This window comes from Luteimonas qiangzhengi, assembly GCF_039548515.1.
In the GTDB taxonomy this organism is placed as follows: Bacteria; Pseudomonadota; Gammaproteobacteria; order Xanthomonadales; family Xanthomonadaceae; genus Luteimonas.
Window position 1 is genome coordinate 113,183 of sequence record NZ_JBCLVE010000003.1, and the last position, 57,671, is coordinate 170,853.

Genomic DNA, 57,671 nt, shown 5'->3' on the forward strand with positions numbered 1-57,671 from the left:
GAAGCTCGGCTGCCACACCACGCCGTAGGAGAGCGAATCGGAGGTTTCCGGCTCCAGGTCCGGGTTGCCACCGGTGAACACCCGCGGGGCGTTCTGGTTCGGGGTCGGCAGCGGGCCGGTCCAGCCCGGCACGGTGGCCGCGCAGTTACCCGGACGGTCATCGTCCTGGATGATGCGGCCGTCCTGGCAGGGGTCACCGATGTGGCCCAGGGTCACCATGCTGATCGGCGAGAACAGCTCGCCGAAGTTCGGCACGCGGGTGCTGAAACCCTTCACGGCGCGAAGGCTCACGGTTTCGAACGGCGACCAGATCACGCCCAGCTTCCACGTGTTGGTGGAAGGGTTGTCGCTGTAGTGCGAGTAGCGGTAGGCGCCTTCCACGTCCAGGCGGCGTGCGCCCGGCAGATCGGCCAGCAGCGGCACCACCACCTCGCCGTACACCTCCGACACGCGGCGCTTGGCGTACATGTCCGGATGCAGGCCGTGGTCGTTACCCGGCGACCAGACAATGTTGGCCAGCTTGGCCGCATCGCCGTCGTCGCGGGTGTCCAGCTTTTCCTCGCGCCACTCGGCGCCGGCGGCAAAGCGCACCATGCCGGCGGGCAGCTCGAACAGCTCGCCGTTCATGCCCAGGCCCACGTTGAGCATGGTGTTGCGGGTGGTCTCGTAACGCTCGTAGGGCATCACGTAGTCCAGCCACTCCTGGCTGGGCATTTCAGTGCTGTAGATGTTGGTCGGCACACAGCCGGCGGCACGCGCGTCGGCATCGGCGCAGATCGCGTTGCCGGCGGCGTCCACGGCCACGTCGCGGGCCAGCAGCCATTCGTTGCGGCCCACCATGTTGGTGGTGGTGATGTCGTCACCCACCGTGCCCCAGCGCAGGAAGCCCTTCCAGTCGATCCAGTCGGTCAGGCGGCCGGTCAGGTCGGTGCCGAAGCTGATCGCATCGCGGCGGTGGATCTCGCGCGACATCGGCAGGTGCGAGTAGTGCCGGCTCATTGGCAGCTCGGTCAGGCCTTCAGCCAGCATGTGCTCGCGCATCGAATCGGACAGGAACGGATCATCCAGCCGCGCGATGCCCCCCGGATGGGCAACACCGGTTTCCGCATCGCGGCCCCACCAGTTGGTCGGTCGCACGTCGTCGCGGTGGCCCGGCCACTGGGCGTGGCCGCTCACGTAGCTGGTGGCGTAGCCGAAGCTGGTGTTCCACACCAGGTCCGGATTGATCTGGAATTCCAGGTTGGCGTAGGTCGATGCCTTCTCCGACTTGTCGCGCAGCAGCATGTAGTCGTAGATGCCGAACGCGGTGTCGGGGCCGCCGTCCTGGGTGCCGGTGTCGTTGTTGGAGATGGTGCGGTAGCTGTCGCGCGGGATGTGGGTCACCTGGCCGTCGATCAGCTGGTACCAGTCGCCGTCGCGCGCATTGGTGCCACACGGCGCCATGCCCCCGTATACACACCAGGTGGGATAGGGAGAACGGTAGAACTGGCGGAAGTCGATGATGATGTTGTCGGGGATGCCATCGTTCGGGCCGGTGTTGTCCGGGTTCACCTGGTACACCTGCCGGTTGCTGAAGCGGTCCAGCAGCGGGATGTCATCGGTGAACACGTAGTTCGCGCCGACCACCAGGTGCGCGCGGTCATCCAGGAAATCGAAGCCGGTGGCGATCGAGGCCTGGGTCTGGCGCGCATCGCCCTCCTCGGCCATGCCGGTACTGATCGACGCCGACGTGCCGTCCATGCGCTTCTTCATCACGATGTTGACCGCGCCGGTCACGGCGTCGGCACCGTAGATCGCCGAGGCGCCGCCGGTCACCGTCTCAATGCGGTCGATCAGCGCCGAGGGAATGGTGTTCAGGTCCACCGCCGCAGTGCGCGCGCCGCCCGACACCCAGCGCAGCCCATCCACCAGCACCAGCGAGCGGTTGGTGCCCATGCTGCGCAGGTCGATGTTGGCCACGCCCTTGTCGTACTCCTGGCCCATCGAGTTCATCTCGCCCAGGCCGGGACCGATGGCGGGATTGAGCATCAGCGCGTCATAGACGGTGAAGCGGCCGGTGTCCTTGACCTCGTCGAAATCGACCACCGAGATCGGCATCACCGACTCAAGCTCCGGACGTGCGATGCGGGTGCCCGTCACCACCACCTTGTCCAGATTGCTGGCCTCGATCTCCGCCTGCGTGGTGGTGCTTTCGCCTTCCTGCGCCAGCCCTGCAGCTGGTGCGCCGAGCGCAATCGAAACCGCTAATGCCAACCAACTGATAGGAATCTGTGACGTGGAACGCATGCGAGAAACCCGGTCTTGGAGAACCGGCAACGGTGGGCTTCCAATGTGAAATGCCGATTACATTTCAAAGTCCCATCGGGTCGCGCCAAGGTGCGGTACCGTGGCAACGATGACTGACATCGGTATAAAGAAATTCCTTTTCGCGACTCTTTGCATGCTGGTCGCGCCTCCGGGTTTTGGCTCCGGACGCGTGGCGCCTGCAGACCACTGTCTGGATAGCCGACAGGTTGATGAAGTGTTCCAGGCGAATGAGCGAACACTCGCCGTCGCTACATCCAATGGACAGCGCTATCGGTTGGACCTGGCCCAGGCATGTGAGGGTGTCACGACGGTAGCCAACGCGAGGATGCTGGCCAAAGATGGCTGGATGTGCGGCGTCGGCAACGAGTTCATCGCAATAGATGAGCACCTTTGCCCGGTAAGTGGCGTTTCCCGGATTGATGCTGCCGAATATGCCAAGCATGCACGGGCAAGCTATACGAGCGCGGACGGCACATTGACGCTCGCAACCGTACATGTTCAAGGCGAGCGACGGCGCGGATTCGCGGCCTCTTCGAATTACTGCTTCAATCCTCGCCACGTGCGCGGATGGTCTGAAGATAGAGAAGGGGTTCTGGTGGAGGTCAACCCTCGACGCTCCGGGGGCAACAGGTTCTATCGTGTCGAACTGATGGGTACCTGTCCCCAGCTTGCAGGAGGGAGCGCCATGCAGATGCGTTCTCGTATGGGGATCGGTCTGATTTGCGGAAACCCCGGCGATACGATCCTGACGGGAACGCGTGGATCCGGTGGTCAATCAGGAAGTGCGGGCAGCCTGCAGGGCGGCTTCGAGCCACTGATGGTGGCGAGCGGCCGGCCCACCGAGTTCCTGATGACCGGTAGCGATCACGTACAGACACTGGGGGCAAAATTTGGTTGCCCGATCAAAGCGGTTTATCCGCTGGATGAGCAATGAAACCCACCGCCTCGTAAGCTTCACCCAGCCGCCGCGCCTATGCACGCATGTGGGTCGCTCAGTGAGGAAACTCTCCATCCACGTACAGCCAGCGCCCGTCCACCCGCTCGAAACGGCTCACTTCGTGCAAGCGCACCGCCCGCGCGCCACCGGCCTTGCAGCGGGCGACGAACTCGACCACGGCGGTGCCGTCCCCCCGGTCCACGTGGCGCTTCACGTCCAAGCCCAGCCAGCGAAGGCCGGGGGTGTCGTCCAGTGTGAATGGATCGGGCCGGGTGGAGGGATGCCACGTGTCCACCAGGTAGTCGCGCAGGCCGAGCACATAGGCGCTGTAACGCGAGCGCATCAGCGCCTCGGCGGAGGCAGCCGGCGCGCCTTCGTGCAGGGGTCTGCAGCAAGAGGCGTAGGTCGCCGGGGGATTGCAGGGGCATGCTGTCGCCATGGGGGAGTTCTGTCTGCGCCGGCAGCAAGCGCCGGGGTGGCTGCTGTCGTCGACCGGTGTCAAAGCGATCGCGCGTTCACGTCGCCTCAAGTATAGCTTTCCCCTCCGCATGGACCGACGCCATGGCGAACGACTCCCCCGTAATGACGCCGCCAGAGGAGATCGGCGAGGCGATCTCAGACAGCACCGCCGAACAGGCCACGCTCAGTGCAGGCGCGATGATCGGCTTGGGTATCCTGGCCGGCGCCTACATCGGCCTGGGCAGCCTGATGGCCGCGCTCATCGGCGCCGGTGCCGATGAGCTGCCTTTCGGCCTCGCACAGATCGCAGTTGGCCTGGGCTTCTCGCTCGGGCTGATCCTGGTGATCCTGGCCGGCGCGGAGCTCTTCACCGGCAACACCCTGATGGCCCTGCCTTTGGCACGCAAGCGCATCGGCCCTGGTCAGCTTGCCCGTGCCTGGACCGTCGTGTGGCTCGCCAACCTTGTCGGCGCATTGCTCCTGGTCGGCATCGCCATCGGCGCCGGCATGCACCTGGCGGGCGACGGCGCGGTCGCCACCTCGGCCATCGACATCGCCGCCGAAAAGGCGTCCAAACCGCCCATGGCCATCCTCGCCAGCGGCATCCTCGCCAACATGCTGGTGTGCCTGGCCGTGTGGATGGCCGCCGGCGCCAAGTCCGCCGTCGACAAGGTGGCGGTGATCGTGCCGCCGATCGCTGCGTTCGTCGCCCTCGGGCTCGAGCATTCGGTCGCCAACATGTCGCTGCTACCGCTCGGCCTGCTCGCCCAGGCGACTACCGGCGCCGAACTGCCGGTCGACCTGTCATGGGGCGCGGCGGGTGCCAACCTGCTGTGGTCGACGCTCGGCAACATCATCGGCGGCGCTGGCGTGGGGCTTGCGTACTGGGGGGTCTATCTTCGGAAGAAGTGACTGAGAAGATGGTCCTTCCTGCGCGGGCATGGCAGCAGACAATCGTAAAGAAACAAAGCCGCGTTTCTTTTGTAAATCCTCGCACCACGCGCTTCGACGCAGGAAAAGAAGCCTGATATCGTTCGATTATCGTAAAGAAACAAGGCATCAATGGCCCGCCCACCTTCCGCCACCCCGGCCGACCTGCTGGCGCTTCTTGCTACCGGTGAGCCCGTACCTGCCTCGCGCATCCTGCAGGCGTTAGGGATCAGCCGGCCCGTGCTGGGACGGCTGGTGCGTGAAGCCGGCAGCCAGGTCTTGCGGACAGGTCGGGCGCGCGCGACGGCCTATGTTGCGCGGGCAAGCACCGATGCCGGCAGCACCTGGCCCGTGTGGCGGATGCTGCCCGATGCCACGCTCGAAGAGCTCGGTGCGCTGTATCTGCTGCGCGGGGGAAGGTTCCAGTTCGAACCAACGGGCGAACGGCCCAATCTCGTCCGGCCGGTGGATGGCGTGTCCGGCCACTTCCCCGGGCTCCCCTGGTTCCTGGATGACCTGCGACCGCAGGGCTTCCTCGGCCGCAGCCTCGCCCATCGCAGTGGCCCGGAGCTTGGCGTTCCAACGGATCTCAACCGATGGCAGCTGCGGGACACCCTGCTCGCCATCACCCGCACCGGCGGGACCGCGATCGGGGACCTGCTGCTGGGCAGCCACGCCGTCGAACGCGCCCTTGCCGAACTGGACACGCCGCCGGACACCATCGAGGCAGGCAGGCGGCACGCACGCTACTCCGAATGGGCCGATGCGGCACTGGCGGGCGAGGACATCGGTTCGTCGCCCGGCGGCGAGCAACCCAAGTTCACCAGCACCGTCGTTATGTCAGGGGGCCGGTACGCTGCGCTGGTGAAGTTCGCCGTCCATGACAGCGGCCAAGCGGCGGCCCGCTGGGCCGAACTGCTCGCAAGTGAGCAGATCGCACTGGCCTGCCTGCGCGAGGCCGGCCTGCCCGCTGCGGAGGCCGAGCTGGTCGATGCCGAACGACACCTGTGCCTGGAGGTTCGCCGGTTCGACCGCACTCCCAACGACCTCGGCCGCCGGGGATTCGTCTCCCTCCTGGCGCTGGATGCGGCTTTCGCCGGCACCGGCGGGCACGACTGGTCGCTCGCAGGCGAGCAGCTCGCCGCTCAAGGCCTGATAGACGCGGACACCGTCGCCCGGATGGCCGAGTTGCACTGGTTCGGGCGCTTCATCGGCAACAGCGACATGCATGCCGGCAACCTGGGTTTCCATCTCGTCGATGCCGGCCCGCTCACCCTTGCGCCCGCCTACGACATGCTGCCGATGTATCTCGCGCCCTCACGGACTGGTGCCGTGCGTCCAGCCGTGCCTTTGAGCCTCAGCCCGCCCGAACGTACCGGCCAGACCGGCCATATCGCGCGTGCCGCAGAAGCCGCTATCCGGTTCTGGGAGCAGGTGCGCGGTTCGGAGCACGTGCGCTCCGAGGAATTTCGAAAGGTCGCGATACAGAACCGCGAAGTGGTGGCACGGTTTGCGCGGACGTTTGCGAGATGAAACAGCTGCGTATCGCAATCGTCGGCTACGGCACTGCCGGCCAGGCCGCCGCCGTGCTGCTGACCCGCGACGGTCACGACGTATCGGTGTTCGAACGAGTGCCCGCGCCCGGCCCGGTGGGCGCCGGCTTCCTGCTCCAGCCCAGCGGCCTGCAGGTGCTGTGGCGCATGGGCCTGCTGCCACAGGTGCTGGCGCACGGCGCACGCGTGGACCGCCTGTTCGGCGATACGCCCTGCGGCCGTCCGGTGATGGACATGCGCTACGACGGCCTGGACTCGCGACTCTACGGCGTGGGCCTGCAGCGCGGCGCGCTGTTCTCGATCCTCGATGCCGCATGGGAGGGCAGACCGGAGCGGCTGCAGCCTGGCTGCGAGATTGTTGATGTCGATGCGGAAGCCGGCCTGCTGCACGATGCCTGTGGCGACTCCCACGGCCCGTTTGATCTGGTAGTGGTTGCCGACGGCGCCGCTTCCACGCTGCGCAGCCTGGTGGCGCCGCCCAGCGTTGATCGCCCCTACCCGTGGGGCGCGCTGTGGTGCCTGTTGCCCGCCGGAAGCTGGCCCCACGTGGCCCAACTGCGCCAGCGCTACGTGGCCGCACGCAAGATGATCGGCCTGCTGCCGGTGGGCGGTCGCCCGGATGACCCGACCCGCCGCCTCAGCTTCTTCTGGAGCCTGCGCACCGACGCCTTCGCCCAGTGGGAGGCCGACGGCCTGGCCCCCTGGATGGACGAACTGCATCGGCTGTGGCCCGAGGCGCGCGACGTATTCGCCCACCTCACCGACCCCGCCCAGCTGGCCCGCGCCCGCTACCGCGACACCACCATGAAGCGCTGGCACCGCGGCCGCGTGGTGCTGGTGGGCGACTGCGCGCACGCCATGAGCCCGCAGCTGGGCCAAGGTGTGAACATGGCACTGCTCGGTGCCGAATCCCTCACGGTTGCGCTGCGCGACGCCCCGTCATTGGACAACGCACTGCAGGCCTACCACCGCGAGCGCCGCGCGCATGTGTGGATCTACCAGCTGTGGAGCCGCTGGCTGACGCCGGTGTTCCAGTCTGAGCGCGATACCGTGGCGAAGATGCGCGACCTGGCGTTCCGGCCGATGGGAAGGCTGCCGGGCGGGCGGGGGCAGATGCTGCGGGTGCTGACCGGGACCCAGCGTGGCCTGGTGGGGAGGCTGGGGCTGGGGGAGGAACTCATCGATGCGCTGGGACGGGCGGCGGCGCCGGATTCTGCGGTCGTCGATCGCGCGTGAGCGCGCCTGCGGCCCGGACTGCGCCGGAAGTCACGACATGCCCTGTCATGCAACGACGCCCGCCGGACCTTTTCGGCCCCGGACCTATTCCACTTCGAATTCCCCGACCAGCACGGTCTCGCGCACATCCGCCAGCCGGAGGGTGCCAGCCGTGTCTTGCTCCCTTTGTACCCTTCGCGCCGCCGCACCAACTGGTTCCCCCCGTTGCGTGCCACGCCACGACACGGCAGGGGCATCGCACTGATGAGGCGATAGCAGCCCTTGGCAACTCAAGGCAACGGAGGCAAGCCCAGCTCGATGAGAAAAGCGTTATGGCGGGCCTTGGCCTGGGTCAAATCCTTCTCGATCTTCACCAGATCACCGTGCACAACGGCAAGATCAATCTCCTTCTCCGGCTCGGCGGTACTGACATAGCGCGAGATGTTGAGGTTGTAATCGTTGTCGATGATTTCCTGCATCGGCACGCGCCGGGCATAGCGCTCAATTCCCTCTTCAGGGCGCTGGCGGTAGGTGTCGACGATCTTTGCGATGTGCTCATCTGAAAGATGGTTCTGGCGCCTGCCCTTCTCAAACTGCTCGGCGGCGTTGATGAACAGAACATCGTCCGGCTTCTTGCACTTCTTGAGCACCAGGATGCAAACGGGGATGCCCGTGGAATAGAACAGGTTGGCCGGCAGGCCGATCACCGTGTCGATGTGGCCGTCATCGAGCAGCTTGCGGCGGATGGCCGCTTCCCTCCCGCCACGGAACAGCACCCCGTGGGGCAGGATGATGGCCATCACGCCGTCATCCTTCAGGTAGTGCAGGCCGTGCAGGAGGAAGGCGAAGTCGGCCGCGCTCTTCGGCGCCACGCCGTGGTTCCTGAATCGCGGATCCTGGCTGGCCTCGTCCTTCGGGTCCCAGCGGTAGCTGAAAGGTGGATTGGCCACCACGGCATCGAAGGCCGGCTTCTTTGCCGGATTGGTCTCGCGCAGCCAGTCCCAGTCGTTTTTCAGCGTGTCGCCGTGATGGATCTCGAACTCGGTGTCCTTCACCCCGTGCAGCAGCATGTTCATGCGCGCCAGGTTGTAGGTGGTGATGTTGGATTCCTGGCCATAGATCCGCCCGATCTGCCCGCCCGCTTCCTTCATGCGATGGCGCACGTTGAGCAGGAGCGATCCCGAGCCACAGGCAAAGTCGAACACGCTGCCCAGTGACCGGCGCGGACCCGATGACGGCTCTTGGCTATCCAGCGTGACGATCGCGGAAAGAATGCTGGAGACCTGTTGTGGGGTGTAGAACTCGCCGGCCTTCTTGCCGCTGCCCGCCGCGAACTGGCCAATCAGGTACTCGTAGGCATCGCCCAGCGTGTCGGTGTCGGTGGAGAACCCGGCCAGGCCTTCGGCGATGCGGCCGATGATGGTGGCGAGCTTCGCGTTGCGTGCGGCGTAGTCGCGGCCCAGCTTGTCCGAGGCCAGGTTGATCTCGGAGAACAGGCCCTGGAAGTGGCTTTCAAAGGACTGTTCCTCGATGTACTTGAAGCCCCTCTGCAAGGTGTCCAGCAGGTCGCCGTCCTGCGTGCGCGCCAGATGCACGATGTTCGCCCACAGATACGGCGGCTCGATCACGTAGTGCGCCTTGCGCCGCATCTGCTGTTCGAACTGCGCCACGTCATCGGGGTTCTCCGCGTACCAGACCGACAGCGGCGTCCTGCCGCCGTTCCCGACGGCATCCGGGTCGGGATAGTCCGCACCCAGCTCACGCTTCGCGGCCGTCTCGTAGTTGTCGGACAGGTAGCGCAGGAACAGGAAGGACAGCATGTAATCGCGGAAGTCGTCCGCGTTCATGCTGCCGCGCAGCTGGTCGGCAATGGCCCACAGGGTCTTGCCGAGTTGTTTCTGGTCGTTATCGCTCATGGGGTCCTGCGTCGTTTGATCCGGTTTTCCAGAGCGGCCAGCTCGGCCTCGTCAGCAGCATCGGCTGCGCGCGCTTCTTCCTTCTTCCGCTGTTCGTCGAAGCCCAGCCAGCGGGCATCAGTGGTCGCCTGCATCTGGTCGCGGCTGATGGTGCCGGGGCCTTCGAGCAGGGGAAAGCTATTGCTGGCGATGATCTGGCCGACGTTCTCCATCCAGAAACGCATGGGGATGTCCTGCCGGCGCTTGGCACGCAGCTCGGCGGTTTCCAGGAAGATCACCACCAGCCGGTTGAGGGTGTCGATCTCGTCCTCGGTGAGGTAGTTCTTGGCCACCACAACGTCGTGCTTGCGGACCCGGCCGCCGCTCCAGTTGCGCAGGCCGAAGTGCGGGTCCGCCGGATTGGCCCGGGCCAGGATCAGCTCGGCGGCAGTGTGGCCGGTCACCGCATACAGCAGCATGTTCTGCACGGTGGCGAAGAAGGTCTGGGTAGCGCGGTCGCTCTTGTCGTAGTCCACGCTCAGCGCGAACAGGTCGCGGACCTTCTGGTAGAAGCGCTTCTCCGAGGCGCGGATGTCGCGGATGCGCGCCAGCATCTCGTCGAAGTGGTCCGGTCGGCCGTCCGGGTTCTTCAGGCGCTCGTCGTCCATGACGAAGCCCTTGACGAGGTACTCCCTCAGCGCGGTCGTGGCCCAGCGGCGGAACTGCACGCCACGCGGGGAGCGCACGCGATAGCCGACGGCAAGGATTGCGTCGAGGTTGTAGAGCGTGACAGGCCGGCGCACGGCGCGCCCGCCCTCCGGCTGAACTACCAAGGAATCCTTGGATGTTCGTTCAGGTTCCAATTCATTGTCTGAAAAGATGTTTTTGAGGTGTTGGCGGATGTTTTCGGCGGTGACATCGAAAAGCTCGGCCATCTCCGCCTGCGTCAGCCAGACCGTCCGACCATCGGCACGCAGCTGGATGTGGCTGGCGCCGTCCTCGGTGGTGTAGAGGATCAGGCCGCTCATGCGCTTATCGCTTCCGGTGCGGGGAACAGCTGCTGCATCAGGCCGTGTTTGTGGGTCTTGAGGGCGACGAGCTGGTTGGTCTCGGCGGTGATCTGGGTATCGACGGAGCTGAAGCAATCCGCGATGCGTTGCTGCTCGGGAAAGTTCGTCAGTGGGATCGAAAGCTTGGAAAACGTCTCGCCCGTCAGATGCTTGATGCCTCCGCCAGTAAATAAGCTCTCGAACGCGGCAGTACCAGCAATTGCCTCCAAGTACAAAACCAGAATCTTTGGGACAACCGGCAAGTTAAAGCGTACTCGATGGACAGCTTTTTGAAACTTCAGGTCAGGCAAACGGCCATCCCAGACCGCTGAGCGCCCAGGCTCACCTCCTTCGCAAACGAGCACATCGCCCCTCCGCAGACCGAAGCGTTCGAGTTCGCTCTCCTTGAAGTACATTTGCGGCAGATCTGATGTGTCAACTTCATTCCACCGCAACGACAGGTTGTTGACGTAGGGCAGCAGACGACCGCTCTTGTGCTTGTTAGCGTCAAGCATCTTGCCGAGCTTGATCTCGGCGATCCTGCCAAGTGGTGTCTTTTGCCACTCCGGTGCGTCGCGGAACTCGGGGAAGCGGAGGCGGGGGCGGGTTTCGCCTTCGCGGGGGAAGAGCTGCTGCATCAGACCGCGCTTGTGCGTCTTCAGCGCCTCCACCTTGCGCCCCTGCGCGGCAATCACCTCGTCCAGCGACGTCAGGCAGTCGGCGATTTCTTGTTGCTCTGTAACGTCGGGAATGGCGACTTCGATTTTTTCGATATTCGTCTTTGACAGGCTCGGCACACCACCCGCTTCGTTGTGCTTGAGCCAATCGATCTGCTGAAAATACAGATACACAAAATACGGCAGGCAGTTGGTAAACGAGTGCGTATAGAACAGCGTGTCGACAGTCCAAAACTTCCCCGCGAGGAAGATTGGCTTGTCAATCGTTCCTTTTCGCCCGATGCAAGCGCTTTCGCCGTCATACAAATAGTCATTGACGGATAACATGTACCCGCCAGACCCGTAGACCGGGATCGGTCCCTCTTCAAGGTGCTTGTAGTCCCGGCCGTTTCCGATCTTCAAGACTTCACCGAGGCGGATCACAGTCCAGGGGTTCCTTTGTCGAAACTCCGGAAACCTCAACCTCGGCGTCACCGCGCTGACCCGTTGCTTCACCATCACCGCGCACCCTCGTAAGCCTTGAGGCCGGCAATGTCGCGCCCAGCGGCGCGCTTACGCAGCAGCGGCGCCAGTTCAGCCATCAGCTCACCTTCCTTCTGCGCGCGGGCTTTCCAGCCCAGCTCCAGCGGGCTGAGCAGCTCGGTCAGCGCCTCGCCGTCGAAGATGCGGCGGGCCAGCACGACATCGACAAAGGCGGTCAGCGCGTCCACCGCCAGGCCGTGGCGTTCGGCAAGCCCGGCCAGCGCGCGGGCGGCCTTGTCCTTCTTGAACGTCTCGTACCCGGCGCGGATGGCAGCCTCGTCCAGGCCCGCGCCGGCCTTCAGGCCACGCACGTACTCGGTGATGTCTTCACGCTCATCGATGAACTTGGCGTCACCGGCGATCAGGCCTGCCAGCTCCTCGCGGCTCATGCTGGCCTTGCCGGCCGGCTGCATGGAGATGTCGGCGGCCAGCTTCATGATGTAGTCGTAATCGATCGTCGCGGAGGCGAACAGCACGAACTCGAAGTCGAGCTGATCGACCTCGCTTTCCCCGCCGCTCTCGTCCTTGCCCTTGCCCTGCTGGACGCGCAGGCGCTGCGCGGTTTCCAGATACGCGCCGCGCAGGGCGCGGTGCTCGTCCGTGGGCAGCACCTGCTCGATCTGCTGCGCCTGTTCGGGTGTGAGGTCGGTGTACTGGTCCAGCTGCACCTTCAGCTTCTGCACCTGCTTGAAGTGCTCGACGAAGCCGGCGCGGGCGGCGTCGCCCTTGAGGTTGGCGATGTCGTCGGGCTCGCCGGTCAGGCCTTGCGATTGCAGGAAAGTGGCGAGCGTGTCGCGGGCGTCCTTCAGCTTCTCGATCACCACCGGCGCCGGGTCCACCAGCCAGATGGTGCGCGCCTGCTCGGTTTTGACCCCCGAGAACAGCGCGATGGCCGCATCCACCGCCGCCTGCTGGCCGCGGAAGTCGAGGATGTTGCCATACGGTTTCGAATCGTTGAGCACGCGGTTGGTGCGGCTGAACGCCTGGATCAAGCCGTGGTGCTTGAGGTTCTTGTCCACGTACAGCGTATTGAGGTACTTGCTGTCGAAGCCGGTCAGCAGCATGTCCACGACGATCGTGATGTCGAGCTTTTCCGCGCCCTTGCCCGGCAGGTCTGCATTGGGGAACTGCTGGCTCTTGATGCGCTGCTGAACGTCCTGGTAGTAGGCGTCGAACTCGGCGATGCGGTGGTTGGTGTCGAAGCGCGCGTTGTAGTCGGCGATGATGGCGGTGAGCGCGGCCTTCTTGCCTTCCGGGTCCTGCTTGTTGTCTTCCAGTTCGTTGGGCAGGTCTTCCTGCAGCTGGCGCACGTCGGCGCTGACGTCGGCGGGCGGGGAGAACACCGCGGCGACGGTGAGCGGCTTATAGCCCGGATCGGCGGCGGACTTTTCGGACTGCACGGTCTGGAACAGCGCGTGGTACTCGATGGCGTCGTTGATGGACGCGGTGGCCAGCAAGGCATTGAATCGTCTGTGGGCGGTTGCGGTGTCATGGCGGGCCAGGATGGCCTCGACCACGGCGCGCTTTGCGAGGGTCTGGCCAGGTTTGACCGGGTGCGTGCCGTCCGGCTTGAAGTAGTCCACGTGGAAGCGCAGGACGTTCCGGTCTTCGATGGCGTGGGTGATGGTGTATTCGTGCAGGGATTGCTGGAACAGATCCTCGGTGGTCTTGAGGGTCTGTTCTTCGCCCTCGATGCGCTTGTAACTGGCGTTGGCCTCGAAAATCGGCGTGCCGGTGAAGCCGAACAGTTGCGCCTTGGGGAAGAACTCGCGGATGGCCTGGTGGTTGTCGCCGAACTGGCTGCGGTGGCACTCGTCGAAGATGAAGACGATGCGCTTGTCGCGCAGCGCGGCGAGCTGTTCGGCATGGCTGGCCAGGCCACGCTTCTCGCGGCCGCGGTTGCGGGTGCTGGATTCATCCAGCGCCAGGCCCAGCTTCTGGATGGTGCAGACGATCACCTTGTCGGCGGCATCCTCTGACAGCATGCGCCGCACCAGCGCGCCGGTATTAGTGTTCTCCTCCACGCTGCCGGGCTGGAAGCGGTTGAATTCCTCGCGGGTCTGCCGGTCCAGGTCCTTGCGGTCGACCACGAACAGGCACTTGGCGATGTCCGGGTTGTGCTTGAGCAGCGTCGAGGCCTTGAAGCTGGTCAGCGTCTTGCCGGAACCGGTGGTGTGCCAGACGTAGCCGTTGCCGAGGTTCCTGTCGATGCACTCGACGATGTTCTTGACCGCGTAGATCTGGTACGGCCGCATCATCAGCAGCTTCTGCTCGCTCTGCACCAGCACCATGTAACGGCTGATCATGTGGCCCAGCGTGCACTTGGCCAGGAACGCGTCAGCGAAGGCATCCAGGCCGGTGATCTTGCGGTTGTCCGGCGCCGCGTACTCGTACACCGGCAGGAACTGCTCCTTCGCGTCAAAGGCGAAGTGGCGGGCGTTGTTGTTGGCAAAGTAGTACGTGCGGTCGCGGTTGCTGACCACGAACAGCTGGAGGAAGCACAGGAGGGTGCGCGCATAGCCGTTGCCGACATCGGCCTTGTACTGGACGATCTGCTCCATCGCCCGGCGGGGATTGATGCCGAGCGTCTTCAGCTCGATCTGCACGACAGGCACGCCGTTGATGAGCAACACCACGTCGAACCGGTGGTGGCTGTAGTCGGTATTGACGCGCAGCTGGCTGGCCACCTCGAAGGTGTTCTTGCACCAGTCGGTGATGTTGACCAGCGTGTAGTTCAGCGGTGTGCCATCGTCGCGGATGAAGGCGTTGCGGTTGCGCAGTCTCTGCGAGGCCGCGAAGACGTCGGGCGTGACGATTTCGTCCAGCAGGCGCTGGAATTCGGAATCGGCCAACGTGACCCGGTTCAGCGCCTCGAACTTCTCGCGGAAGTTGCGCTCCAGCGCGGCACGGTCGCGAATGTCCGGGCGCAGGGTGTATTTGAGCTCACCGAGCTTTTCGATCAACTCCTGCTCAATGGTGCTTTCCCGGACCCGCATGTGGTGCTCCCCCTAGTCTTCTGTCGTACGACGACGACCGCTCATTCTAGCTGTGACGTCCTCCTCTCGTTGGGACCGGCCGGAGCTGAAAACCGGCTTCGGATGGAGAGGCGAAACGGGCGGTGCGCGTGGCCCTGCATCGGGGGAAGGCCGAGCAGCCCCAGAATGCGCTCCCATCGCGGCGGTTCGTGCGCCGGACCATTCCTTCGTTGCACCGAGGGCAGGTGGGTTCCGACGGTGTGCGGTCCATGTTCCCCAGCACCGGCTCAATGCGCTCGGAGTGCCTGGTCCCCACCGGTTCGCTTTCCTGCGCGCTGCGGATCATGGTGAGGAGGGTCTGGCCGTCGATCAGCCGGATCGGCTTGCCACTGGCGAACCGCTCCGCGTCACGGGTGAATCCGCCAACGGTGGCGATCTGCACCTCGTCCGCCCCGTGATGCTGGAGCAGCCCATACATTTCCCGGACCACGTTCACCGGCACCCGCCGCCGACGCCACTGCTTGCACTGCACCAGCACCCGGCGCCTATCCCTCCGCAGCACAAGGTCGATGCCACCGTCCGCGCCGCCGAGTCCCGTTTCTTCCACCACATAGCCCTGCCTGCGGAACGCCTCCCCCACCAACTCCTCGAAGTTCCGCCAGCCGATTGCTGACACACTCTCGAGTCCTGTGCGCGTATCCAGCAGACGACGCTTGCGGTCGGCATTGATAAACGACACCAGCGACGCGATCGAGCATCCAACCAGGAACAGCCAGCCGAAGGCGGTGAACGCTGTCGATTGCGCCAGCGCCTTGCCGATCTGTCCGCCCTGCCGGGAAAGCCACGCAGGCGCGGCCCAGCGGATGAGTGCCAAGCCGGTCAGCCCAACGATTAATCCGACCGGCCACGGTTGGACAGCAAGCGCATCCAGCAAGCCGTTCCTTGTGCGAGCCACGTGCTCCTCCCCTGACAAGTGCCCGGCTGGAACGATAACTCGGCATGATGGCGAAACGGAATCCAAGCTATCGCGCGACCCTAAGCCGTGGGGCTGCTATCGGCCAAGCGCAACCACCGTTGGCACCGCCGCCACGCAGAAGGCATCCAATAGGCTCTTCCTACTGGCGTTAGTCCAGATGTTCAATCCCTCGGATTACGGCTTCGGGGAATAGATTCTGCGCAACGATCGCGGCGCGAGCTGCTGGGACATCGGGCGCAAAGACCACGACTGCCAAGTCCTTCGTTGCACGCGAGCAGCACACATAGAAGAGACGGCGGGTTCGATCAAGTACGGATTCTTCACCTGCCGCAATGTTTGCGTCGTCCTTGTCAGAAAGGGGGACGTAACCGAAATACTTCCCGTAAGAATACTGCCGGAAGCCCGCTTCCTCATCGTCGATGACGACCAACACGCGCTCAAATTGGGCGCCCTTCACTCCATGATGTGTCGCGAACGGCGACTCCTCTGTGAAGTAGCGCCGGTAGGCCCAAAGTTCGTTGACACCGCATGCTAGATAGGCTTGAACGTTTTCGAAGCTGCTGCTGCCGTCATCCACTGGCTCTGCAACCAGATGCATTGCGAAGCGATCATCAAGGCGCAGCAACTGTGTTGCTCGCACATGTGTCAAGACGTCCCGGATAGTCGCTTGCGACCCTACCGCCAGCAGACCGACAAGCTCGTCGAGCGATTGCTGTAGCGCGGCGAGTACGGGTGCTATCGATTGCCCTCGAAGGCGCGCTGGTTCAAGCCTCGGGCATTCGCCACGCAAGGTAGATATCACTGTGAACCGATCGCCCGCTTGAGCCGCGACAACGAGCGGAAGTATGTGTTGGACAAGTGGACGGAGCGGCCAGGCCGTGCCATCGCTCAGCCCTTCCCTCAGACTCATAGGCGCTCGGTCATTGAGCGCAGCATACAAATTAGGGAACCCGAGTCGGTTGGCCGCCATACGATGTACCAGTACAAGCAGGCGGACATCGCCTTCCCGCACGTCGCTTAGCCACAGGCCATCACCGGTTTCGGTGGCCAGCCACCGCCTAATGGCCGAGAGGCGCGCACTCCGCTCCGCGTCCGCCGGCATGATGAACAGATTGAAGGTACCGACAACCGGCTGCTCGATTCCATCAATGCTTACCGTCCGGCCACACACCTGCTCAAGGCCGTCTCCAGGGGCGCGGATTGCATTGATAACCCCAAGCACCGATGTTGGGCATCGGAAGTTCTCGGGCTTTGTGATCTCTGCCCAGCCGTCGTTCAGTGGGACAGCGCCTGCTCCGCTCATATAGATCTTCTGCATCGGATCTCCGAAGAACCCGACGCACAGAGCAGGATGTTCGCCCGAAATGTGCCGTAACGCCTCGACGACCTCCGGATTTGTGTCTTGGCTCTCATCGACGAAGATGTAGGGAAAGCGCTTAGCGACGAGCTGCCTCAGCAGTGGATGGGCTGCGACACAGGCTGGGGTGAGCTTGAGGATATCGTCGTGCCCAAGAATGCCTTCAGCGTAGCTGCTGCCGGTACCGTAAACGTATTTCTCTACTTCACTGATCGTAGCCAACTCAGCCTCGAGATCTGCGATCTCCTGTTCGAGGCGGGTCTTTGTTTTCGCCTGAGTCCGAGGCTTGTCGTAGTGTTCGCGGCGCTCCGCAATCTTCTCGTCGATGCGGGTGGCTACCCACGCCGCGATATCCGAATGGAACGGCCGGATGACTGACCATAGGAAACTGTGGATGGTCGAGATGTGGAATAGCGGTGAGGCCCCGACATCGGCCAAAATCTCACCTACGGCGACGTCGGTATATGTGATGCAGGCGATTTTCTGTCCGGCGCGGCGCAGTGCAGCACCCCGGGTCTCGGCTAAGTGCGCGATAGCCTTGATCAGCGAGGTCGTTTTCCCGGACCCCGCACCGGCGACCATGACAAACGAGCGCGGAGGCGTCCGATCGAGACACGTTCGAAGATCTAGATCGGCTTGTGTGTCAGGACTACCGATCCGGCTTGTCATGCTGCTACCTCGTCGCCGGCAGCGGCAGGCGCATCCTGGGGTACGCCCTCATGCGGCTGGTCCTCTTCTGGTTCCGGCGGCGCAATCGCAGTTTCAAGCCAGCTGAGACCCTCAGCGATATAGGTTGGGACCGACCAACTGCTCGGATCTTCGGCTAACAAGGCGAGCGCGAAGCCAGTCTTACTGAAGCTCTTAGCCTGCACGCGCTTGTGGATGCGTTCCGCAAGCGTGATCAGGCTCTTCTCGTCGGCCCTGGCGATGCGGAGCTGAAGCGGCTTACGGATCTTGTCCTGACACCATGCAAGATTCTCAAGCGCAAACGCCTCCTCCAGCGTGCGCCCGGCGAGCGCCAAAGTTTCTCCGCCCCAAGTAACATCGGTCCGGCACTGATAGGCAACGCGTACCAAAGCGTCATTGTCGTCCGTCCTCGCCTGTATCTTCTGCTCAGCGGTGGCCTCCCACAGGGCGGCGACCGTGTCGAACTTCGGTAGCCATTGGAGCAAAGTCTGATTGGAAGTCGCCGCGCCCGGGTGACCGGCGATGCATACCTTCCCGGGCTTCTCCGCAGCCACAGGCAAATCCTCTTCGTCATCGTCAATGCCTTCATCGTTGGCTCCGGCCGCCTGTGCGTTCTCGACGGCTGGCTCTGCGGCTTCCCGTTGACCAGCGCGTGCCGCATCCTCGCCATCCTGCTTCAGCGGACCGAACACGCTGTCGAGATCGGTGATGATGAGCGTTGTCAATCCGAGAAATTCAATCAGCGCTTTGAATCGGTAGCCAAACGCTCCACCGATTTCTAGGACGGTGAGGTAGGTCGATTGCAGCCGGGGCGCGGCATTGGCGATCATCTGCGGCAATAGCAGCCGTTCGACATTGCCTTCGACCAGCACCACGCCGTCGGCGAAGAACAGATCGCAGTGCGCCAGTTTCAAATAGCGCTCGAGAAAACTTCGAATATCCGGATCGATGTGGTCGTAGAAGACCGAGAGGTTGAGCACATCGGAGGTCAACCCATTCTGTGCACGGCTTCGACGAAAATACCGGATCGGTCTGAAGCCTCTCTCGTAAAGGATATGAGTCGAATGGGTCGTGACGACGACCTGGCTCGTATAGTGCGTGCGGTCCTCGCCCTTCAGCGTTAGGATCTCCATCACCTTGCGAATGAAGGCCTGTTGAAGCTGGGCATGGAGATGCGCTTCGGGCTCCTCGATGAAAATCAGGTGGATCGGCGGGCGATTTTCGTCGATCGCCAACCATTGAGCGTGGAGGTCGAGCAGTTCGACGACCATGAAGATGAGGTTTTTGAAGCCAAGACCGTTATACCGATCGGGCAAGGTAGGCGGGTCGGGATTCCCGTCATCGGCTCCCAGCGCATAGTGAACGATCGCGCCATCTCGACCGCTCATGATCTGCGCAGGATCGAGGGCCGAGCGGATCATCATGCGCGGGTTTGAGAGGCCCGGATAGCCGAGCTTAGACAAGCTCTTGAGCGTCGGTTCGAACACTCGTTCAAGATGCTCATTAAGCGAGATTTCGGATGCAGCGAGCGCGCGCAGCGCTTCGATATCTTCGCCTTTCTGTTCGAGGTTGCGCCCGTAGAAGCGACTGAGTACACGGGATAGATCCTCGGCGCGGGAGCCGCCTGGGCTATCCGAGAGATGGCGCTGCGCGCTCAAGAAATCAATGTGGAGAAGACCGTTCAAGATCTCACGACCGCTCCGGTCACGTCCGGTGAGGGGGGCTGGGTCATAGCCAGCCTCTGCGACCATCTCCGCATCGAACCGCGCGGGATCGAGTACGAAGTAGCGGAGCTCATATTCGTCATGTAGCCTGTCGCTAAGGAACTCCCGCAGGTTACGTGGCGAGGGATCGAAGGCGAGTGCTCCGTCTTCACCCTTTGCGACCGCATCGAGCACGCGCTGGCGTACTTCGACATAGCGAGCATGCGTCGCCGCAGGATTGGTGGGCGCGTAGGCAACACGCATCCCCACCAGCTTGCCTTCCCAAGCAAGACTGGGAAGAAGATCGATGACACGATGAACATCTTCCGGACCGATCTCGAACCAAACGTCGATTTCCATCGTGGGAAGGCTAGCCTCACCATGGCCCTCACCAAACGCAACGATATCCGTCCAGAGTTCGGCGCTAAAGTCGTGAATATTGAAACGACCACTGCCAGTGAATAACTGGAGTGCGTGTCCGACCGATGTTTTGCCGCTGTTGTTTGCTCCAACAAAAATAGAAATGTCGGAAGCAAGATCAACTACAACATTTTGAAGCCGCCTGAAATTTCGGACAGCCAGCACCTTCAAGTGCATTTGTCACCCCCTGCTTAGTTCGTCTTATCCGGAACTTCAGCGCCACCAAAGATCCGGCTGCTTTACTAGATTCTAAACCTACCCCAAACGGAGGCCGGATTGGTCTATGGAGATCGATTATCTATTCTTCGGATAGGCTTCGAATGTCCGCTCGGCGTCGGAAGCGGCCGCTAACCAATTAACTCAAACGCTGACCTAGTCCAGACCATCTGCCGGCATACTGCGGAAGCGCTTTAGCGATAACGTCAGCGCTACCGGCGAGATGCAACTGCCCCCGGGCCCGCGTCATCCCGGTGTACACCAACTCTCGCGACAACACCCGGTTATTCCGCTCTGGCAACACCAGCCACACCTCTTCAAACTCACTCCCCTGGGCCTTGTGCACCGTCATCGCGAACGCACTGTCGTGCGCAGGCAGCGCGGCGGGATGGAACGGCCGCGGGTTCTGCGGGTCGTCACCCGGGAACCAGGCCATCAACGTACCGCTGTCATCGCGCATGCAGATGCCGATATCGCCGTTGAACAGTCGGTGGCGATAACTGTTCTCGGTGATCAGTAGCAAGCGCCCGTGGAAGTAGCGGCCGGCGACTGATGCCGGGCCGGTGCCGCGGCGGGTACCGGCGAGCAGTTCTTCGATACGGGTATTGAGCCCACGCGCGCCCTGCGGCCCTTCGCGCACGGCAGTAAGGATGCGCAAGCGGTTGGCGTTGGCCAGGGCTTCGGCGGGATCGGTGGCTTCGGCGAGCGTGGTCCAGTGGGCGAGCAGGTGGTCGCGGTGGGTCTGCAGGGGGTCGGCGTTGCCTTCGTGGAAGTGGACGCCGGAAAGCTCGCCGCTGCGCAGCAGCTTCAGGGCGGTGTCGCTGTCGCCCTCGCGTACGGCGGCAGCGAGGGGGGCGAGGTCGAGTTCGGCGCTCTGGCGCCAGCCGCGGGTGAGGTGGATGTGGCGGGCGGGGAAGTTGCCGGTGTCCTTGCTGGTTTCGGCGGCGCGCAGGATGCCGGCGAGCACGTCGCCTGCTTCCACCGAGGGCAGCTGGTCGGGGTCGCCGAGGAGGACCAGGCGGGCGCCGTCGGGGACGGCTTCGACCAGTTTGGCCATCAGCGGCAGGTCGATCATGGAGGCTTCGTCCACCACCACGATGTCGAGCGACAGGGGGTTGTCGGCGTGGTGGCGGAAGCTGGGGCTGTCGGGGATGGTGCCGAGCAGGCGGTGCAGGGTAGTGCCGGCGGTGGGCAGGTGGGCGCTCAGGGCGGGGTCGATGCCGGCCTGCGCCAGCGCATGCACGGCGTTGCGCACGCTTTCGGCCATGCGCTCAGCGGCGCGGCCGGTAGGGGCGGCCAGGGCGATGCGCGGCGGGGCGGCGCCGGCCTGCAGTGCCTGGGCCAACAGCAGCACCAGCATGCGGGTGATGGTGGTGGTCTTGCCGGTGCCGGGGCCGCCGGTGACCAGCAGCAGGTTGTGGTGCAGCGCCGCGGCGGCCGCCTGGGCCTGCAGGTCTTCGCCGGTGGCGGCTTCGGGGAAGAGTTTTGCGAAGAGGTCCGCCAGGTGCGCGGGTATCTGGGCGCCCTGCCCTTCAGGTGCTTCGGCGGCGCCTGTGGGATCCGGCGCGATGCCGCCGATGCGGCGCAGGCCTTCGGCCAGGCGGCGCTCGTACTCGCGGTAGCGGCGCAGGTAGACCAGGCCGTGCTCGAACACGAGCGGGGCGTCGGCGGGGGATTCTGCGTCGCCGCTCTGCGGGCAGGCCGCCCAGCGCGAGGATTCCAGCGCCTGGCGCCAGGCCTCGGGCGTGGGCCAGTCGATGGGTTCTTCCACCAAGCGCTGCGGCTCGGCGGGGTCGAATCCGGCGTGGCCTGCGGAGACGGCGAGCGAGGCCAAGGCGGCGGCGGCGAGCACGGCGTCAGGCGTATCCGGATCCAGCCGGCGCAGGCTCTGCGCGAGCGCATGGTCGAGGGTGCGCAGGGCGCCGGTTTTGGCGAGGGCTTGCAGCAGGCTCATGCGGCGGCCTCGCTGGTTTCACCGGCAAACAGGGCGTCGAGCGCGTGCACCAGCTCCGGCTCGAAGCGCCAGGCCTGGATGCCCTGCCCGTCATTGCTGCCGGCATCGATGCCGCGGCAGAACAGGTAGCGGGCGCCGCCAAAGTCGCGTTCGTAGTCATACGCGTCGCCCAGGCGGAAGCGCAGCCAGCGGTGCAGGGCCAGGGTGTAGATCAGCGCCTGCAGGTGGTATTCGCTGTGCACCATGGCGTCCTCGAGCTGCGCGGGGGCGTAGCCGGGCAGGCGGTTGGATTTCCAGTCGAGCACGTACCAGCGGCCGTCATGCAGGTAGGTGAGGTCGATCAGGCCGGTCATCAGGCCCTCCAGTCGCCGGCGCATGCCAAAGCCCTGGCGCGCTGTGAGCAGGCCGTGGCGGTGCAGCAGCGCCAGCAGCGCGTCGACGCGGGTAGGCGCGAGGGAGAACTGGAATTCGATCTCGGCCCGGCGGTCGTGCTCCGGTACCCGGGTCAGGGCGACGCCTTCGGGCAGGACGGCGGTGAGGCTGTGGCCGATCATCGGCGCGATCATGGCCACGCCGTCGTCCATGTCGTCGGCGCCATAGCCGCCCTTGCCGAGGGCATCGGTGATTTTTTTGCGCTCGCTTTCCGGCGCTTCGTCGCCGGGGCGCCAGGCGTGCCATGCGGCGAAGTCGGTGTTCTCGAACACCTCGTGCAGCACCACGCCGAAGCGGGCGCCACCAAAGCGCGGGTCGAATTCGGCTGCATCCGCTGGGGCCGCTTCCGCGTTTTCTTCCGGCTCGTCGCGGCCGCCGGCGACGGGCTGGGTAGCGGCGGCGGACAGGTCGTGGCCGGCGTCGGCGTTGGCCAGCTGGGTGAAGCTGTAGACCCACCAGTCGCTGGCCAGCGTGCGCTTGGCGGTGCGGGCTGCGGGCACGGCTTCCACGGTTTCGGCGCCAAGCCAGGGCAGCTGCGCGGGCGGCAGCGCGGCGTCGATGGCGATGGCATCCGGGGCGCGCGCGGCCAGCGCTTCGGGCTCGGACACCATGGTCCACAGCGGCGACTGGGCATGGCTGTAGAACATGCCGGTCGCCAGCCACAGCGCATCGCGGGTGCGGGTGAGGCCGACGTAAAGCAGGCGCGCGTCTTCGGCGCGCTCGCTGCGCTTCCAGGCTTCAACGGCGTCCTTCCAGCCGCTGCTCTCTTCCTGCAGCTTCCAATGCAGCGCGCGGCCATCATCGCCATGCACGGCCACGTTGCGACCGGGGCTGCGGGGCATGCTGCCGATGCCCACGTAGGGCAGGAACACCAGCGGATATTCCAGGCCCTTGCTCTTGTGCAGGGTGACCACCTGGACGCGACGGGCGTCGGATTCCAGCCGGAGCTGCTGGGCTTCGTCGTCGGCGCTGGCTTCGGCAATGGCGCGGGCAAGCCAGTCGAGCAGACCGTGCAGGCCGAGCGCATTGCGCTGGGCTTCCTGCAGCTGTTCGGCCAGCTGCAGGTAATTGGTGAGGCGGCGCTCGCCGTCCATCAGGCCGAGCAGGCGCGGGGCGTGCGCGGCGCAGAGTTCGTTCACCAGCGCCAGCGGGCCGCCGCGCTGCAGGCGCTCGCGCCAGGCCAGGGCCTGCAGCTGCCACTGCTGCAGGGTGGTGCCTTCGGCATCGAGCGAGGCCACGGCGTGCGCGTCCTCGCCCACCAGCACGGTGGCCAGGGCGGCGCGCAGGCGACGATCGTCCGAGCCGTGCACCAGCGCCTGCAGCAGGGTGTGCAGCTCGCGCGCTTCGGGCGTGGCGAACAGGCTCTGCTTGCCGGCAGCTACCGCCGGAATGCCGACCGCGGCCAGCGCGTCGCGGATCTGGATGGCCTCGCTGTGCTTGCGCACCAGTACGGCGATATCGCCGGGGCGCACCGGCTCGCCCTTGATGGTGGCGCGCCCGTCGCGGGCATCGGTGAGCACGCCGTGGATCGCGGCCACGCAGGCGCGGGTGGCCAGCTCGCGCGATTGGGGCGAGCTGTGGGGTTTCAGGTTGCCCTTGCTGTCGGTTTCAGTCGGCTGCGGCGCCTGCCACAGGGTCAGCGCCGGCGCGGGTACGCCATTGCGCTGGTATTCGGCGTCATCGCGCGCGCCCCCGGGCTGCACCGGATGGAACTGGATGCGCGGGTCGATGAAAGGCGGGGCAATGTTGTCCTGGTCGGCTTCGTGCGCGGCCTGCGCCTGGCCGTAGAGGGCTGCAATGCTGCCGAGTACGGCGGGACGCGAGCGGAAGTTGTGCGACAGCGGCGGGGCCATGTGCGCGGTTTCGCGCGCGGCCAGGTAGGTCTCCACATCACCGCCGCGAAAGCCGTAGATGGCCTGCTTGGGATCGCCGATCAAAAACAGCGCCGGCTCCGGGCTGTTGGCACCAAACACGCGGTTGAAGATCAGCCACTGGCGCGGATCGGTGTCCTGGAATTCGTCCACCAGGGCGATGCGGTACTGCCCGCGCAGGCGCGCGGCCAGGGCATCGCCGTGCTCGCCATCGAGTGCATCGGCGACGCGGTCGATCTGGTCGTCGAAGGTGTGCACGCGCGCCTGCTGCTTGTGGCGAAGCATGCGGCGGCGGGCGTCATCGCGCAGGCGGTGCAGCAGGGCCACCTGGCGCGCCTCGCGCAGGCGATCAACCTCCGCCAGCGCGGCGGCGTACTCGGCCACCGCGTCGCACAGCGGCGAATCCGGGGTGCGGCCGGTGCCTGCCTTGCTGGTGAACTCGATCAGCTTGTCACGCTGCAGATGTTGCAGTTTGCCGTGTTGGAAGCGCGAACCGGGTTCGGCGCGTTCGCACCAGCGAGCCAGGTGAGCGAACAGGTCCTCGATCCATTCGGCCTTGTAGCTGCCGCCCTTCAGCACCTTGGCTTCCGTGGCCTGCAGCAAGGCTTCGCGAAAGCCGTCGCCATGGCTGCGCGCGGCTTCGGCAAAGGACTTCGCAGCGGCCTGCAGCATCGGGCCCGGATCGGGCAGCGCGGCCGGCGGCGGGGGCAGCAGCACCGGTTCGCGCACCAGAGGGGAAAGATCCTTCGCCAGCGCATCGGGGCCCTGCGGCCACACGGCGTACAGGTCGTCAACGCTGGCGGCATCCGCCGCGTGGGCGCGCCACAGGTCGGCAGCGATGCCGGCGCGCAGCTCCGCATCGCTGGCCAGCAATTCGGGCGGATCAAAGCCCTGGCCGCTTTCCAGCGCGTGCTCGCGCAGCACCCGGGCGCAGAAGCCGTGGATGGTGAAGATGGCGGCCATGTCGATGTCGTTCGCCGCCGTACGCAGGCGGCGACGGACGGCGACGGCCGATTCGCCGCTGCGTTCAATGTGCGCTTCGATCAGCGCGTGCATCAGGTCGGCCTCGGGCGAGGCGTCCATGGGCAGGCCTGCGGCCACTTCGGCGGCCAGCACCAGGCGCTGGCGCACCCGCGCGCGCAGCTCCTGGGTGGCGGCTTCGGTGAAGGTCACCGCCAGGATCTGGCCGACGCCCAGGCTGCGCTCCAGCACCAGCCGCGCCAGCAGGGTCGCCAGGGTGAAGGTCTTGCCGGTGCCGGCCGAGGCCTCGATGGCGTAGACGCCTTCCAGCGGCTGGGTCAGGTACGGATCCTGCGACGCGCTCATTCGCTGTCCTCCGGTTCGAAGCGTTCGGCCAGGCCGTGGAGCGCGTCGGGGTCGAGGCCGCCATGGACCTTGCCATCGCGCAGGGCGTGGAAAACCAGTAGCGAGGTATCGGCGAAGCGCTGCAGGGTGCCCTGGCAGGCGAACGGGTCGCTGCCGCGCAGGGCCTGGCGCAGTGCGTCGCCGTGCCCTTCAATATGGCCCCCCGCGCCGCCACCGCCGCCGTGCCAGCGGCTGCGGGCGGCCTTCACCGCGCGGGCCGGCGCCTCAGCGGCACTGTAGAACTCCCACCCGCTGTAGGGCGCCCAGGGCAGCGGCTCGCGCAGGCCCACCGCCCGCAGGGCCAGCAGTTCGCGCAGGGCGTCGCGAGCGTCTTCGGCCGGGAGCTGCGGACGCTCGAACGGGCCGGGACCGGCACGGCCAGCGTCGAAGAATTCCACCATGGGCAGGTCGATGCCGGCAGCGCGCGCCAGCAGCCAGTCCAGGCCGCTGCGAATCACGCTGGGCCCGTTGAGTTTGCCGAAGCGCAGGCGGGCGATGCCGTGCGGGTAGGCATCGTTGATGCGGCCGTGCACGCGCACGCCGTCGATCTCCACTTCGGCCAGCACCGATCCTGGCCCGGCATCGCCGCGCCACTGCGAGAACGCATCCAGCCACGGCGCCAGCAGCTCGCGCTGGTCGGCCAGCACGCGGCGCCCGGACGCGCCAGACGGCAGCAGGCCGCGGGCCCGGAGCGAGGCGTGGATGGCGGGCTCGTCACGGCCCTGCAGGAGTTCATTGAACAGTTCCCGCTGCAGCACGCTGCGCTCCAGCCCGCTACCGGGTGCGGCCAGCGGTTCGAGATCGACGCCGTGCGCCTCGATGTCGACCAGCCGCATGCCCATGCGGGCGAGCAGCGCTTCAGCCGGGTGCAGCAGGAACCGCTGCAGCACGCTGATTGGAAGCTCCGGCCCGGCCTCGTCCGGCGCCAATGGATCGCCGACGAACCACGGCGGCAGGACCACCCGCCGGTCGACGGCGCCGGCCGCGGCCTGCTGCCACTGGGCGTGATACGAGAACCGGCGCGGCTCGCTGGCGGAGCCGAACGCTTCTGACGAGAACGGCTGCAGCGGATGCTGCACCACCAGCGCGTCGGCCACCGGTTCCTCCGTACCCGATGCGTGCTGGCCGACGGCGGCATCGATCAGCTCCGACACCAGCACCGACGGCTCGCGCCGGCTGCCGTCGCGCGGGTCGGCGCCCTGCCAGCTGACGTAGAACACATCCTGGGCGGCGGTGAACAGCTGCAGGAACAGGAAGCGGTCGTCATCGCGGGTGGAGCGGTCGCCGGCCCGGCGCTTGTCGGTGCCGAGTTCCGCGGTGAGGCGGTTGAGGCCGGGGGCGGCATCACGGCGCGGGAACTCGGCGTCGTTCATGCCCAGCACGCAGATCACCCGGAACGGCAGCAGCCGCATCGGCACCATGCGCGCGATGCTGACCCCGCCGGTCAGCAGCGGCGCGCGCACATCGGCCTCGGCCAGCACGGCGCCGAAATGGGCGCGCACGGCTTCGGCAGGTACCGGGTCTTCAAAGCCGGCGCGGTCGGCGGTCTTGGCGAAGTCGTCCACCAGCGTGCGCAGCCGGTCCAGCGCCCGCTGGCTGGCCGGGCCGGAGGGCGGCTTGGGCAGCAGCGCTTCGAGCAGTTCCAGCAGGCGTTCGCGCCACTGCGCCGGCGGCATGGCCTCGCCCAGCACCCTGGCATAGCGGGCCAGCACGCGCAGCAGGCGGACCAGGGTATCGAGCGCATCCAGCGCGCTGCCTTCAAGGTCCGGCAGCGGGGCGACGAGGCGGCCGTCGTTCGTGCGAATCAGCGCATCGCTGCCGCTGGCGTGGCCGAGCAGCAGGCGGTCCAGGGCGAAGGCCCAGGTGTAGGCGTCATCCTCAGGCGCGTCGAAATGGGCGCGGTGGGCGCCGTCCAGGCCCCAGCGCGCGCCGGCGGCCTCGAGCCAGGCCTGCAGGCGCTCGATCGCGGGCGCGTCGAGGCCGTTGGCCTCGGCCAGCGCGGGACTGGCCAGCAGGTCCAGCGTTTCGTGCAGGCCGAAGCGCGACACCGGCAGCGCCAGCAGGCGCACGAACACCTCGGCCAGCGGCTCGTTCGCCAGCGGGCTGGCGTCGGCCAGGGCGTAGGGGATGGCCTGTCCGGAAGCCGCCTCGCCACGCCCGCCGAACACCGCTTCCAGGTACGGCAGGTAGGGATCGATGTCCGGCGCCAGCACCGCGACCTCGCGCGGCTGCAGAGGCGGGTCGAAGCGCTCGTCATCAAACAGCGCGCGCAGCTGGTCGCGCAATACCTGCAGCTCGCGCAGGCGGGTGTGGCAGGCGTGCAGCTGCAGGCTGGGATCGGTGCGGTCCACCGCCTCGCGCAGCGGCCAGCCGGGCGCGCCGCGGCGGTGATACAGGTCCGACTGCAGCCGCCGCAGCAGGCTGCCGTGCAGCGCGCCGCCGCCCTCGCCCGGATCGGCATGGGCGTGGACTTCCGCCGAAGCGTGGATCACTTCGTAATTGCCGACCAGGCGCATGAAATCAACGCCCGCCGCGCCCCATGCGCGCAGCAGCGGGGTTTCATCCTCGGCCAGCAGCCCGCTGCCCGCTTCCAGCCAGGCCGCTTCCGGCAGCGCGCGCACCCGCTGCAGGTCACCCCAGTAATCCTGCACCGGCGTGGGCACGAAGCAGTGCAGGGTGCCGGCGCGGGCCTGGGTGGCGATCACCCGCAGCACGTCGGGCGAGACGTTGAGGGTGGCGAAGGCCAGCAGCCGCGAGGGCAGACCCTGGGGCAGCGGTCGCTGCGCGCCTTCGAAGCGGTCCAAGTACTGCTGGATGCGGCGCGCGCGATGGTGATGCCCGCGCGCGATCCGGCGCCACAGGATGGCCTGCGGATCGTCAGGATCGGCGCCGCCTTCCCAGCGCAGCAGCCAGTCGCGGCGCCAGGCCTGGTACTTGCCGAACACCTGCGCCAGTTCGCCGGCCAGCGACCAGGCGCGCAGCGGATCGTTGCCCTGCACGTGGGCGGCGATCGCGGCCATGGCCGGCTTGGCCAGCAGCGCGGGATCGGTCAGCGCGGCGTACAGCGGCCAGTGCAGGGTTTCGGGATCCAGCTCGTCCTCGCTGGGGCCGAGGTTGGCCTTCAGCGCATGGCCAAGGAACTCGCCCGGGGTGAGGAATTCAATGTTGGCGGCCACCCCATGACGCGCGGCCAGGGTGGCCTGCAGCCAGCGGCGCATGGCCACCTGCGGGATCAGCACGATATCCGGCGCCAGCGGCGAAGCGCCGGGCGCGGGCGTGCGCAGAATGTCGGCCAGCACCCCCGCCAGCACCTCCAGCGAGTTGGAGTGGTAGAGGCGGAAGTCAGGTGCGGAAGGCTTGGTCATGGATGCGGCCATTGTGCCGGACCCTGATCGCAAATCCGGAGACCAGGTTTTGCCGCGGGGGTACGATGGTGGCAGGCGCATTTGGCGCAGGAGGAGCACAAGCATGTTCGATCTGTCAGGACAGGTGGCCCTGGTTACCGGTGGCGCGGCGGGCATCGGCAGGGGCATCGCGGCGGTGCTGGCCAAGGCCGGGGCGAAGGTGGTGGTGACCGACATCGACGCCGCGCGCGGCGAGGAGACCGCACGCGATATCGGCGGCGTGTTCAAGCTGCTGGACGTGACCGACGGCGCCCGAGCCCGGGCGGTGGTGGAGGAGATCGTGGCCGAGTCCGGCCAGCTCGACATCCTCGCCTCCAATGCCGGCATTTTCCCCCAGGCCACGCTCGACGAGATGACCGAGGGCGACTGGGACCACATGCAGGCGGTCAACGTCAAAAGCATGTTCTTTGTGGTGCAGGCAGCACTGAAGGCGATGGCCCCGCGCGGCTACGGGCGGGTAGTGATCACCTCCTCGATCACCGGGCCGATCACCGGCTTCCCCGGCTGGAGCCACTACGCGGCGAGCAAAGCGGCGCAGCTGGGCTTCATGCGCAGCGCGGCGCTGGAATACGCCAACCGCGGCATCACCGTGAACGCGGTGCAGCCGGGCAACATCCTCACCGCGGGGCTGGAGGCCCAGGGCGAGGCCTACCTGGACCAGCAGCGCGCGATCATCCCCACCCACACTCTGGGCACGCCGGAGGACATCGGCCACGCGGTGGCGTTCCTGGCCTCGCGCGAAGCCAAGTTCATCACCGGGCAGACGATCGTGGTCGACGGCGGGCAGATCCTGCCCGAATCGCCCGAAGCGGTGCTGTAGCGCGGTCGCGGCGCGACGCTCCGTCCCGCTCGGCGGGACGGCAATTGCTGTACCGGCCGGTACAATACGGACCCTGCGTTCAGTAACGATCTGCAATCCTGTGCGGTCAATCGCGCTGCACACACCGGCCTGCCAAATGCCCGAGAACTCCGACATCGCTGTGCGCCTCTCCGGTGTCCGCCTCGACCGCGGGCCGCGCACGATCCTGTCCGATATCGATTTGGATGTGCCGCGCGGCAGCGTGACCGCGGTGCTCGGACCGTCCGGCTGCGGCAAGTCGACCCTGCTTTCGGCGATCACCGGTGAGCTGCCGATTTCGGCCGGCAGCATCCAGGTGCTGGGCCAGCCGGTGCCGCGCAGGCAGCGCCCGCTGCTGGAACTGCGCAAGGGCATCGGCATGCTGCTGCAGAACAACGGCCTGCTGACCGACCTGACCGCGGCCGAGAACATCGCCCTGCCGCTGCAGACCCACACGAAACTGGCCGGCCCGGTGCTGGAACGGCTGGTGGAAATGAAGCTGCACGCGGTGGGCCTGCGCACGGCGGGGCACCTGTATCCGCGTGAGCTGTCCGGCGGCATGGCCCGGCGCGTGGCGCTGGCCCGGGCGCTGGCGCTGGATCCGCCGCTGATGCTCTACGACGAGCCGCTGACCGGGCTGGACCCGATCGCGATCGGGGTGATCATCGGGCTGATCGCGCGCTTGAACAGCACCCTGGGCCTGACCAGCATCGTAGTCACCCACCACGTGCGCGAAAGCCTGTCGATCGCCGACCGCGCGGTGGTGCTGGCCAACGGCGGCATCGTGTTCGAAGGCACGCCGGCCGAGCTGTACGAAACCTCCGATCCGCTGGTACGCCAGTTTCTGGACGGCCAGCCGGATGGACCCATCGCCTTCGACACCGCACCGCGGGAAAGGGCCGCCTGATGCCGTTCGCTGAAGCCACACGTTCCGTCGGCCGCGCGGGCCTGTTCTCACTGTCGGTGCTGCGCGCGTCGAAGCCGACCGCGGACTTCTTCGCCGAGCTGGTGCGCGAGATCTACAAGATCGGCGGCCGATCGCTGCCGATCATTGCTGTGGGCGGCGCCTTCGTGGGTCTGTCGCTGACCCTGCTGGCTTTCCGCGGGCTGGAAACCTTTGGCGCCACCAACCAGGTCAGCATCCTGATTGGCCTGGGCCTGTACCGCGAGCTGGCGCCGGTGCTGACCGCGCTGCTGTTCGTGGGCCGTGCGGGCAGTTCAATTGCCGCCGAGCTTGGACTGATGCGCGCCACCGACCAGATCACCGCGCTGGGCCTGATGGCGATCGATCCGATCGCCAAGACCGTGGCCCCGCGCTTCTGGGCGGCGGTGATCACGGTGCCGCTGCTGACCGGCTTCTTCTGCAGCTTCGCGATCGCCACCAGCTGGTTCCAGGGCGTGCAGGTGCTGGGCATCGATTCGGGCATGTTCTGGCAGCAGATGCAGGACGCGGTGGATTTCCGCAACGATTTCGTCAACGCCTTCATCAAATCCGCCGTGTTCGGCGGCACCGCGGCGCTGGTGGCGTCCTACGTGGGCTATCACGCCGAGCCGACCATCGAGGGCACCTCGGTGGCCACCACCCGCGCGGTCGTGAACGCCTCGCTGCTGGTGCTGATGTTCAACTTCGCCCTGTCCGCCTTCCTGTTTTGATGCCTCAAATTTTCATGTCCCATATGGAGACAACCGCATGAGCCGCTCCCGTGGCCCCCGCCTCGAATTTGCCGTCGGTGCCTTCCTGCTGCTGGCCCTGGCCACGCTGGTGGTGCTGGCGATCGCCTCAACCAACAACCGCTTCAGCCTGGGCTTTGGCGCCGATACCTATGAGATCAACGCGCGCTTCACCGACCTGGGCCAGCTGCGCCGACAGGCGCCGGTGAAAGTGGGCGGGGTGACCATCGGCCGGGTCGGCAGCATTGCCCTGGACCCGGTGCGGTTTGATTCCGTCGTCACCCTGGACATTGACAGCCGCTACAGCGAGCTGCCGATCGACACCTCGGCCACCATTCTCACCGGCGGGCTGCTGGGCGAAAGCTACGTGGACCTGCAGCCGGGCGGCGATATGGAATCGCTGCAGCCGGGCGAGGAAATCGCCTTCACCACGCCAGCCGTGGACCTGATCCAGATGGTCGGCCGCTACATGTTCAGCGGCCCGGAAGGTGACGGCGGGCACACTGCACCGGACAGCAACGATATTTTTGCCCCCGAACCGACTCCCTCCCCCGAGGAGCAGAACTGATGAAACAACGCATTCTTCCCCTGATCCTGGGCTCGGCCCTGCTGGCCGCGGCCCCTTCGCTGGTGTTCGCACAGGCCAACCAGGCCGGCTCCGCCCAGACCCAGGGCACGCCGAGCCAGCTGGTACTGGACAACACCCAGCGCGTGCTGACCACGCTTGAAAGCCGCCGCGCCGACTTCCAGCGCGACCCAAGCGCGCTGGAAGCGTTCGTGCGGTCCGAATTCGAGACCATGTTCGACCGCGATTACGCGGCCCGCCAGGTGCTGGGCCGCCACGGCCGCGGCGCCGACGACGCCGATATCGGCTACTTCGCCGACGCGCTGTCCGACAGCCTGCTGCGCCGCTACGGCGCCTCGCTGCTGGACTTCAACACCCGCCTGCAGGCGCGGATCGTCTCGGAGACGGCGCTGCCGCGCGGACTGGGCGTGCGTGTGGGCGCGGAGCTGCTGCGCCAGGGCGGCGAGCCGATCCCGATGAGCTTCCTGCTGCGCCAGAGCGGCGGGCAATGGAAGGTGTTCGACGTGCAGGTGGAAGGCGTGAGTTTTGTCAGCACCTTCCGCCGCCAGTTCGACAACGAGTTGCAGAACAAGTCGATCCGCCAGGTGGCCGATGAGCTGCGCGGCGGCCAGGTCCAGGCTGATGCCGGGCTCTGAGTCCGTTTCGGTCGCTCGCCAGGGCGACGCGGTGGTGTTCACCGGTGCCCTGGTCCGCGACCGCATCGGCGGCCTGTGGCCGCAGGCCGTGGCCGCGCTGGATGGCGCCAGCAGCCTGGATCTTGCTGCGGTCCCGCACATCGACAGCGCCGGCCTGGCCCTGCTCTCGGCCCTGTCCGCACGCGGCGGCGGGCTGGCCCTGAGCGGCAGCCCCGCGGGGCTGGATGAACTTCGTGCTGCCTACCGGCTGTCGCCTTCGCTGGAATTCGGCGGCGGCCAGTTGCCGCAATAGATCGGCCCCCACTTCCCCCAACGGCACCGCTTTGTGACCACCCAACCCTCCCCCCTGTACCGCACGCTGGCCCCCACCGCGGCGCTAGCCATGGCGCTCGCGCTGTCCGCGTGCGCGGGCGGCAGCCAGGTGCGCAGCGATGCGCCGCCGGCCGAAGCGCCGGTTGTCATCACCGATCCGGCGTTGGAAACCAGCCATCCGACAGCTGTGGAAACGGCTATCGCGACCGAAGCAGTCGCTGCCGAAGCCGCAGCTGCAGTGGCGACCGTGGATACCGCGGAGCCGGTCGAGGCCACTGCCCCGGCCGTTGCGGAAGGTGCCACCCTCGCACCGACCCAGGAAGAGCTGGACTTCGCCGCGATCTACGGCGAAGAGGTCTACGACCCGATCGCCGACCCCACCTTGCCGCCTTCGGCGCAGATGCCGGTCAGCTACGACCCGTGGGAACCGTTCAACCGGCGCATGCACCGCTTCAACAACGCCGTGGACCGCACGGTGGCGCTGCCGCTGGCGCGGGCCTATGTGCGTGTGGTGCCGCGACCGGTGCGCCTGGGCGTGAGCAACTTCTTCTCCAACCTCGGCCAGCCGGTGAGCGCGTTCAACGCGCTGCTGCAGGGCAAGCCGAAGCAGGCCGGGCAGTCGCTGGGCCGGTTCGTGATCAACACCACGCTGGGCATCGGCGGCATCTTCGATCCGGCCACTGACGCTAGCATTCCCAACCGCAGCGAGGATTTCGGCCAGACGCTGGGCTTGTGGGGCTGGGAGAGCTCGCGCTATCTGGAGCTGCCGCTGTTCGGGCCGCGCACGGTGCGTGATGTGTTCGGCCTGGCCGGCGACGCGCCGCTTTCGCCGACCCGGCAGATCGACGACGACGCCGTGCGCGTTGGCCTGCAGGGTCTGCAGCTGGTGGATATCCGCACCCAGCTGATGGCCGTGGACCGCATGCGCCAGGGCGCGGCGGACGAATACGCGCTGGTGCGCGATGCGTGGCTGCAGCGGCGCAATTACCAGATTCACGGCGACCGGGTGGGTGAGGACGACGACTACCTGCTGCCCGATTACCTGCTGGACGACGAAGCCAACCCCACCGTCCCCGCCGACGCCATCCCCGTCCAGATCCCCGATCTGTAGGAGCGCGTCGCCGCGTGACGTCTGTCATTGCGGTGGGGCGTCGGTACCGGCGTCCAAGCCGAAGCCGCACGGCAGCGCCATGATTCACGCGGTTTCGCGCGTATGACGCGCTCCTACGGGGTTTCGTCAGAAATTTCTTCATCCAGCAGCTGCTGGGCTTCCGGTCCGGGCAATGACTCCACGCCCCTGAGCTGACGCTCGATCGCGCGGGTGCGCACGCCGGCCTGCTTGATGCTGTTCTGCACCGTGTTGAGCTGGCCGTGGGTCTTTTCCAGCACGGTGGCGAACTTTCCGAACTCGGTCTTGACCGCACCCAGCAGTTTCCAGACCTCGCTTGAGCGCTGCTCGATGGCCAGAGTGCGAAAACCCATCTGCAGGCTGTTGAGCAGCGCGGTGAACGTGGTCGGCCCGGCCACCACGATGCGGAACTCGCGCTGCAGCGCATCCACCAGCCCCGGTCGACGGATGGTTTCCGCATACAGACCTTCGGTGGGCAGGAACATCACTGCGAAGTCGGTGGTGTGCGGCGGCACCACGTACTTTTCGCTGATCGATTTTGCCTGCACCCGGATCGCGCGCTCCAGCTGGTTGCCGCAGGTGCGCACGGCTTCCACATCGCCCTGCTCCTGGGCGTCGAGCAGGCGCTCGTAGTCCTCGCGCGGGAACTTGCAGTCCACGGGTAGCCACACCGGCGTGTCGTCATCGCGGCGACCGGGGAGGCGGATGGCGAAGTCCACCGCCTCGGCCGACTCCGGCCGCACCCGCACCTCGCGCTCGTACTGCTCGGCGATCAGCACCTGTTCGAGGATGTTCTCCAGCTGCACCTCGCCCCAGCCGCCGCGGTTCTTGACGTTGGTGAGCACCCGCTTGAGGTCGCCCACGCCGGTGGCCAGCTGCTGCATTTCACCCAGCCCGCGCTGCACCTGCTCCAGGCGCTCGGATACCAGTTTGAACGAGGCGTCCAGGCGGGTGTTGAGGGTGGTTTGGAGCTTCTCGTCCACCGTCTCGCGCATCTGCTCAAGCTTGTGCGCGTTGTCGGCCTGCAGGGCCTTGAGCTGGCTGTCGAGCGTGTTGCGAAGTTCCACCATGCGCTGCTCGTTGCGCTGGGTGAGTTCGCCGATCCGCTGATCGTTGCGCTGGGCCACATCGGCCAGGCGGGCACCGAGGGTTTCCGAAAAGCGCTGCTGCGCCTCGCCCTGCTCGGCCCGGGTCTTGCGCGCGTCTTCGAGCAACGCGTCGCGCAGCGTATCCAGACGCTGGTCGGTGCGCACGCTGAACTCGGTCAAGCGCGCGGCGAAGCCGTCGATCCGCTGGGTCTGGCTGGCGGCGGAGCTGTCGAGCTGTTCGCGCAGCTCGCTGCGGCCTGCGCGCTGCTCGTCACGCAGCGCGTCTTCCAGCGCCTCGCGCAGCATGCCGGCCGCATCGTCAGGACGCCGGAGCACCAGCATCAACAGCAGCCCGGCCACCACCAGCAGCAGGCCGAGGATCAGGATCAAAAGGGTCTGGGTTTCCATCCGGCCAGTCTACCCACGGCTGTCTCATCGGCTGCGCCGCGGGGGCTTTTCCGAATCGCCTTCACCCGGAGTTTTCAGCTGCCGCGGACACTGGCCCCATGGCCAAGTGAAGCGCGCCACGCGTGCGAAGCCGCGTGAATCCCGATCCCGGCCGATCGCCGCAAACCCGGGGGCGGGTCAGGGCTTGCCCTTTGTTGCAGAAGCTTCCAGCCCCCCATCCTCCAGCGAGTACATGTAGGCGTTTTCATCGATCCGCACTTCCACGTCGGTGCGCCCGCGACGTTCTATCGGATAGACGCTGCCTTCCCAGCGCGCGGTCAGCGCGGTCATGGGATCCAGCCCACCCAGACGGCTGCCTGACAGATGGATCAGCACCCGGTCTTCGGGATAGGACACGCGCACCGAGCTGAAATAGGTGGCGCGCTGACCGCTCATCATGGCGCCGTAGGATTTTGTTGCGTTGGGGTGTGCCACAAGGAAGCCGAAATGGCTGTCGAAATCGATGCCGGAAAGATCCGGTTCAACATCTCCGCGCCGCAACGCCGCGGGCAGTTCGCCGAGGTCGAACGCATCGGCGCGAATCACCGGAAAGAAAGCAATGTCGGAATAGACCGGACTGTTCGAAGATCCCGAGCCAGTGGCCAGCAGCACCTCTACCTGCTGCTGGATATTGGCCGAGGGTCGATATCCCACGTCGAACTCAGTGATCGCGTGAACTTCCTGCGGCTCCGGCGAGCAGGCGGGGAACAGGACAAGCGCCGCGAACAACAACGGCATCAATCGGATGACGGGCTGGAACATGGTGCACTCCATTGCATGAATTCCTGGCACCGCGATTCTCAGCGGTGGGCCGGTCGGACACAAACCGGCCGGCGACGGCGCCTACGGAGTGATTCTGATGGGGAGGTCGCGGGGGCCGGTGGCCTGGTTGCCGCTGGCGTCTTCGCCGAACACGCGGATGAGGTAATCACCCGGCGGCAGCGCGCCTGGCTGCCACGGGGTGACGGCCATTTCCGCGGCGCGCACGTGGTTGTTGGCCACGTAGAGGAAGCGGGTGCGCGCGGCACCGTGCACGGTGATGCCGCTGTTGGCGGCGTAGGCCACCTTTACCGCACCCGAGTGGGCGGGCATGCGGGAGAAATCGATATTCATCATCGGCCGGGTGTGGCCGGGCAGCATGCTGCCGTCGGCGGCGAGGATCTGCCAGCCGACCCTGTGCAGGCCCAGCCGGCGGCGGGCCAGGTTGCCATCCACCTGGTCCCAGGCATCCACCACCACCTGCACGCCGCCGCCATCGCCGGGCACCAGCACGCGCCCATCGGCGCTTCGCCGCTCCAGCAGCCGGTCGTGCCCATCCAGCAGCATGATCCCCTCGATACGCGGGGCCACGGTGTCGATGTAGTTCACCAGGCCCAGGCGGATCGCATTGAGCTGGTGGCCGTAGGGGCCGACGATCAGGTGCACGTGGGCCTGGGCGTTGATGGTGCCCAGCGCCTCGCCGACGGCGAAGCGGGTGCCGCGGGCGATGCGCACCCGCTCCGGGCGTCCATCCTCGCGGTGCACGAACTGGTATTTTTCCGGGTCGAGATTCGCGCCCCACGGGGTCCGCCCCACCCGCAGGTGCAGGTAGGTGAGTTCATCGGTGGCGATGCCTTCGGCCTGGCCACCAAAGCTCCATGCCGCCAGCGGCGAGCTGACTTTGGCATCGGCGATCGACAGCACCTGCGCGCCCACGTCGCCGCGGATATCCAGGCCGTTATGCAGGTGGCTGCGACTTTCGCCGCGGAAGTTGCCACGCACTTCGCCCAGCGTGCCGACCACTTCATGCCAGCCGTCCTGCGGCGCCAGCGGCCAGCGACCGGCGGTGGCGGGCAGCAGGCGCTCGGGGTCGGGGCCAGTAGCGCTGTCGGCGCTGCCGTCGATGCGCGGCGCCAGGCGGTGCAGGCGATGGCCCGCGGCATCGGCCAGCAGCAGGCTGCCGTCCGTCTCAAGCCACAGTGCAGACGGGCGGGCGAACCACTGGCGCTCATGCCCGCCTGTCAGCACCCGGATCCGGCCATCCGGGGACAGCTGCAACACTCGCCCCGGCGACAGTTCGGCCACGTACAGATGCCCGTCGTGGCTGGCAGCGATCGCCAGCGGCCGGCCCAGTCCGGTCTCGAAGTCTTCCCACGGCGAAGGACGCCAGGTATCCACCAGCCCGTCCGGATCGACCCGCCGCAGCGCGCCATTGCCGGTATCGGCCACCCACAGCCGGCCCTCGCTATCCAGTGCCAGCCCGGTGGGCGTATCGAAACGTGCCTGAAGCCCCATCGCATTGCGGAACCCCGGGCGATCGCCGCCGGCCAGCGTGCGTACGCTGCCATCGGGGTCGATCACGCGGATCCGGTCGTTCCACGTATCGGCCACGAATACCCGGCCCAGCGCATCCACCGCCACGCCCATCGGTCCGTGGAAACGCGCCTGCGCGCCCGGCCCGTCGCGGAAGCCGGGGCTGCCATCACCGGCCAGGGTGGTCACCTTGCCATCGGGGCTGATCCGGCGCACGGCGTGATTGCCAGTGTCGGCCACGTACAGATTGCCGTGGCTGTCGACCGCCAGCGACGAAGGGGTGTGGAACTTGGCCTGCGTGCCGATGCCATCGGCGAAGCCTTCCTCAGCGCCGGCAAGGGTCTGCACAGTGCCATCCGGCGCGATCCTGCGGATCCGGTTGGCCTCGCCGCCATCGGCGGCGAACAGGCTGCCATCCGGGCCGCGCACCAGGCCCCAGGGCTCATCGAAACGCGCCCGCACCAGCGCGCCGTCACGCACGCCGCGATGGCCGTCACCGGCCAGCAGGGCAATCCGGGCCTGCCAATCGAACGAAGTTTCAGCCGGAGCGACCGGACCATCGGCCTCCTGCGGTGGCCACAGCGCGGTGGCCGCCAGTGCCAGCAGCACCAGCGCCACCACGCCCAGCAGCGCACGGCGCATACCGGGCCGGGCGGCCCGGCGCCGCCGGTTCAATCCAGTACGCGGCAGAAGGCCGCCTTCAGGTAGCGCGACTCGGGCACGTGGGCCAGGAACGGATGGTCGGCGCCGGCGCCGGCGACCTTGATCACCTGCACCGTGCGACCGGCGTAGAACGCCGCCCGGCGCAGCATGTCGAGGAACTGCTCCTCGCTCACCAGCCCGGTGCAGGAGAAGGTGGCGAACAGGCCGCCAGGCTTCACCGCGCCCAGCGCCAGCTTGTTCATGTCCAGATACTTCTTCAGCGCGGGGATCACCTGCTCACGGTCGCGGGTCATCTTGGCCGGATCCAGCACCACCACGTCCCAGCCATCGGCATCGCGGGCGGCCACGTCACGCAGCCACGGGAAGATGTCGGCCTGCACGAAGCGCACGCGCGCATCGTTGAGGCGGGCGTTGGCGGCGGCGATCTCCAGCACCGCCTCGTCAATGTCCACGCCGGTCACCTCGGCGGCCCCGCGCGCGGCGGCATAGATGCCGAAGCCGCCGGTGTTGCAGCAAAGGTCCAGCACTCGCTTGCCTTCGCACTGGCGCGAGAGCCATTCGCGGTTCTCACGCTGGTCGGCAAAGAAACCGGTCTTGTGCGCGCCAGCGGGATCGGCGCGGAATTTCACCCCGTGCTCGGTGATCACCGCCGGCTCGGCCGGAACGCTGCCGCTGAAATCGAAGCTCTCCTGCTTCTGCACGTGCTCGTCGGCCGAAGCGTGGATACGGCAGCCGGGGAAATGCTCGCGCAGCGCGTCGTAGATCCACTCGCGATGGCGGAACATGCCCGCGGAGAAGAATTCGATCACCAGCAGGTCGGCGTAGCGATCGACGATCAGGCCGGACAGCCCGTCGCCCTCGCTGTTCACCGCACGCCAGCCGTCGGACACTTCGTCCAGCCGTAGCACTTCGCGGCGCAGGCGCACGGCCTCGCCGATCCGGCCCTGGAACCAGTCCGCATCGACGGCCGCTTCAGGGTTGGTTTCCAGAATGCGCAGGGCAATCCGCGAGCGGCCGTTGTAGAAGCCGCGACCGATCCAGTCGCCATCCACGCCAACCACGTCGACGATGCTGCCGGGGCTGATCCGCTGGGCGGGTTTTTCCACCAGCCGCTGGAAAATCCAGGGATGGGACGAGCGCCAGGCGTTCTTGAGCCTGACCGTGGGCAGTGGGGAATCCATGCCGCAATTCTAAGGCAGGTTGCATCGCCGGATTCCGGCGCCATTGTGTTGGACATGCACCTGGAGATGCCTGAACCGCCCGCCGATCCCAAAGCACAGCGTGCGGCCGACCGCCGCCGGCTTGGTTCGGCGCTGAAACTGGCGGTGGGTTTCGTCGCCCTGCTGGCGGTGATGTTCGGCGTGCAGCACATGATCGACTGGCGCCCGTTCGCGGTATCGCCGCGCGAGGCGGCCGGCCTGCTGGGCGTGCTGACCGCGCCGCTGCTGCACGGCTCGCCCGAACACCTGTTCGCCAATGCCACCGCCCTGCTGATGCTGGGCACGCTGGCCTTCACCCTGTACCCGCGCGCCACGCCGCGCGCCCTGCCGCTGATGTGGCTGGGGGCGGGGCTGTGCGCGTGGTGGCTGGGCGACCCCGGCTCGCGGCACCTGGGCGCCAGCGGCGTGACCCACGGACTGATGTTCCTGCTGTTTGTCCTCGGCATCCTGCGCCGCGACCGGCCATCGGTCGCCGCCGGGATGATCGCGTTCTTCTTCTATGGCGGCATGCTGTTGACCGTATTGCCGCAGGAGCCGGGCGTGTCCTGGCAGTCGCACCTTGGCGGGGCGCTGGGCGGCGTGCTGGCCGCCTGGTTGTTCCGGGCCAGCGACCCGCGCCCGCCGCGCAAGCAGTACAGCTGGGAGCTGGAAGAGGAGCAGGCCGAACAGGACGCAGCGCGCGACCGCGACCAGTTCGAAACCGCCGCCCCGAACGACGTCCCCGTGCTCTGGCAACGCGACGAACCCCGCCAAGGCCAGGTGCTCGAATTCCGCCCCCGCAAAAATGACGACCCTCCCCAGTAGGAGCGCGCCATGCGCGCGAAGCCGCGTGACGCCTGTCCCCGGCCGATCGCCGCAACGTCGAGGGTCCGGTGGGTCAGCGTCTGTCAGGACTGTCGGCGACATGGACGTCGCCGACAAGCGTACATGGACGTATTCACAGCGTGTCCTGACAGACGCTGACCCGCCGGACCGCACCGGCAAACCAATCGTCACGCGGCTTCGCGCGCATGGCGCGCTCCTACTGGGGTGGATAGACTCGGGAGCATGCGCACACTCCTGATTGCCACGCTGTTTGCCGCCCTGGCCGGCTGCACCGACGGCGGTTCCGCCGAACCCACCGCCACCGACACCGGAGCCAATCCGATCGACGCGATCATGTCCGACTACGACGGCAACGTGCCCGGCGCCGCGGTGCTGGTGCTGCGCGATGGCGAGCCGGTGGTTCGCCGCGGCTACGGCCTGGCCGATGTGGAATCCGGCACCCCGGTCACCCCGGACACCAACTTCCGCCTGGCTTCGGTGAGCAAAGCGTTTACCGCCGCCACCGTGCTGCTGGTGGCCGAAGACGGCCTGGTACAGCTGGATGACCCGGTGCGCAAGTGGCTGCCCTCGCTGCCCGAAGCGGCCAACACCATCACCATTCACCACCTGCTCGCCCACACCTCCGGCCTGATCGACTACGAAGACGTGATGCCGGAAGGCCTGGACCGCCAGGTGCGCGATGCCGACGTGCTCGCCATCCTGGAGGGTCAGGACCGTCTGTATTTCGAACCCGGCACTGAGTACCGCTACAGCAACAGCGCCTATGCCCTGCTGACCCTCATCGTGAACGCCGCCACCGGCGAGCGCTATGCCGACTTTCTGCGCGAGCGGATCTTCAGCCCGCTGGGCATGGACAACAGCGTGGCTTTCGAGGACGGCATCTCCACGGTGGCCAACCGCGCCTTTGGCCACAGCCTGGTCGACGGTGAGTGGACCCGCACCGACCAGAGCCCGACCAGCGCGGTGCTGGGCGATGGCGGCATCTACAGCTCGCTGGAAGACATGGCCAAGTGGGATGCGGCCCTGTACGACGGGCGCCTGCTGTCCGACGCCACCCGCGCGCTGGCGTTCTCCGACCAGACCGGCGTGTCGGTGGACGAGGACAACGTGGACGCTTACGGCTACGGCTGGCGCCTGGACGGCGAACGCATGTGGCACTCGGGCGAGACCATGGGCTTTCGCAACGTGATCATCCGCGATCCGGAGCAGCACCTGACGGTGCTGGTGTTGACCAACCGCAACGCCCCGCGCCCTTATCCGCTGGCGCGGCGGATCATGGACGAGTTCAGCCGCTGATCCTGCGCAGGCGCCACGCCCATGCCGGCGTGGCAACCCTTCTTTAAACACCGACTTCCTGACTGCCATGTCCCGAACGCTGCGGATTGCCCTGGTATTGATCGTGCTCGTGGCACTGGCTGTGCTGGGCTGGCGCTGCGTGCAGACTCCAACGGAGCCCGATGCGCCGGCACCGGTGGCCACACCGATCGCCGATGCCGTGCCCCAGTCCAGCGATCCGTCGGCGCAGCGGATCGAGGCCGATCTGCGGCGCCTGGCGGACCCGGCCCTGGAAGGCCGCGAAACCGGCACGCCCGGCTTCGAACGCGCGGCGGCGTTGGTGGCCGCGCGCATGGCCGAAGCCGGACTGCAGCCTGCCGGAGATGACGGCACCTGGTTCCAGCGCGTGCCGCTGCTGACCGGCGTGCCATTGCGCGACGGCGCGCGGCTGGCGGTGGAACGCGATGACCGGGTGGAAGAGCTGCGCTTCAGCGACGACTTCCTGCCGTGGTCAAACTTCAACGTCGCACGCCATTCGGTGCGCGCGCCGGCGGTGTTCGTCGGTCATGCGATCCATGCGCCGGAGCTGGACCACGACGACTTCACCGGCGTGGACCTGCGCGGCCGGATCGCGGTGATCCTGCCGGGCGCGCCGGACACCTTCGACCACCATGCGCGCGCGTTCCATTCGGCCACCCGGGAAAAGATGCAGGCGCTGGTGGATCGCGGCGCGGTGGGCGTGGTGATCGTGTCCTCGCCGCAGTTTGAAGCGCGCCTGCCGTGGGCGCGGATGCAGGCGGCGTGGGACAAGCCGGCCATGCGTTTGCGCGATGGCGACGGCTTTGCGGTAGATGGCTTCCCGCAGCTGCAGGCCGTGACGGCGGTGAGCGTGGCCCAGGCCGACAAGCTGCTGATGGCGCCCGGACGCACTGCGGCCCAGGTGTTCGAAACCGCCCGCACCGGCAAGGGACGCGCGTTCGCGCTCGACGCCACGGTGGTGATTGAAGGCGGCACCCGCATCGAGGCGCTGGATTCGCACAACGTGATCGGCCGCCTGCCCGGCAGCGATCCGTCATTGGCCGATGAGCACGTGGTGCACACCGCGCACCTGGACCACGTGGGCATCATCCAGCTGCGCGATGGCGATGCGATCCACCACGGCGCCATCGACAATGCCCTGGGTGTGGCGATCATGCTCGAGACCGCCAACATGATGGCCACTGCCGACACGGCGCCGCGCCGCTCGCAGCTGTTCGCCGCGCTCACCGGTGAGGAACAGGGCCTGCTCGGCGCCCAGCACTTCGTGGCCCGACCGACCGTGCCGCGCGAGGGCCTGGTGGCCAACATCAACATCGACATGCCGGTGCTGCTGGCCCCGAGCACCGACGCGGTGGTGATCGGTGCGGAGCACTCCACCCTGCAAGCCGCGGTGGAAGCGGCTGCTGAAGAAGTCGGGGTGAAGCTGTCACCGGATCCCTTCCCCGAAGAGGTCACCTTCGTGCGCAGCGACCAGTACGCCTTCGTGCACGGCGGCATCCCCGCGGTGTACCTGGACGGCGGGGTGGAGTCGGCCGACGGCAAGCGCGACCCGCGTCTGGCGCTTACCTACTTCCTGCGCAACTGCTATCACCAGCCCTGCGACGACGCGACCCAGCCGATCCAGTACGACGACGCCGCCCGCCTGGCCCGCCTCAGCGCCGCCATCGCCACCCGCATCGGCAACGACGACGCCCGTCCCAAGTGGAACCCCGGCGACTTCTTCGGTGAGCGTTTCGGCTCCTCCCTGTAGGAGCGCGCCATGCGCGCGAAGCCGCGTGACGGCTGTCAGTGCGACGCGGTTCCGGCCGCAACGCAGGATCCGAAGCCCATCGCGACCGCGGCTGTGAGGCCACACTGCGTCGCCATGATTCACGCGGCTTCGCGCGCATGGCGCGCTCCTACAGTGGGGCAGCCCACAGTGCTTCGGTAGGCACCGGCCTTCAGCTGCTGACAGGGCGCGGACCGATATGCTCAGGCGGATGTTCCGGACTCCGCCAATGATGACCGCCCAATCCTCCCTCTTCCGCTTACCACTGGCCCTGCTGTGCACGCTGGCGCTGCTGGCAGCGTGCGGGCATAACGAAGTGCGGCCGGTTGCTCCGGTCAGCATCGATCCCACGCCCGCGCCACTGCCCGAACCACCACCGGTGCGGGTGGGCCTGGCGCTGGGCGGCGGCGCGGCCAAGGGCTTCGCGCATATCGGCGTGATCAAGATGCTGGAGGCCAACGACATCACCATCGACGTGGTGGCCGGCACGAGCGCTGGCAGCGTGGTGGGCGCGATGTATGCCGGCGGTATGGATGCGTTTGCGTTGCAGGAGCGCTCGGTGGCGCTGGACGAGGCTGCGATCCGCGACGTCAGGCTGTTCAGCGGCGGCCTGTTGCAGGGCCAGAAGCTGCAGGACTATGTGAATTCCCAAGTGGAAGGACGGCCCATCGAACGGCTGGGCAAGCCGTTCGCGGCGGTCTCGACCCGGCTCGACAACGGTGCGCGCACGGTATTCACCCGCGGCAACACCGGCCAGGCCGTGCGCGCATCCAGCGCGGTGCCGGGCGTGTTTGAACCGGCGAAGATCGGCGATTACAGCTATGTGGACGGCGGGGTCAGCAGCCCGGTACCGGTGGACGCGGCGCGCCAACTCGGCGCCGACGTGGTGATCGCGGTGGATATCTCCACCCAGGCCAGCGGCCGGACCCCGGATCATCTGCTGGGCATCGTCAACCAGTCGATCGCGATCATGGGCCAGCGCCTGGGCGCGGAAGAGCGCGGGCGCGCCGATGTGGTGATCCGCCCCGAGGTCAACGATATCGGCTCGGCCGATTTCACCCAGCGCGCCCGGGCCATTGCCCAGGGTGAGCGTGCGGCGCTGGCGGCACTGCCACAGATCCGCGCCGCCATCGCCCGCATGCAGGAACAGCGCGCGGCCGCACTGGCTCCGCGGACGCTGTCCGAGCCGGAATCAGAACCGGCCCAATGCAGCCGCGGCTGGGTGCAGGCGCTCAACCCGTTCAGCGGTCCGGACAGCTGCCAAACCACAACGGGTGCAACCGGACTGCGCTGATTCGCTCGCCGTTCAACCCGGCAGCGGCAGTCCCCGGAACGCTTTTACCGTACGCAATACGAAGTTGGAGTTCACGTCTGCCACGCCGGTGGCGTTGAGCAAACGGTCGAGCAGGAAGCGGGAGAAGTGGTCCAGGTCTTCCACCACCACCTGTAGCAGGTAGTCCATGTCGCCGCTGAGGGCGTGGCAGGCCACCACCTCGTTCCAGCCCTGCACCGCATCGCTGAAGCGCTGCACGTAGCTGACGTCGTGCTTGTCCAGCTGTACCCGCACGAACACCTGCAGGCCCAGCCCCAGGTGCTCGGCGTCCAGCTCAGCGCGGTAGCCGGCGATCACCCCGCTGCGTTCGAGCCGCTGCACCCGGCGCAGACAGGCCGAGGGCGACAGGTGCACGCGCTCGGCAAGCTCCGTGTTGGTCTGGCGACCGTGGCGCTGCAGCTCGGCCAGCAGCTGCAGGTCCGTGCGGTCCATCTGGATCGGCTGCATTGATCTGTCGCCTCTTTTGGTTATGACGCAACAAAGATGTGCAATTAACCTCATCCTGCGCAACAACGCAAACCCGTTGCGCCGCCCGCGCGCTACGCTGGAATGTCAGCCCCGTCAGGAACCACCATGAACCAGCCACGCCGCGTTGAGAACCTGCATACCGACAAGGGCAAGGTGCCGGTGTACGCCACCGGCGTGGTGGAACAGCCTTGGGGCGACTACAGCGCCGACGACCACGCCACCTGGGCCACGCTGTACGCGCGCCAGCGCGAGATCCTGCCGGGCCGCGCCTGCCAGGAGTTCCTCGACGCCCAGGACGCGATGGGCATGACCGCCGACCGGATCCCGAAGTTCTCCGACCTCAACATTGAGCTGCGCAAGGCCACCGGCTGGACCCTGATTGGCGTGGAAGGGCTGCTGCCGGAGCTCGATTTCTTCGACCACCTGGCCAACCGCCGTTTCCCGGTGACCTGGTGGATCCGGCGCCCGGACCAGATCGACTACATCGAGGAACCGGACCTCTTCCACGATCTGTTCGGCCACGTGCCGCTGCTGATGAATCCGATGTTCGCCGATTACATGCAGGCCTACGGCGAGGGCGGGCTGAAGGCCCACGGGGTCGGCGAAGAGGCGCTGCAGGCGCTGACCCGGCTGTACTGGTACACGGTGGAGTTCGGGCTGATCGATACGCCGGAAGGACTGCGGATCTACGGCGCCGGGATCGTGTCGTCCAAGGGCGAGTCGATCTACAGCCTCGAGAGCGACGCACCGAACCGGATCGGCTTCGACGTGGAGCGGATCATGCGCACCCGCTACCGCATCGACACCTACCAGAAGACCTATTTCGTGATCGACAGCTTTGAGCAGCTGATGCGCGGTACCGACCCGGACTTCACCCCGATCTATGCGCGACTGGCCCAGGCGGAATCGTTCCCAGCGGGCGAGGTGCAGGACGATGACCGCGTGTTCCATCGCGGCACCGGTGAGGGCTGGGCCACCGACGGCGACATCTGAGCCCGGCAGGCACGACACCGTGTCCGCCCGAAAGGGCATCGCACGCAAAGGACTGTCTCAACGTCGTGATCTTTCCCACACGGGGGATCAGCGATCATGGCGCGCATGCATTCCCTCTCCCGTCTTTCCCTGACCCTGGCCGGCCTGATGGTCGGTACCCCCCTGCTCGCTTCCAGCCCCGCCGATGACGCGGCGGGCACCGCAACCGATGCAGCCACCCTTGATCGCGTCGTGGTCCAGGCCAGCCGCCTGCGCGGCGTCAACGCATTCGACATGCCCGCATCAGCCAGCGTGGTTTCGCTGGAGAATGACGCCAACCGCGCCGATGCTGACGTGTCCGAAGTGCTGCGCGGAATCCCCGGCCTGCTGGCCCGCGACCGCCGCAACCTCGCCCAGGACACCCAGCTCTCGATCCGCGGCTTCGGCTCGCGCGCCACCTTCGGCGTACGCGGCCTGCGCCTGTACGCCGATGGCATTCCGGCGTCCATGCCCGATGGCCAGGGCCAGCTGTCGCACTTCAGCCTGATGGGCGGCGAGCGCATGGAAGTGCTGCGCGGGCCGTTCTCGGCCCTGCATGGCAACTCGTCCGGCGGCGTGGTGCAGATCTGGAGCGCGGACGGCCAGCCGGGCGATCCCTGGCAGGCCCGCGCCACCTGGGGCGCCGACAGCACCTGGACCGCGGCCGCGCAGCTGCTCGGCGGCACCGAACGCATGGGCTACAACCTGGCGCTCTCGCGTCTGGACACCGATGGCTGGCGCGACCACAGCGCCGCGCGCCGCGATGTGGCCAACCTCAAGCTCGGCTTTGACGTCGGCACCGGCGGGCGCCTGCAGCTGATAGCCAACCACGTGGATATCCCCGAGGCGCAGGATCCGCTGGGCCTGACCGCCGCGCAGGTGCGCGAAAACCCCCGCCAGGCCGTGGCCAATGCGCACCTGTACAACACACGCAAAAGCGTGCGCCAGAGCCAGGCCGGCGCGGTGTACGAACACGACATCGGCACCAACCAAGTGGTCCGGGTAATGGCCTACGGCGGCGAGCGCGAGGTGCTGCAGTACCTGCCCATTCCGCCTGCGCCACAGGGCGGCCCGCTGCATGCCGGCGGGGTGATCGACCTGGACAACCGCTACCACGGCTTTGATGCGCGCTGGTCGCTGCAGTCCGAATTGGCCGGGCGATCGCTGGAAGTGACCGTGGGCACCAACGTGGACCGTCAGCGCCAGGACCGGCGCGGCTGGGAAAACTTCGTCGGCGACCAGCTGGGCGTGCGCGGCGGACTGCGCCGCGACGAGCGCAACCGGCTGGAAAATGCCGATGTCTATGCCCAGGCCTGGTGGCGCCTGGCCGACCAGTGGTCGCTGCTGCTGGGCGCGCGCCACAGCGAGGTGGAGTTCGATTCCAACGATAATTTCGTGACCGCGGTCAATCCCGATGACAGCGGCCGGGTGCGCCACCACCACACCGCACCGGTGGCTGGCATCAGCTTCGCGCCCAGCCACAACCTGCGCCTGTACGCGTCGGCCGGGCGCGGGTTCGAGACCCCCACCTTCAACGAGATCTCCTACCGCGCCGACGGCGGCGCCGGGCTGGCATTCGACCTGCAGCCGGCGGTGAGCGACAACTACGAGCTGGGCGTGAAGTGGCGCGGCGATGACGGCATGCGCCTGGAAGCGGCCCTGTTCCGCGCCGACACCGACGACGAGCTGGCCGTGGCCCGCAACGCCGGCGGTCGCAGCAGCTTCCGCAACGTGGGCAGCGCGCGCCGCCAGGGCCTGGAGCTGGCCTGGGGCATGCCGCTGGGCGAGGCGTTCGACCTGGCCGTCGCCGCGACCCAGCTGGATGCCACCTTCCGCAGCAGCGAGCTGGTCTGCGTGGACGCCGGCTGCACGACGCCGTCCATCCTGGTGGAGGAAGGCGCGCGCATTCCCGGCGTGCCGGAGCAGCAGCTCTCGGCGCGGCTGGCGTGGCAGGAAGGGCCGTGGAGCGCAGCGCTGGTGGGCGAAGCGGTCTCGTCCGTCCCGGTCAACGACCTGGGCACCGAATCCGCCGCGGGCTACGGCCAGCTGCACCTGGAGGCCTCGCGCAGCTGGCGCAGCAGCGCTGGCACCTGGCGGGCATTCGCCCGCATCGACAACCTGCTTGATCACGACCATATCGGCTCGGTGATCGTGAACGAAGGCAACGGCCGCTTCTATGAACCCGGCCGCGACCGCACCTGGCTGATCGGCCTGCACTGGACCGGGAACCACTGAGTCCGCGCACCGGAAATGCTATGTTTGACGGGATGCGTGCCGGGTGTTTTCCCGGCCCTTCCCCCTTTCGCTGACGAAGTGATGCCGTGTCCATTTTCTCGAACCTGGAACTCGTTCCCGGGGATCCCATCCTCGGCCTGACCGATGCCTTCCGCGCTGATCCGCGCCCGACCAAGGTCAACCTTGGGGTCGGGATCTACTACGACGAGGAAGGCCGGATCCCGGTGATGGGTGCGGTGCAGCAGGTGGAGCGCACGCTGGCCGAACAGAGCCCGCCGCGCGGCTACCTGCCGATCGACGGCATGCCCGACTACCGCAGTGCGACCCGCGAACTGCTGTTCGGCGTCGATTCGGCGCTGATCCGCGAGAACCGTGCCAGCACCACCCAGACCATCGGCGGCAGCGGCGCGCTGCGGGTCGGCGCCGATCTGCTCAAGCACGCGCTGCCGTTCGCCCGCGTGGCGATCAGCACGCCCAGCTGGGAAAACCATCGCGCCCTGTTCCCGGCGGCCGGGTTCGAAGTGGTGGACTACACCTATTTCGACGATGCCAGCCACGGCCTGGACTTCGACGGCATGCTGGCGGACCTGGGCAAGATGGAAGCCGGCACCGTGGTGCTGCTGCACGCCTGCTGCCACAACCCGACCGGCGCCGACCTGACCCGCGCGCAGTGGGCCCAGGTGATCGACCTGCTGCACGAACGCGGCCTGGTGCCGTTCCTGGACATGGCCTACCAGGGCTTTGACCAGGGCATCGCCGAGGACGCGCACGCGATCCGCCTGCTGGCCGAATCGCCGATTCGCAGCTTCCTGGTGGCCAGCTCGTTCTCCAAGTCGTTCTCGCTCTACGGCGAGCGCATTGGCGCGCTGACCGTGGTCAGCGACAACGCCGAGGAAAACGCGCGCGTGCAGTCGCAGGTCAAGCGCCTGGTGCGCACCAACTATTCCAGCCCGTCCAACCACGGCGCTGCGCTGGTGGCTGGGGTGCTTAACGACCCCGCGCTGCGCACCCAGTGGGAAGCCGAGCTCGGCCAGATGCGCACCCGCATCCACGCCCTGCGCGACGGCCTGGTGGAACGTTTGGCGGCGCACGGCACGGCCGATTTCGAGTTCATCCGCCACCAGGCGGGCATGTTCTCCTACTCCGGCCTGAGCCGCGCCCAGGTGGATCGCCTGCGCGAGGAATTCGGCATCTACGCGGTCGGCACCGGCCGCATCTGCGTGGCCGGTCTGAACATGGACAACATCGACTACGTGGCCGAAGCGGTGTCCACCGTCAGCCGCGGCTGACGAAGGCGGGCACGCATGGGCGCAGACAACGCAGCAATGGACGATTTCATCCATGTGGTGCCGGGCGCTCTGGATGCCGATACCTGTGCGCTCATCGTTGAGCGCATGCGTACCAGCAGCCAGCTGCAGCCGGGGCGCGTGGGCGGCGGGGTCTACCCCGAGCTCAAGCGCAGCCACGACCTGACACTGGCCGGCAAACGCGAATGGGCCGATGTGGAGCAGGCCCTGAACGTGGCGGTCTACGCCGGCCTGCTCGATTACCTGCGGCGCTGGCCGCAGGCGTTGATTGCACCCCTGATGCTGCAGCAGCCGGGCCCGGACGGCCAGCTGCGCCGGCTGGAAGCGGCCGACCTGGCGGCGATGGACAATGCCGCCCTCGGCGCGCTGGCCCGCACCTGCCTGCGCCCGGGCCCGGTCAACCTGCAGTGGTATACCGCTGGCGAAGGCGGCTACCCGTACTGGCACTGCGAGCTGTACCCACGCGATGCCCAAGGCGAAACCCTGCACCGCCATCTGCTGTGGACGATCTACCTCAACGACGGGTTCAGCGCCGGCGAAACCGAATTCCTGTTCCAGCAGCGCAAGGTTGCGCCGCGCACCGGTGACCTGCTGATCGCGCCCACCGCGTTCACCCACACCCACCGCGGCAACCGGCCCGAGGGTGGGGACAAGTTCATCGCCACCAGCTGGATCCTGTTCCAGCGCGCTGAACAGCTGTACGGCGCCGCGCCAGCCGCAGGTTGATCTGCACTCCGGGATCCGATCCCGGCCAGCACCCCCGTTTACCTACTCCTGCGTGTCCGGGCCGGCATCCAGCGGCAATTCCACATGGAATACGCTGCCCCGGCCTGGTTCCGAGTCCGCCTCGATGCGCCCGCCATGACGCTCGACGATCGCATGGACGATCGCCAGGCCCAGGCCGTTGCCACCTCCCTGCTCCGTGGGGTGCAGACGCTGGAAGGGCTCGAACAGGCGGCCGGCATAGCGCATGTCGAAGCCGCTGCCCTCATCGCGGACTTCGATCCGCAGGTGCCCGTCGACAGGCTCGCCGCTGACCTGGATCCGGGCCGTGTCGGGTCCGGAAAACTTCCACGCGTTATGGAGCAGGCGCTCGAACAGCTGCTTGATCTGGCGTTCATCGCCGCGGACGAAAAGGTCCGGCTGCACCGTGGCCTCGATCGCGCGCCCCGGCTCGGCGTCCTGCAGTTCGGCCAGGCACCACTCCACCAGCATGCCCACATCCACCCGCTGCATGCGCAGCGACGCGCGGGCCACGTGGGAAAGCTGCAGCAGCCCGTCGATCAGGCCATCCATGCGCGCAGCCGCCTCGCGGATCCGCTGCACGTAGCCGCTAGCTTCCTCCCCCAGGGCGGCCGAATGATGCTGATCGAGCTGACGGGCGTAACTGCTGATGGCGCGCAGCGGGGCGCGCAGATCATGGGAAATGCCGGCTGCCAGCACCTCCTGCTGGGTGCGCAGCGTCTGCAGCGCCTGCTCAGCCGCTGCCAGCCGCTCCTCGGACGAGAGCGGCGTCAGGCAGGAATCCGAATCGGAACGCATGGCGCGAAGCCCCTGTGAAACGACCGCAGTGTACTGGCATGGCGATGATGGTCACGTTGAATTTTTGCGCTGCGTCCTTCTTTAGAACAGCTCGCCCTGGGGCGAAGGCGGACGGGGCGGTACGAACACGCCGCACTCGAGCGGCGGCAGCCGGCCATAGCCAAGGCGCCGCTGGGCGCGGGCGAAGCGGGCGCCGATCAGGTCGGCGAACGGGCCTTCGCCACGCATGCGCCGGCCGAAGCCACTGTCGTAGTCCTTGCCACCGCGCATCTGCTGGATCAGGCTCATCACGTGTGCGGCGCGGTCGGGATAGTGCAGAGCGAGCCACTCGCGCCAGATTTCCTTGAGCTCATGCGGCAGGCGCAGCAGCACGTAGCTGGCGGCGCTGGCACCGTGCTCGCGCGCCGCTTCCAGGATGGATTCCAGCTCCATGTCGGTGATCGCCGGCACCACCGGAGCCACCAGCACGCCGACCGGAATCCCGGCATCGGACAGGCGCCTGACCGTGGCCAGGCGCGCGTGGGGGGCGGCCGCCCGCGGTTCCATCTTTGCCGACAGGCGATTGTCGAGCGTGGTGATCGACAGATACACCGTGACCAGGCCCTCGCGCGCCATCGGCGCCAGCAGGTCAAGGTCACGCAGCACCATCGCGCCCTTGGTCACGATGCTGCACGGATGGCGGCACTCGGCCAGCACTTCCAGCAGCTGGCGGGTGACGCCCCACTCGCGCTCGATCGGCTGGTAGCCGTCGGTGTTGATGCCCAGGGCGATCGGTGAACAGCGGTACGAAGGCTTGGCCAGCTCCTCACGCAGCCGATCGGCGGCATTGGTCTTGGCGTACAGCCGGGTTTCGAAATCCAGGCCCGGCGACAGGTCCAGATAGGCGTGCGAGGGGCGGGCGAAACAGTACACGCACCCGTGCTCGCAGCCCCTGTACGGATTGACCGACTGGCTGAAGCCGATATCCGGCGACTGGTTGCGGCTGATGACGCGGCGCGCCTTCTCTTCCGTCACCTCGGTTTCAAGACGCGACTGTCCAGCCTCTTCGGCCAGCACCTGCAGGCTGTCCCAGCCGTCGTCTTCCAGGCGCACGGCCTGCTGCTGGAAGCGTCCATCAACAAAAGACGCAGCGCCGCGGCCGCGGACGGGCTCGGTGGCGGGGCCGTGGGGTCTGGCGCGGGTTCGCATGTGGCCATGCTGGCACGCCGCGGTCGCAGCCGCCGAGACGCAAGCTGAAGGAGTCAGTCTGAAGACCCGCATGAGACCCGGAAAATGCGCGAGTGGCCGGTCACCCACGTTCCTCGCGTCTATTACCCATGCACTGACAAAGTACGAGGACAAGCACACACTTGCCGGGGGAAACATCATGCTGACAGTGCGATCCATGGACAGCGCTTCTCCTCCTCGACGCTGCGTCATCTGGTTCGGAGCGCCGTCCACGCACGAAATCCACATGCTGGCCGCAGCGGGCTGGAACCTGCGCGTGATTGATCCGTGCGCGGATGCCCACGTGGGCATGCGCGGCGGTGACCAGGTGGTGGCCCTGGTGGATCTGCGCAATGGCGCCCCGGCGGTGATCGAGGCGCTCAAGCGCACTGTGATCGATCATGCCGATCTTCCATTGATCGCGATGATTCCCGACGACGGCACCGACGATCCGGCGCTGCAACCGATTCTGCGGGCCTGCGGCGAGCGTATTGTCTGCCCGTTCAACATCCAGCAGCTGTCACAGGCGCTGGCGAACTTCGACCAGCGCGCGCCGGGCAGCGGCGACATCGGCGGCATGATCGGCCAGAGCGCGCCGATGCTGGAGGTGCGCACCACCCTGCACCGCTACGCGCGCGTGGATCTGCCGGTGCTGGTGACCGGCGAAACCGGCACCGGCAAGGAGCTGGCCGCGCGCGCCCTGCACGATCTGTCCGCGCGCCGCCGCAGTCCGTTCATTGCGGTCAACTGCGGTGCGCTGCCCCCCGGTCTGATCCAGTCCGAGCTGTTCGGCCATGAGCGCGGAGCCTTCACCGGCGCCGCCAGCCGACGCATTGGTCTGTTCGAATCGGCCAACACGGGCACCATTTTTCTCGACGAAATCGGCGACCTGCCGATGGACGCCCAGGCCAACCTGCTGCGCGTGCTGCAGGAAGGCACTCTGGAGCGGGTCGGCAACAGCCATTCCACCCAAGTGGATGTGCGCGTGCTGGCAGCCACCCACGTGGACCTGACCGAAGCGGTGGAACGCGGCCGGTTCCGCCGCGACCTGTACTTCCGCCTGGACGTATTGCATCTGGACATGCCGCCGCTGCGTGAGCGTGGCGGCGACATCGAGATCCTGGCCCGGTGTTTTCTGGAGGAGTTCCGCAGCCTGAACCCGGTCAGCGCGCGCGGATTCGACCCGTCGGCCCGGCGCGCCCTGCTCGCCTATCCGTGGCCGGGCAACGTGCGCGAACTGCTCAACCGGGTGCGCCGGGCCGCGGTGATCACCCGCCGGCCGCTGATCAGCGTGGCCGACCTGCAGCTGGAGCACGATGACGCCGGCAACGGCGAAGACTGCCTGGACAGCGCCCGCCAAAGCGCCGAACGCGAGGCGGTGCTGTCGACCCTGCGCGACACCGGATTCAACGTCAGCGCCTGCGCCCGTCGCCTGCGGGTCTCGCGGGTCACGGTCTACCGGCTGTGCAGGAAGCACCACCTGTCGCTGGCCGAACTGCGCTGAGCAGCCGTCGGGGGCATCGCCCCCATCTACAGCGTGTAGGGAATCTTGAAGCTGAGGCTGAAGTCAGGCGCGTCGGGCGTCAGGCCAATACCCAGCATGCCGACAAACGTCGCCTGCGGGCTGAGCGCGTGGGTCACGCCCAGGCTCAGGGTGGCGGCGTTGCCATCCGAGCCGATCAGTTTCGTCCACTCACCGCCTTCATAGCGGGTGCGCGCGCGTGCGTTGAACCGGTTGTTGTAGGCGATGCTCAGGCTGGTGCGTTCGTTGAAGGCAAACGCCACGCCGGCCCCCAGCGTGAACGCATGGCCGAGCCGGACATCGCCCGGATTGACCGTGGCCGGATTGTTGTCCAGATCGTCGAAGCTGGCCGCGAACGCATGGGTATAGCCGATGCTGCCGAACAGGATCGCCGGCTCGGTGGCCTTGACCGCCGACAGGTTGGCCGACGCCTGCCACACGCCGTTGCCGGTGGGTTGTTCCTCGGGCACTGCGAAACGGATGAATTCGTCCTCGTCGCGCTCCAGCACCCGCCACGGAATCCCGTACGGCTCGCGCCCGGTCGGCGCGGTGACGCCCAGGGTGAGCACGGTCTCGGGCAGGAACCTTCGCTCGGAGAACAGCTTGTAGTTGGCGCTGGCGGTGATATCGCCCAGGCCCGAGCCGCTGGTGTGCGCCTGGGCGATGACCGCCGCCGCGCCGCCCGCGCCGCCCTTCTGGTACACGGTGCGCCGCCAGATCCACGGCACGTCCAGATTCACCGTCAGCCGCGGCGACACCCCCCAGCGTGCGCCGAGGTTGTAGGTGGCGGTATCGGATTCGACGTTCTCGATCGCGATATTGCCCAGGAAGATTGCATCCAGGGCCAAAAAGCCATTGAGGGTCAGCTGCTTGCGGTCGTAGCGGTTGTAGCTGATGCCCTGGTCAATCACCAGGCGCTGGTTGAACAGCGCCTGTTGCTGCTGGCGCACGTCGGACACGCTGCGGGCCTCTTCTTCGCGCGCGCGCGCGGCGTCCTCGGCCGTGCTCGCATAGCCGGCATCAGGCGCGGGCGCTGCGGCCGGTGTCTGCGCGATGGCCGGCGGCGCTGCCGGCGCCACGGCTTCCGCCTGCGAGGGCGGGTCCGACTGGCTGGCCGGTGCGCGTCCGGTGATGCGCGCCTGCAGCGCCTGCATCTGCATGTCCAGCTCGCGCAGTCGCCGTACTTCTTCGGAATAGGCGGCCTTGAGCGCCGCCAGCTCCTGCATCATGCGCGCCACGGCTTCCCGTTCTTCGGCGCTCAGGGCCATTCCAGTCGGCTGGTCCTGGGCCACCACGGGCCCGGCCATGCATGCCAGGGCGGCGGCCAGCGCCCACGCCAGCGGCACCGGTCGCGGGGCGCTGCCCCAACGCACCGCCCCGTGTCCCTGTCCCTGATGCGCTCCCCCGAACCGCATCAGAAACCGCCAATTCCACGCGTTGTCACCAGCGCCTGGGCCACGTTCTGGTTGAGCATCGCGGTCGCCGGCAGCGATTCGCGCACCATGTCCAGATGCAGTTGATTGCTGACCGACTGGCCGTCGCTGGTCAGGCGGATGCTCTGGCCCATGCTGCCCGCGCGGATCCACTGTTCGACCGCGCCGTGGCCCTCTACTGCAAGCAGCACGCCGGCCGTGTTGCCATCAAACCGGGCGCTGGCCGAGGCCGCTCCGGCACTCTGGCTGACCCCGCCCCGGGATGCACCGCCGGGAGCGGCCGCCGGAATTTCGCCATCACGCAGCGTCAGCGAGGTCAGGTTGCTGGCGGCGTTGCCGTCCCCGGCCACCTGCACGCCCTGAACCAGGCCGGACACATTGGCCAGGCCGGCGCTGTCCACGCTGCGCTGGCCGGAAGGCACGGGCATCGGCGCGTATTCGTCGGTCAGCACCACGTTGGGGCTGAAGCTCACCACCGGCTGCCCGTCCCTGAAATCAAACCCGATATCGAGCCGGCCCTGCAGCATCTGCCCGGACCCCGTCTGCCAGCTGGAGATCATCGACACCCCGAACCACAGCACCTTGTTGTCGCCGGCGATGAAGCGGCCGCGCATCAGGTCCAGTTCCGGGTCGGGAATCTCGGTCAGTCCCGCCGCCTTGCGCGCCGGGGCCTGCTCGGCCAGCGCCGGGGCACTGCACAGCAGCGCTCCCAGCAGCAGCGCGCAGCCCAGCGAGTGGAAAGTGTTCATTTCACAGCTCCTGTCAGAACAGGTCCGCGTGGGTGAAGCCGAAATCAAGCAGCTCGGCGTCGGTCAACGGGCCCTGGCGTGCATACAGGGCCTTGGCGCTTGGGCGCGAAGGCGGGTCCAGCAGCACGGTATTGCGGTCAAAGTCACTGCCTATCACGACGAACACGGCCCGCGACGGCCACCCGGCCATGAATTCATCCAGTGGGATGCTGCGGTTACCGAGCATCGGATCGCCGATCTCGACCATGTCGCCCTGGACCTGCTTGAGGACCACGAAATGCCGGAATCCGGCCACGTCCATCAGCACGATTGCCGGCACGCGCAGGCTGCGCAGCCGATCCTCATCCACCCGGTAGCCGCGTCCGCGCATGCCCAGCGATTCAACGTACTGCTTGATGTCCAGCAGTGAAAATCCGCGTTCGCGGACGATCTCCGGGTCGGACACCATCATCATCCCTTCGATCACCTTCGCCTCATCCGCGTCCAGCCGGTAGGCGTAGCGCAGGATCGTGGCCAACGCCGCGGCCCCGCAGCTGTAGTCCGTGTACTGGCGCACCACGTGCCGGAACCGGCCCTCGGTCATGCTTTCGACCGACTTGGTGAACATCGCACCGTTGGGCAATACGCCGGCGAACTGGATGTCTGCCGCATGCACACCCGGCAGGGCGACAACCACGGCCAGGGCCGCCATCGCGGCGGCCCGTCGCGCCGTCCGGCGCCAGGTCCTGGTCCAGTGCGGCAACAAGGTGTTCTCCATCCTGGTCGTCCCGTTTCTACGATGAATGTCCCAGATGGATGTCCGGGATACTGTTCGAAGATGGAGGCCCCGCTCCGCGGGGGAGGCGGAGCGGGGCGTCCGTTGCATCCCGGCCACAGGGGAAGGACCGGGAAACCTCTTTACGCCGTCAGGCGTTGTTTACTCGGCCGGCGGCGGACCACCGTTGGCACCGGGCTGGGCCACCGCCATCGACAGGCTGTTGGCCTGCATGTTGCCGCTGCCGGCAGCCAGGTTGACGCCGATGTTGCCCGACGCGTTGGCAAACGCGTTGTCGGACAGGGCCGCCGTGTTGGTGGCATCGCGCACGATCCACTGGGTGGTCGTCACGGTACCGGCCAGACTGGCCTGCAGGTCGCTGAAGGACAGCTCATCGAACGACAGCACGCCCGACTCGC

Annotated in this window: 43 protein-coding genes (2 of these 43 running past the window's edge); 20 read left to right on the plus strand and 23 right to left on the minus strand. The window is 67.0% G+C overall.

Annotation, left to right across the window (positions count from 1 at the left end; translation table 11 throughout):
* Nucleotides 1-2,253 carry the 5' portion of a TonB-dependent receptor domain-containing protein gene (locus WCE59_RS02835; RefSeq protein ID WP_343257195.1) on the minus strand. It extends 738 nt beyond the left edge of the window, so only the first 2,253 of its 2,991 coding nucleotides appear in the window; the start codon lies at nt 2,251-2,253; its stop codon lies off the left edge, out of view.
* Nucleotides 2,254-2,395: 142 nt separating this feature from the next.
* Here WCE59_RS02835 and WCE59_RS02840 point away from each other — a divergent pair, with 142 nt between their 5' ends.
* Nucleotides 2,396-3,241 carry a hypothetical protein gene (locus tag WCE59_RS02840; protein WP_343257196.1) on the plus strand — a complete coding sequence of 282 codons (846 nt, stop codon included), beginning with the start codon at nt 2,396-2,398 and terminating at the stop codon, nt 3,239-3,241.
* 58 nt (nt 3,242-3,299) lie between these two features.
* Here WCE59_RS02840 and WCE59_RS02845 read toward each other — a convergent pair whose 3' ends face one another.
* A complete protein-coding gene (locus tag WCE59_RS02845) occupies nt 3,300-3,683 on the minus strand; it encodes a YchJ family protein (RefSeq protein ID WP_343257197.1) in 384 nt (127 codons plus the stop codon).
* Between the two features lie 122 nt (nt 3,684-3,805).
* Here WCE59_RS02845 and WCE59_RS02850 point away from each other — a divergent pair, with 122 nt between their 5' ends.
* The 3 genes from WCE59_RS02850 to WCE59_RS02860 all read left to right on the plus strand — a co-directional run bounded on the left by WCE59_RS02850 (nt 3,806) and on the right by WCE59_RS02860 (nt 7,422).
* Nucleotides 3,806-4,615 (plus strand): formate/nitrite transporter family protein, encoded by an 810-nt coding sequence (locus WCE59_RS02850; protein WP_343257198.1) that lies wholly within the window; start codon nt 3,806-3,808, stop codon nt 4,613-4,615.
* Between the two features lie 150 nt (nt 4,616-4,765).
* The gene (gene yjjJ, locus WCE59_RS02855; RefSeq protein WP_343257199.1) at nt 4,766-6,166 is read left to right on the plus strand and encodes a type II toxin-antitoxin system HipA family toxin YjjJ; all 1,401 of its coding nucleotides are present in this window, start codon (nt 4,766-4,768) and stop codon (nt 6,164-6,166) included.
* The gene (locus tag WCE59_RS02860; RefSeq protein WP_343257200.1) at nt 6,163-7,422 is read left to right on the plus strand and encodes an FAD-dependent oxidoreductase; all 1,260 of its coding nucleotides are present in this window, start codon (nt 6,163-6,165) and stop codon (nt 7,420-7,422) included. Before yjjJ ends, WCE59_RS02860 begins: the two co-directional genes overlap by 4 nt.
* 269 nt (nt 7,423-7,691) lie before the next feature.
* Here WCE59_RS02860 and WCE59_RS02865 read toward each other — a convergent pair whose 3' ends face one another.
* The 10 genes from WCE59_RS02865 to recC all read right to left on the minus strand — a co-directional run bounded on the left by WCE59_RS02865 (nt 7,692) and on the right by recC (nt 28,865).
* On the minus strand, nt 7,692-9,317 hold the full coding sequence (locus WCE59_RS02865) for a type I restriction-modification system subunit M (protein ID WP_343257201.1): 1,626 nt from the start codon (nt 9,315-9,317) through the stop codon (nt 7,692-7,694).
* Complete coding sequence (locus WCE59_RS02870) at nt 9,314-10,324, minus strand: virulence RhuM family protein (RefSeq protein WP_343257202.1); 1,011 nt, start codon at nt 10,322-10,324, stop codon at nt 9,314-9,316. Before WCE59_RS02870 ends, WCE59_RS02865 begins: the two co-directional genes overlap by 4 nt.
* Nucleotides 10,321-11,520, minus strand: coding sequence for a restriction endonuclease subunit S (locus WCE59_RS02875; RefSeq protein ID WP_343257203.1), 1,200 nt, complete (start codon nt 11,518-11,520; stop codon nt 10,321-10,323). The genes WCE59_RS02870 and WCE59_RS02875 overlap by 4 nt, the downstream gene beginning before the upstream one ends.
* Nucleotides 11,520-14,540, minus strand: coding sequence for a type I restriction endonuclease subunit R (locus WCE59_RS02880; protein ID WP_343257204.1), 3,021 nt, complete (start codon nt 14,538-14,540; stop codon nt 11,520-11,522). Before WCE59_RS02880 ends, WCE59_RS02875 begins: the two co-directional genes overlap by 1 nt.
* A 46-nt stretch (nt 14,541-14,586) precedes the next feature.
* Nucleotides 14,587-15,474, minus strand: a complete 888-nt coding sequence (locus WCE59_RS02885) for a restriction endonuclease (RefSeq protein WP_343257205.1) — start codon at nt 15,472-15,474, stop codon at nt 14,587-14,589.
* 169 nt (nt 15,475-15,643) lie between these two features.
* Nucleotides 15,644-17,434: an ATP-dependent helicase gene (locus WCE59_RS02890; protein ID WP_343257206.1), complete on the minus strand. Its 1,791-nt coding sequence runs from the start codon at nt 17,432-17,434 to the stop codon at nt 15,644-15,646.
* A gap of 83 nt (nt 17,435-17,517) precedes the next feature.
* Nucleotides 17,518-19,827: an ATP-dependent nuclease gene (locus tag WCE59_RS02895; protein ID WP_449284093.1), complete on the minus strand. Its 2,310-nt coding sequence runs from the start codon at nt 19,825-19,827 to the stop codon at nt 17,518-17,520.
* A gap of 190 nt (nt 19,828-20,017) precedes the next feature.
* A complete protein-coding gene (recD, locus tag WCE59_RS02900; RefSeq protein ID WP_343257208.1) occupies nt 20,018-21,832 on the minus strand; it encodes an exodeoxyribonuclease V subunit alpha in 1,815 nt (604 codons plus the stop codon).
* On the minus strand, nt 21,829-25,461 hold the full coding sequence (recB, locus tag WCE59_RS02905; RefSeq protein WP_343257209.1) for an exodeoxyribonuclease V subunit beta: 3,633 nt from the start codon (nt 25,459-25,461) through the stop codon (nt 21,829-21,831). Before recB ends, recD begins: the two co-directional genes overlap by 4 nt.
* Complete coding sequence (recC, locus tag WCE59_RS02910; RefSeq protein WP_343257210.1) at nt 25,458-28,865, minus strand: exodeoxyribonuclease V subunit gamma; 3,408 nt, start codon at nt 28,863-28,865, stop codon at nt 25,458-25,460. The genes recB and recC overlap by 4 nt, the downstream gene beginning before the upstream one ends.
* Nucleotides 28,866-28,968: 103 nt before the next feature.
* Here recC and fabG point away from each other — a divergent pair, with 103 nt between their 5' ends.
* The 7 genes from fabG to WCE59_RS02945 all read left to right on the plus strand — a co-directional run bounded on the left by fabG (nt 28,969) and on the right by WCE59_RS02945 (nt 34,057).
* Complete coding sequence (gene fabG / locus WCE59_RS02915) at nt 28,969-29,724, plus strand: 3-oxoacyl-ACP reductase FabG (RefSeq protein ID WP_343257211.1); 756 nt, start codon at nt 28,969-28,971, stop codon at nt 29,722-29,724.
* A 136-nt stretch (nt 29,725-29,860) separates the two neighbouring features.
* Nucleotides 29,861-30,649, plus strand: coding sequence for an ABC transporter ATP-binding protein (locus WCE59_RS02920; RefSeq protein ID WP_343257212.1), 789 nt, complete (start codon nt 29,861-29,863; stop codon nt 30,647-30,649).
* Nucleotides 30,649-31,395 carry an MlaE family lipid ABC transporter permease subunit gene (locus WCE59_RS02925; protein ID WP_343257213.1) on the plus strand — a complete coding sequence of 249 codons (747 nt, stop codon included), beginning with the start codon at nt 30,649-30,651 and terminating at the stop codon, nt 31,393-31,395. Before WCE59_RS02920 ends, WCE59_RS02925 begins: the two co-directional genes overlap by 1 nt.
* Before the next feature lie 37 nt (nt 31,396-31,432).
* Nucleotides 31,433-31,981, plus strand: a complete 549-nt coding sequence (mlaD, locus tag WCE59_RS02930) for an outer membrane lipid asymmetry maintenance protein MlaD (protein WP_343257214.1) — start codon at nt 31,433-31,435, stop codon at nt 31,979-31,981.
* On the plus strand, nt 31,981-32,634 hold the full coding sequence (locus tag WCE59_RS02935; protein WP_343257215.1) for an MlaC/ttg2D family ABC transporter substrate-binding protein: 654 nt from the start codon (nt 31,981-31,983) through the stop codon (nt 32,632-32,634). The genes mlaD and WCE59_RS02935 overlap by 1 nt, the downstream gene beginning before the upstream one ends.
* On the plus strand, nt 32,621-32,926 hold the full coding sequence (locus WCE59_RS02940) for an STAS domain-containing protein (RefSeq protein WP_343257216.1): 306 nt from the start codon (nt 32,621-32,623) through the stop codon (nt 32,924-32,926). The genes WCE59_RS02935 and WCE59_RS02940 overlap by 14 nt, the downstream gene beginning before the upstream one ends.
* 90 nt (nt 32,927-33,016) lie before the next feature.
* Nucleotides 33,017-34,057: an MlaA family lipoprotein gene (locus WCE59_RS02945; RefSeq protein WP_343257381.1), complete on the plus strand. Its 1,041-nt coding sequence runs from the start codon at nt 33,017-33,019 to the stop codon at nt 34,055-34,057.
* A 113-nt stretch (nt 34,058-34,170) separates the two neighbouring features.
* Here WCE59_RS02945 and rmuC read toward each other — a convergent pair whose 3' ends face one another.
* The 4 genes from rmuC to WCE59_RS02965 form a co-directional block, all read right to left on the minus strand.
* Nucleotides 34,171-35,571, minus strand: a complete 1,401-nt coding sequence (rmuC, locus tag WCE59_RS02950; RefSeq protein WP_343257217.1) for a DNA recombination protein RmuC — start codon at nt 35,569-35,571, stop codon at nt 34,171-34,173.
* A gap of 177 nt (nt 35,572-35,748) precedes the next feature.
* Complete coding sequence (locus tag WCE59_RS02955; protein ID WP_343257218.1) at nt 35,749-36,372, minus strand: hypothetical protein; 624 nt, start codon at nt 36,370-36,372, stop codon at nt 35,749-35,751.
* 81 nt (nt 36,373-36,453) lie between these two features.
* Nucleotides 36,454-38,544, minus strand: coding sequence for an NHL repeat-containing protein (locus tag WCE59_RS02960; protein WP_343257219.1), 2,091 nt, complete (start codon nt 38,542-38,544; stop codon nt 36,454-36,456).
* 29 nt (nt 38,545-38,573) lie between these two features.
* Nucleotides 38,574-39,746: a class I SAM-dependent rRNA methyltransferase gene (locus WCE59_RS02965; RefSeq protein WP_343257220.1), complete on the minus strand. Its 1,173-nt coding sequence runs from the start codon at nt 39,744-39,746 to the stop codon at nt 38,574-38,576.
* 66 nt (nt 39,747-39,812) lie between these two features.
* Here WCE59_RS02965 and WCE59_RS02970 point away from each other — a divergent pair, with 66 nt between their 5' ends.
* The 4 genes from WCE59_RS02970 (at nt 39,813) to WCE59_RS02985 (ending at nt 44,986) form a co-directional block, all read left to right on the plus strand.
* Nucleotides 39,813-40,589 carry a rhomboid family intramembrane serine protease gene (locus WCE59_RS02970; protein ID WP_343257221.1) on the plus strand — a complete coding sequence of 259 codons (777 nt, stop codon included), beginning with the start codon at nt 39,813-39,815 and terminating at the stop codon, nt 40,587-40,589.
* Nucleotides 40,590-40,832: 243 nt separating this feature from the next.
* Complete coding sequence (locus tag WCE59_RS02975) at nt 40,833-41,906, plus strand: serine hydrolase domain-containing protein (RefSeq protein WP_343257222.1); 1,074 nt, start codon at nt 40,833-40,835, stop codon at nt 41,904-41,906.
* A 67-nt stretch (nt 41,907-41,973) separates the two neighbouring features.
* Nucleotides 41,974-43,674 (plus strand): M28 family metallopeptidase, encoded by a 1,701-nt coding sequence (locus tag WCE59_RS02980; protein WP_343257223.1) that lies wholly within the window; start codon nt 41,974-41,976, stop codon nt 43,672-43,674.
* A gap of 250 nt (nt 43,675-43,924) precedes the next feature.
* Nucleotides 43,925-44,986, plus strand: coding sequence for a patatin-like phospholipase family protein (locus WCE59_RS02985; protein WP_343257224.1), 1,062 nt, complete (start codon nt 43,925-43,927; stop codon nt 44,984-44,986).
* A 12-nt stretch (nt 44,987-44,998) separates the two neighbouring features.
* Here WCE59_RS02985 and WCE59_RS02990 read toward each other — a convergent pair whose 3' ends face one another.
* On the minus strand, nt 44,999-45,472 hold the full coding sequence (locus WCE59_RS02990) for an Lrp/AsnC family transcriptional regulator (protein WP_343257225.1): 474 nt from the start codon (nt 45,470-45,472) through the stop codon (nt 44,999-45,001).
* A gap of 126 nt (nt 45,473-45,598) precedes the next feature.
* Between WCE59_RS02990 and phhA the strand changes: the two genes are divergently transcribed.
* From phhA to WCE59_RS03010, 4 genes are all read left to right on the plus strand, one after another.
* Nucleotides 45,599-46,486 carry a phenylalanine 4-monooxygenase gene (gene phhA, locus WCE59_RS02995; RefSeq protein WP_343257226.1) on the plus strand — a complete coding sequence of 296 codons (888 nt, stop codon included), beginning with the start codon at nt 45,599-45,601 and terminating at the stop codon, nt 46,484-46,486.
* Nucleotides 46,487-46,591: 105 nt separating this feature from the next.
* Nucleotides 46,592-48,739 (plus strand): TonB-dependent receptor family protein, encoded by a 2,148-nt coding sequence (locus WCE59_RS03000; protein WP_343257227.1) that lies wholly within the window; start codon nt 46,592-46,594, stop codon nt 48,737-48,739.
* 86 nt (nt 48,740-48,825) lie between these two features.
* Nucleotides 48,826-50,028 (plus strand): amino acid aminotransferase, encoded by a 1,203-nt coding sequence (locus tag WCE59_RS03005; RefSeq protein ID WP_343257228.1) that lies wholly within the window; start codon nt 48,826-48,828, stop codon nt 50,026-50,028.
* A gap of 36 nt (nt 50,029-50,064) precedes the next feature.
* The gene (locus WCE59_RS03010; protein WP_343257229.1) at nt 50,065-50,772 is read left to right on the plus strand and encodes a 2OG-Fe(II) oxygenase; all 708 of its coding nucleotides are present in this window, start codon (nt 50,065-50,067) and stop codon (nt 50,770-50,772) included.
* A 42-nt stretch (nt 50,773-50,814) separates the two neighbouring features.
* Here the strand turns inward: WCE59_RS03010 and WCE59_RS03015 are convergent, their stop codons facing one another.
* Nucleotides 50,815-51,588, minus strand: coding sequence for a sensor histidine kinase (locus tag WCE59_RS03015; RefSeq protein ID WP_343257230.1), 774 nt, complete (start codon nt 51,586-51,588; stop codon nt 50,815-50,817).
* 81 nt (nt 51,589-51,669) lie between these two features.
* Nucleotides 51,670-52,776, minus strand: a complete 1,107-nt coding sequence (locus tag WCE59_RS03020; RefSeq protein ID WP_343257231.1) for a PA0069 family radical SAM protein — start codon at nt 52,774-52,776, stop codon at nt 51,670-51,672.
* 178 nt (nt 52,777-52,954) lie between these two features.
* On the opposite strand from WCE59_RS03020, the gene WCE59_RS03025 reads away from it, so the two are divergent.
* Nucleotides 52,955-54,298 (plus strand): sigma-54 interaction domain-containing protein, encoded by a 1,344-nt coding sequence (locus tag WCE59_RS03025; protein WP_343257232.1) that lies wholly within the window; start codon nt 52,955-52,957, stop codon nt 54,296-54,298.
* A 26-nt stretch (nt 54,299-54,324) separates the two neighbouring features.
* On the opposite strand, the gene WCE59_RS03030 is transcribed toward WCE59_RS03025, so the two are convergent.
* The 4 genes from WCE59_RS03030 to WCE59_RS03045 form a co-directional block, all read right to left on the minus strand.
* Nucleotides 54,325-55,623, minus strand: coding sequence for a transporter (locus tag WCE59_RS03030; RefSeq protein ID WP_449284094.1), 1,299 nt, complete (start codon nt 55,621-55,623; stop codon nt 54,325-54,327).
* 107 nt (nt 55,624-55,730) lie between these two features.
* Nucleotides 55,731-56,498, minus strand: coding sequence for a hypothetical protein (locus tag WCE59_RS03035; RefSeq protein ID WP_343257233.1), 768 nt, complete (start codon nt 56,496-56,498; stop codon nt 55,731-55,733).
* Between the two features lie 13 nt (nt 56,499-56,511).
* Nucleotides 56,512-57,189 (minus strand): C39 family peptidase, encoded by a 678-nt coding sequence (locus WCE59_RS03040; RefSeq protein WP_343257383.1) that lies wholly within the window; start codon nt 57,187-57,189, stop codon nt 56,512-56,514.
* A gap of 225 nt (nt 57,190-57,414) precedes the next feature.
* A protein-coding gene (locus WCE59_RS03045) for an adhesin (protein ID WP_343257234.1) crosses the window boundary here: on the minus strand, nt 57,415-57,671 show its final stretch. Its footprint extends 1,345 nt past the window's final position; 257 of the gene's 1,602 nt are visible here — the last part of the coding sequence; the start codon falls outside the window, past its right edge; it ends in the stop codon at nt 57,415-57,417.

Excerpts from the sequence above, each read along its gene's own strand:
- WCE59_RS02840 (WP_343257196.1), top strand. The coding sequence starts at position 2,396 with ATGACTGACATCGGTATAAAGAAATTCCTTTTCGCGACTCTTTGCATG.
- WCE59_RS02845 (WP_343257197.1), bottom strand. The coding sequence starts at position 3,683 with ATGGCGACAGCATGCCCCTGCAATCCCCCGGCGACCTACGCCTCTTGC.
- WCE59_RS02850 (WP_343257198.1), top strand. The coding sequence starts at position 3,806 with ATGGCGAACGACTCCCCCGTAATGACGCCGCCAGAGGAGATCGGCGAG.
- yjjJ (WP_343257199.1), top strand. The coding sequence starts at position 4,766 with ATGGCCCGCCCACCTTCCGCCACCCCGGCCGACCTGCTGGCGCTTCTT.
- WCE59_RS02860 (WP_343257200.1), top strand. The coding sequence starts at position 6,163 with ATGAAACAGCTGCGTATCGCAATCGTCGGCTACGGCACTGCCGGCCAG.
- WCE59_RS02865 (WP_343257201.1), bottom strand. The coding sequence starts at position 9,317 with ATGAGCGATAACGACCAGAAACAACTCGGCAAGACCCTGTGGGCCATT.
- WCE59_RS02870 (WP_343257202.1), bottom strand. The coding sequence starts at position 10,324 with ATGAGCGGCCTGATCCTCTACACCACCGAGGACGGCGCCAGCCACATC.
- WCE59_RS02875 (WP_343257203.1), bottom strand. The coding sequence starts at position 11,520 with ATGGTGAAGCAACGGGTCAGCGCGGTGACGCCGAGGTTGAGGTTTCCG.
- WCE59_RS02880 (WP_343257204.1), bottom strand. The coding sequence starts at position 14,540 with ATGCGGGTCCGGGAAAGCACCATTGAGCAGGAGTTGATCGAAAAGCTC.
- WCE59_RS02890 (WP_343257206.1), bottom strand. The coding sequence starts at position 17,434 with ATGGTCGCCGGTGCGGGGTCCGGGAAAACGACCTCGCTGATCAAGGCT.
- recD (WP_343257208.1), bottom strand. The coding sequence starts at position 21,832 with ATGAGCCTGCTGCAAGCCCTCGCCAAAACCGGCGCCCTGCGCACCCTC.
- recB (WP_343257209.1), bottom strand. The coding sequence starts at position 25,461 with ATGAGCGCGTCGCAGGATCCGTACCTGACCCAGCCGCTGGAAGGCGTC.
- recC (WP_343257210.1), bottom strand. The coding sequence starts at position 28,865 with ATGACCAAGCCTTCCGCACCTGACTTCCGCCTCTACCACTCCAACTCG.
- fabG (WP_343257211.1), top strand. The coding sequence starts at position 28,969 with ATGTTCGATCTGTCAGGACAGGTGGCCCTGGTTACCGGTGGCGCGGCG.
- WCE59_RS02920 (WP_343257212.1), top strand. The coding sequence starts at position 29,861 with ATGCCCGAGAACTCCGACATCGCTGTGCGCCTCTCCGGTGTCCGCCTC.
- WCE59_RS02925 (WP_343257213.1), top strand. The coding sequence starts at position 30,649 with ATGCCGTTCGCTGAAGCCACACGTTCCGTCGGCCGCGCGGGCCTGTTC.
- mlaD (WP_343257214.1), top strand. The coding sequence starts at position 31,433 with ATGAGCCGCTCCCGTGGCCCCCGCCTCGAATTTGCCGTCGGTGCCTTC.
- WCE59_RS02935 (WP_343257215.1), top strand. The coding sequence starts at position 31,981 with ATGAAACAACGCATTCTTCCCCTGATCCTGGGCTCGGCCCTGCTGGCC.
- WCE59_RS02940 (WP_343257216.1), top strand. The coding sequence starts at position 32,621 with ATGCCGGGCTCTGAGTCCGTTTCGGTCGCTCGCCAGGGCGACGCGGTG.
- WCE59_RS02945 (WP_343257381.1), top strand. The coding sequence starts at position 33,017 with ATGGCGCTCGCGCTGTCCGCGTGCGCGGGCGGCAGCCAGGTGCGCAGC.
- rmuC (WP_343257217.1), bottom strand. The coding sequence starts at position 35,571 with ATGGAAACCCAGACCCTTTTGATCCTGATCCTCGGCCTGCTGCTGGTG.
- WCE59_RS02955 (WP_343257218.1), bottom strand. The coding sequence starts at position 36,372 with ATGTTCCAGCCCGTCATCCGATTGATGCCGTTGTTGTTCGCGGCGCTT.
- WCE59_RS02960 (WP_343257219.1), bottom strand. The coding sequence starts at position 38,544 with ATGCGCCGTGCGCTGCTGGGCGTGGTGGCGCTGGTGCTGCTGGCACTG.
- WCE59_RS02965 (WP_343257220.1), bottom strand. The coding sequence starts at position 39,746 with ATGGATTCCCCACTGCCCACGGTCAGGCTCAAGAACGCCTGGCGCTCG.
- WCE59_RS02970 (WP_343257221.1), top strand. The coding sequence starts at position 39,813 with ATGCCTGAACCGCCCGCCGATCCCAAAGCACAGCGTGCGGCCGACCGC.
- WCE59_RS02975 (WP_343257222.1), top strand. The coding sequence starts at position 40,833 with ATGCGCACACTCCTGATTGCCACGCTGTTTGCCGCCCTGGCCGGCTGC.
- WCE59_RS02980 (WP_343257223.1), top strand. The coding sequence starts at position 41,974 with ATGTCCCGAACGCTGCGGATTGCCCTGGTATTGATCGTGCTCGTGGCA.
- WCE59_RS02985 (WP_343257224.1), top strand. The coding sequence starts at position 43,925 with ATGACCGCCCAATCCTCCCTCTTCCGCTTACCACTGGCCCTGCTGTGC.
- WCE59_RS02990 (WP_343257225.1), bottom strand. The coding sequence starts at position 45,472 with ATGCAGCCGATCCAGATGGACCGCACGGACCTGCAGCTGCTGGCCGAG.
- phhA (WP_343257226.1), top strand. The coding sequence starts at position 45,599 with ATGAACCAGCCACGCCGCGTTGAGAACCTGCATACCGACAAGGGCAAG.
- WCE59_RS03000 (WP_343257227.1), top strand. The coding sequence starts at position 46,592 with ATGCATTCCCTCTCCCGTCTTTCCCTGACCCTGGCCGGCCTGATGGTC.
- WCE59_RS03010 (WP_343257229.1), top strand. The coding sequence starts at position 50,065 with ATGGACGATTTCATCCATGTGGTGCCGGGCGCTCTGGATGCCGATACC.
- WCE59_RS03015 (WP_343257230.1), bottom strand. The coding sequence starts at position 51,588 with ATGCGTTCCGATTCGGATTCCTGCCTGACGCCGCTCTCGTCCGAGGAG.
- WCE59_RS03020 (WP_343257231.1), bottom strand. The coding sequence starts at position 52,776 with ATGCGAACCCGCGCCAGACCCCACGGCCCCGCCACCGAGCCCGTCCGC.
- WCE59_RS03025 (WP_343257232.1), top strand. The coding sequence starts at position 52,955 with ATGCTGACAGTGCGATCCATGGACAGCGCTTCTCCTCCTCGACGCTGC.
- WCE59_RS03030 (WP_449284094.1), bottom strand. The coding sequence starts at position 55,623 with ATGGCCGGGCCCGTGGTGGCCCAGGACCAGCCGACTGGAATGGCCCTG.
- WCE59_RS03035 (WP_343257233.1), bottom strand. The coding sequence starts at position 56,498 with ATGAACACTTTCCACTCGCTGGGCTGCGCGCTGCTGCTGGGAGCGCTG.
- WCE59_RS03040 (WP_343257383.1), bottom strand. The coding sequence starts at position 57,189 with ATGGCGGCCCTGGCCGTGGTTGTCGCCCTGCCGGGTGTGCATGCGGCA.